This window comes from Blastococcus sp. TF02A-35 (genome assembly GCF_004571075.1).
Taxonomy (GTDB): domain Bacteria; phylum Actinomycetota; class Actinomycetes; order Mycobacteriales; family Geodermatophilaceae; genus Blastococcus.
Map to the genome: position 1 here is coordinate 1 of NZ_SPQP01000011.1, position 57,467 is coordinate 57,467.

Annotated in this window: 55 protein-coding genes, 1 tRNA gene and 2 pseudogenes (1 of these 58 running past the window's edge); 17 read left to right on the forward strand and 41 right to left on the reverse strand. The window is 68.8% G+C overall.

What is annotated here, in order from left to right:
• Positions 1–823: 823 nt before the first annotated feature.
• Together E4P43_RS07395 and E4P43_RS07400 are read right to left on the reverse strand one after the other, a co-directional pair.
• Entirely contained in the window at positions 824–1,867 is a 1,044-nt protein-coding gene (locus E4P43_RS07395) for a pyruvate kinase (RefSeq protein WP_167759104.1), read from the reverse strand.
• A gap of 54 nt (positions 1,868–1,921) precedes the next feature.
• Complete coding sequence (locus E4P43_RS07400) at positions 1,922–3,571, reverse strand: carbamoyltransferase N-terminal domain-containing protein (RefSeq protein ID WP_135144784.1); 1,650 nt, start codon at positions 3,569–3,571, stop codon at positions 1,922–1,924.
• A gap of 54 nt (positions 3,572–3,625) precedes the next feature.
• On the opposite strand from E4P43_RS07400, the gene E4P43_RS20455 reads away from it, so the two are divergent.
• The gene (locus E4P43_RS20455; RefSeq protein ID WP_245158989.1) at positions 3,626–4,324 is read left to right on the forward strand and encodes a hypothetical protein; all 699 of its coding nucleotides are present in this window, start codon (positions 3,626–3,628) and stop codon (positions 4,322–4,324) included.
• Between the two features lie 74 nt (positions 4,325–4,398).
• Here the strand turns inward: E4P43_RS20455 and E4P43_RS07415 are convergent, their stop codons facing one another.
• The 10 genes from E4P43_RS07415 to E4P43_RS07460 all read right to left on the reverse strand — a co-directional run bounded on the left by E4P43_RS07415 (position 4,399) and on the right by E4P43_RS07460 (position 15,338).
• Complete coding sequence (locus E4P43_RS07415; RefSeq protein ID WP_135144789.1) at positions 4,399–5,109, reverse strand: hypothetical protein; 711 nt, start codon at positions 5,107–5,109, stop codon at positions 4,399–4,401.
• A gap of 149 nt (positions 5,110–5,258) precedes the next feature.
• Positions 5,259–6,224, reverse strand: coding sequence for a phosphotransferase (locus E4P43_RS07420; RefSeq protein WP_135144791.1), 966 nt, complete (start codon positions 6,222–6,224; stop codon positions 5,259–5,261).
• On the reverse strand, positions 6,224–7,417 hold the full coding sequence (locus E4P43_RS07425) for an acyl-CoA dehydrogenase family protein (protein WP_167759105.1): 1,194 nt from the start codon (positions 7,415–7,417) through the stop codon (positions 6,224–6,226). Before E4P43_RS07425 ends, E4P43_RS07420 begins: the two co-directional genes overlap by 1 nt.
• Positions 7,414–8,442 (reverse strand): hypothetical protein, encoded by a 1,029-nt coding sequence (locus E4P43_RS07430; protein WP_135144794.1) that lies wholly within the window; start codon positions 8,440–8,442, stop codon positions 7,414–7,416. The genes E4P43_RS07425 and E4P43_RS07430 overlap by 4 nt, the downstream gene beginning before the upstream one ends.
• Positions 8,443–8,510: 68 nt before the next feature.
• The gene (locus tag E4P43_RS07435; RefSeq protein WP_167759106.1) at positions 8,511–9,761 is read right to left on the reverse strand and encodes an FAD-binding oxidoreductase; all 1,251 of its coding nucleotides are present in this window, start codon (positions 9,759–9,761) and stop codon (positions 8,511–8,513) included.
• 123 nt (positions 9,762–9,884) lie between these two features.
• The gene (locus E4P43_RS07440) at positions 9,885–11,117 is read right to left on the reverse strand and encodes an MFS transporter (RefSeq protein ID WP_167759107.1); all 1,233 of its coding nucleotides are present in this window, start codon (positions 11,115–11,117) and stop codon (positions 9,885–9,887) included.
• Between the two features lie 11 nt (positions 11,118–11,128).
• Entirely contained in the window at positions 11,129–11,953 is an 825-nt protein-coding gene (locus tag E4P43_RS07445) for a hypothetical protein (RefSeq protein WP_135144799.1), read from the reverse strand.
• A gap of 32 nt (positions 11,954–11,985) precedes the next feature.
• Positions 11,986–12,522, reverse strand: a complete 537-nt coding sequence (locus tag E4P43_RS07450) for a CPBP family intramembrane glutamic endopeptidase (RefSeq protein WP_135144801.1) — start codon at positions 12,520–12,522, stop codon at positions 11,986–11,988.
• Positions 12,523–12,707: 185 nt separating this feature from the next.
• On the reverse strand, positions 12,708–12,959 hold the full coding sequence (locus E4P43_RS07455) for a PqqD family protein (RefSeq protein ID WP_167759108.1): 252 nt from the start codon (positions 12,957–12,959) through the stop codon (positions 12,708–12,710).
• Between the two features lie 696 nt (positions 12,960–13,655).
• Positions 13,656–15,338 (reverse strand): DNA polymerase III subunit gamma and tau, encoded by a 1,683-nt coding sequence (locus E4P43_RS07460; protein ID WP_135144805.1) that lies wholly within the window; start codon positions 15,336–15,338, stop codon positions 13,656–13,658.
• A gap of 175 nt (positions 15,339–15,513) precedes the next feature.
• Here E4P43_RS07460 and E4P43_RS07465 point away from each other — a divergent pair.
• Together E4P43_RS07465 and E4P43_RS20930 are read left to right on the forward strand one after the other, a co-directional pair.
• Positions 15,514–15,801 (forward strand): annotated as a pseudogene (locus E4P43_RS07465) (ATP-dependent Clp protease proteolytic subunit); the annotation flags it as partial.
• Positions 15,802–15,811: 10 nt separating this feature from the next.
• Positions 15,812–15,949, forward strand: a pseudogene (locus E4P43_RS20930) (PEP/pyruvate-binding domain-containing protein); the annotation flags it as partial.
• Between the two features lie 409 nt (positions 15,950–16,358).
• On the opposite strand, the gene E4P43_RS20800 reads toward E4P43_RS20930, so the two are convergent.
• The 12 genes from E4P43_RS20800 to E4P43_RS07530 form a co-directional block, all read right to left on the reverse strand.
• Positions 16,359–19,694 carry a LysM peptidoglycan-binding domain-containing protein gene (locus tag E4P43_RS20800; RefSeq protein ID WP_135144809.1) on the reverse strand — a complete coding sequence of 1,112 codons (3,336 nt, stop codon included), beginning with the start codon at positions 19,692–19,694 and terminating at the stop codon, positions 16,359–16,361.
• Complete coding sequence (locus E4P43_RS07480) at positions 19,691–20,119, reverse strand: hypothetical protein (protein WP_245158990.1); 429 nt, start codon at positions 20,117–20,119, stop codon at positions 19,691–19,693. The genes E4P43_RS20800 and E4P43_RS07480 overlap by 4 nt, the downstream gene beginning before the upstream one ends.
• On the reverse strand, positions 20,116–20,580 hold the full coding sequence (locus tag E4P43_RS07485; protein WP_135144811.1) for a pilus assembly protein TadE: 465 nt from the start codon (positions 20,578–20,580) through the stop codon (positions 20,116–20,118). The genes E4P43_RS07480 and E4P43_RS07485 overlap by 4 nt, the downstream gene beginning before the upstream one ends.
• Positions 20,577–21,044 (reverse strand): TadE/TadG family type IV pilus assembly protein, encoded by a 468-nt coding sequence (locus E4P43_RS07490; RefSeq protein WP_135144812.1) that lies wholly within the window; start codon positions 21,042–21,044, stop codon positions 20,577–20,579. Before E4P43_RS07490 ends, E4P43_RS07485 begins: the two co-directional genes overlap by 4 nt.
• A 20-nt stretch (positions 21,045–21,064) precedes the next feature.
• Positions 21,065–21,193 carry a hypothetical protein gene (locus E4P43_RS20805; protein ID WP_280790942.1) on the reverse strand — a complete coding sequence of 43 codons (129 nt, stop codon included), beginning with the start codon at positions 21,191–21,193 and terminating at the stop codon, positions 21,065–21,067.
• Between the two features lie 131 nt (positions 21,194–21,324).
• Entirely contained in the window at positions 21,325–22,233 is a 909-nt protein-coding gene (locus tag E4P43_RS07500) for a type II secretion system F family protein (RefSeq protein ID WP_135144816.1), read from the reverse strand.
• The gene (locus tag E4P43_RS07505) at positions 22,230–23,093 is read right to left on the reverse strand and encodes a type II secretion system F family protein (protein WP_135144818.1); all 864 of its coding nucleotides are present in this window, start codon (positions 23,091–23,093) and stop codon (positions 22,230–22,232) included. The genes E4P43_RS07500 and E4P43_RS07505 overlap by 4 nt, the downstream gene beginning before the upstream one ends.
• Complete coding sequence (locus tag E4P43_RS07510) at positions 23,090–24,505, reverse strand: ATPase, T2SS/T4P/T4SS family (protein ID WP_135144819.1); 1,416 nt, start codon at positions 24,503–24,505, stop codon at positions 23,090–23,092. Before E4P43_RS07510 ends, E4P43_RS07505 begins: the two co-directional genes overlap by 4 nt.
• 101 nt (positions 24,506–24,606) lie before the next feature.
• Positions 24,607–25,389: a hypothetical protein gene (locus tag E4P43_RS07515; RefSeq protein WP_135144821.1), complete on the reverse strand. Its 783-nt coding sequence runs from the start codon at positions 25,387–25,389 to the stop codon at positions 24,607–24,609.
• Between the two features lie 105 nt (positions 25,390–25,494).
• On the reverse strand, positions 25,495–25,971 hold the full coding sequence (locus E4P43_RS07520; protein ID WP_245158991.1) for an SAF domain-containing protein: 477 nt from the start codon (positions 25,969–25,971) through the stop codon (positions 25,495–25,497).
• 134 nt (positions 25,972–26,105) lie between these two features.
• On the reverse strand, positions 26,106–27,062 hold the full coding sequence (locus E4P43_RS07525) for a hypothetical protein (protein ID WP_135144822.1): 957 nt from the start codon (positions 27,060–27,062) through the stop codon (positions 26,106–26,108).
• A complete protein-coding gene (locus tag E4P43_RS07530) occupies positions 27,050–27,718 on the reverse strand; it encodes a hypothetical protein (protein WP_245158992.1) in 669 nt (222 codons plus the stop codon). The genes E4P43_RS07525 and E4P43_RS07530 overlap by 13 nt, the downstream gene beginning before the upstream one ends.
• A gap of 213 nt (positions 27,719–27,931) precedes the next feature.
• Here E4P43_RS07530 and E4P43_RS07535 point away from each other — a divergent pair, with 213 nt between their 5' ends.
• Entirely contained in the window at positions 27,932–28,570 is a 639-nt protein-coding gene (locus E4P43_RS07535) for a peptidase (RefSeq protein ID WP_135144824.1), read from the forward strand.
• Between the two features lie 107 nt (positions 28,571–28,677).
• On the opposite strand, the gene E4P43_RS07540 is transcribed toward E4P43_RS07535, so the two are convergent.
• Positions 28,678–29,634 (reverse strand): hypothetical protein, encoded by a 957-nt coding sequence (locus E4P43_RS07540; RefSeq protein ID WP_135144826.1) that lies wholly within the window; start codon positions 29,632–29,634, stop codon positions 28,678–28,680.
• A 512-nt stretch (positions 29,635–30,146) separates the two neighbouring features.
• Here E4P43_RS07540 and E4P43_RS07545 point away from each other — a divergent pair.
• The 3 genes from E4P43_RS07545 (at position 30,147) to E4P43_RS07555 (ending at position 32,735) form a co-directional block, all read left to right on the forward strand.
• On the forward strand, positions 30,147–31,313 hold the full coding sequence (locus tag E4P43_RS07545; protein ID WP_348522179.1) for a DUF6880 family protein: 1,167 nt from the start codon (positions 30,147–30,149) through the stop codon (positions 31,311–31,313).
• Between the two features lie 434 nt (positions 31,314–31,747).
• Positions 31,748–32,227, forward strand: coding sequence for a GNAT family N-acetyltransferase (locus tag E4P43_RS07550; protein ID WP_135144827.1), 480 nt, complete (start codon positions 31,748–31,750; stop codon positions 32,225–32,227).
• Between the two features lie 310 nt (positions 32,228–32,537).
• Entirely contained in the window at positions 32,538–32,735 is a 198-nt protein-coding gene (locus E4P43_RS07555) for a hypothetical protein (protein WP_135144829.1), read from the forward strand.
• Between the two features lie 223 nt (positions 32,736–32,958).
• On the opposite strand, the gene E4P43_RS07560 is transcribed toward E4P43_RS07555, so the two are convergent.
• Positions 32,959–33,348, reverse strand: a complete 390-nt coding sequence (locus E4P43_RS07560; protein WP_135144830.1) for a hypothetical protein — start codon at positions 33,346–33,348, stop codon at positions 32,959–32,961.
• Between the two features lie 280 nt (positions 33,349–33,628).
• Between E4P43_RS07560 and E4P43_RS07565 the strand changes: the two genes are divergently transcribed.
• Complete coding sequence (locus E4P43_RS07565) at positions 33,629–34,453, forward strand: hypothetical protein (protein ID WP_135144832.1); 825 nt, start codon at positions 33,629–33,631, stop codon at positions 34,451–34,453.
• Positions 34,450–35,463, forward strand: a complete 1,014-nt coding sequence (locus tag E4P43_RS07570) for a tyrosine-type recombinase/integrase (protein ID WP_135144834.1) — start codon at positions 34,450–34,452, stop codon at positions 35,461–35,463. The genes E4P43_RS07565 and E4P43_RS07570 overlap by 4 nt, the downstream gene beginning before the upstream one ends.
• Positions 35,464–35,579: 116 nt before the next feature.
• Here the strand turns inward: E4P43_RS07570 and E4P43_RS07575 are convergent, their stop codons facing one another.
• Positions 35,580–36,833 (reverse strand): hypothetical protein, encoded by a 1,254-nt coding sequence (locus E4P43_RS07575; protein ID WP_135144835.1) that lies wholly within the window; start codon positions 36,831–36,833, stop codon positions 35,580–35,582.
• Between the two features lie 82 nt (positions 36,834–36,915).
• Complete coding sequence (locus tag E4P43_RS07580; RefSeq protein ID WP_135144837.1) at positions 36,916–37,977, reverse strand: hypothetical protein; 1,062 nt, start codon at positions 37,975–37,977, stop codon at positions 36,916–36,918.
• Positions 37,978–38,701: 724 nt separating this feature from the next.
• Here E4P43_RS07580 and E4P43_RS07585 point away from each other — a divergent pair.
• A complete protein-coding gene (locus E4P43_RS07585) occupies positions 38,702–39,289 on the forward strand; it encodes a hypothetical protein (RefSeq protein WP_135144839.1) in 588 nt (195 codons plus the stop codon).
• Between the two features lie 99 nt (positions 39,290–39,388).
• Here E4P43_RS07585 and E4P43_RS07590 read toward each other — a convergent pair whose 3' ends face one another.
• Complete coding sequence (locus E4P43_RS07590) at positions 39,389–39,631, reverse strand: helix-turn-helix domain containing protein (protein ID WP_135144841.1); 243 nt, start codon at positions 39,629–39,631, stop codon at positions 39,389–39,391.
• Positions 39,632–39,740: 109 nt separating this feature from the next.
• Between E4P43_RS07590 and E4P43_RS07595 the strand changes: the two genes are divergently transcribed.
• On the forward strand, positions 39,741–41,144 hold the full coding sequence (locus tag E4P43_RS07595; protein WP_135144843.1) for an SIR2 family protein: 1,404 nt from the start codon (positions 39,741–39,743) through the stop codon (positions 41,142–41,144).
• A 399-nt stretch (positions 41,145–41,543) separates the two neighbouring features.
• Here E4P43_RS07595 and E4P43_RS07600 read toward each other — a convergent pair whose 3' ends face one another.
• Positions 41,544–41,747: a hypothetical protein gene (locus tag E4P43_RS07600; protein ID WP_135144844.1), complete on the reverse strand. Its 204-nt coding sequence runs from the start codon at positions 41,745–41,747 to the stop codon at positions 41,544–41,546.
• Positions 41,748–41,877: 130 nt separating this feature from the next.
• Here E4P43_RS07600 and E4P43_RS07605 point away from each other — a divergent pair, with 130 nt between their 5' ends.
• Together E4P43_RS07605 and E4P43_RS07610 are read left to right on the forward strand one after the other, a co-directional pair.
• Complete coding sequence (locus E4P43_RS07605) at positions 41,878–42,279, forward strand: helix-turn-helix transcriptional regulator (RefSeq protein WP_167759109.1); 402 nt, start codon at positions 41,878–41,880, stop codon at positions 42,277–42,279.
• 206 nt (positions 42,280–42,485) lie between these two features.
• Positions 42,486–43,187 (forward strand): ImmA/IrrE family metallo-endopeptidase, encoded by a 702-nt coding sequence (locus tag E4P43_RS07610; protein ID WP_135144848.1) that lies wholly within the window; start codon positions 42,486–42,488, stop codon positions 43,185–43,187.
• A 387-nt stretch (positions 43,188–43,574) separates the two neighbouring features.
• Here E4P43_RS07610 and E4P43_RS07615 read toward each other — a convergent pair whose 3' ends face one another.
• Together E4P43_RS07615 and E4P43_RS07620 are read right to left on the reverse strand one after the other, a co-directional pair.
• Entirely contained in the window at positions 43,575–43,946 is a 372-nt protein-coding gene (locus E4P43_RS07615) for a GntR family transcriptional regulator (RefSeq protein WP_135144849.1), read from the reverse strand.
• 6 nt (positions 43,947–43,952) lie between these two features.
• Complete coding sequence (locus E4P43_RS07620) at positions 43,953–44,879, reverse strand: hypothetical protein (protein ID WP_135144851.1); 927 nt, start codon at positions 44,877–44,879, stop codon at positions 43,953–43,955.
• Between the two features lie 544 nt (positions 44,880–45,423).
• On the opposite strand from E4P43_RS07620, the gene E4P43_RS07625 reads away from it, so the two are divergent.
• On the forward strand, positions 45,424–45,627 hold the full coding sequence (locus tag E4P43_RS07625; RefSeq protein ID WP_135144853.1) for a helix-turn-helix domain-containing protein: 204 nt from the start codon (positions 45,424–45,426) through the stop codon (positions 45,625–45,627).
• 61 nt (positions 45,628–45,688) lie between these two features.
• Here the strand turns inward: E4P43_RS07625 and E4P43_RS07630 are convergent, their stop codons facing one another.
• Both E4P43_RS07630 and E4P43_RS07635 read right to left on the reverse strand, forming a co-directional pair.
• Positions 45,689–46,912 (reverse strand): tyrosine-type recombinase/integrase, encoded by a 1,224-nt coding sequence (locus E4P43_RS07630; protein ID WP_167759110.1) that lies wholly within the window; start codon positions 46,910–46,912, stop codon positions 45,689–45,691.
• Positions 46,913–47,023: 111 nt separating this feature from the next.
• Positions 47,024–47,096: transfer RNA gene (locus tag E4P43_RS07635), tRNA-Asn, on the reverse strand.
• A 139-nt stretch (positions 47,097–47,235) separates the two neighbouring features.
• On the opposite strand from E4P43_RS07635, the gene E4P43_RS07640 reads away from it, so the two are divergent.
• Positions 47,236–47,445: a hypothetical protein gene (locus E4P43_RS07640; RefSeq protein WP_113800862.1), complete on the forward strand. Its 210-nt coding sequence runs from the start codon at positions 47,236–47,238 to the stop codon at positions 47,443–47,445.
• Between the two features lie 7 nt (positions 47,446–47,452).
• On the opposite strand, the gene E4P43_RS07645 is transcribed toward E4P43_RS07640, so the two are convergent.
• Genes E4P43_RS07645 through E4P43_RS07660 form a run of 4 tightly spaced genes read right to left on the reverse strand, consistent with a single transcriptional unit; the run spans position 47,453 to position 51,010 of the window.
• On the reverse strand, positions 47,453–48,001 hold the full coding sequence (locus E4P43_RS07645; RefSeq protein ID WP_135144855.1) for a hypothetical protein: 549 nt from the start codon (positions 47,999–48,001) through the stop codon (positions 47,453–47,455).
• Positions 47,998–49,881: a DNA primase gene (gene dnaG, locus E4P43_RS07650; protein WP_135144857.1), complete on the reverse strand. Its 1,884-nt coding sequence runs from the start codon at positions 49,879–49,881 to the stop codon at positions 47,998–48,000. The genes E4P43_RS07645 and dnaG overlap by 4 nt, the downstream gene beginning before the upstream one ends.
• Positions 49,881–50,393, reverse strand: a complete 513-nt coding sequence (locus E4P43_RS07655; RefSeq protein ID WP_135144859.1) for a hypothetical protein — start codon at positions 50,391–50,393, stop codon at positions 49,881–49,883. The genes dnaG and E4P43_RS07655 overlap by 1 nt, the downstream gene beginning before the upstream one ends.
• 11 nt (positions 50,394–50,404) lie before the next feature.
• On the reverse strand, positions 50,405–51,010 hold the full coding sequence (locus E4P43_RS07660; RefSeq protein ID WP_245158993.1) for a YdcF family protein: 606 nt from the start codon (positions 51,008–51,010) through the stop codon (positions 50,405–50,407).
• Between the two features lie 166 nt (positions 51,011–51,176).
• Here E4P43_RS07660 and aztD point away from each other — a divergent pair, with 166 nt between their 5' ends.
• Positions 51,177–52,454: a zinc metallochaperone AztD gene (gene aztD, locus E4P43_RS07665; protein ID WP_209313774.1), complete on the forward strand. Its 1,278-nt coding sequence runs from the start codon at positions 51,177–51,179 to the stop codon at positions 52,452–52,454.
• Positions 52,451–53,320: a metal ABC transporter substrate-binding protein gene (locus E4P43_RS07670; RefSeq protein WP_135144863.1), complete on the forward strand. Its 870-nt coding sequence runs from the start codon at positions 52,451–52,453 to the stop codon at positions 53,318–53,320. The genes aztD and E4P43_RS07670 overlap by 4 nt, the downstream gene beginning before the upstream one ends.
• 46 nt (positions 53,321–53,366) lie before the next feature.
• On the opposite strand, the gene ppdK is transcribed toward E4P43_RS07670, so the two are convergent.
• From ppdK to dusB, 3 genes are all read right to left on the reverse strand, one after another.
• The gene (gene ppdK, locus E4P43_RS07675) at positions 53,367–56,057 is read right to left on the reverse strand and encodes a pyruvate, phosphate dikinase (protein ID WP_135144864.1); all 2,691 of its coding nucleotides are present in this window, start codon (positions 56,055–56,057) and stop codon (positions 53,367–53,369) included.
• A 171-nt stretch (positions 56,058–56,228) separates the two neighbouring features.
• A complete protein-coding gene (locus tag E4P43_RS07680) occupies positions 56,229–56,672 on the reverse strand; it encodes a hypothetical protein (RefSeq protein WP_135144865.1) in 444 nt (147 codons plus the stop codon).
• Positions 56,669–57,467, reverse strand: the 3' portion of a protein-coding gene (dusB, locus tag E4P43_RS07685) for a tRNA dihydrouridine synthase DusB (RefSeq protein WP_135144867.1). 362 nt of this gene lie beyond the right edge of the window; 799 of the gene's 1,161 nt are visible here — the last part of the coding sequence; the start codon falls outside the window, past its right edge; its stop codon occupies positions 56,669–56,671. Before dusB ends, E4P43_RS07680 begins: the two co-directional genes overlap by 4 nt.

Here is a 57,467-nt window from a genome sequence, read left to right on the forward strand (position 1 = left end):
GGTTGCGAGCAACGTTCACGACGTCGTCGCGGAACTCCTTGGGGTAGGGCTTGGGCACGGTGAACATCCTTCCAGCGGCGCCTCACGGCACCACAGATCAGATGTCACCTACTCGTGCAGCAGTCCCAGGGCGGCCGGCGAGCTGTCGCAGCCGAGACAACCCCTCCACCGCCGAGACCCACAGAGCTGTCGAGGGTGCCCTCGATGACCGCGAGGCCGACCGAGGCCGGTTGCGGCAGCACCGGTTCCTGTGCCAACACGAATCTTCCGAAGCAACGAGTCTCGGCGGCCTCGAGGTCGACGATTAGGAGCGCAGTAGTCGTAGGACGTTGAGGGCGGATCATCGCCAACGATGGAAGACCTCGCCAGAACGACCGGGTTGACTCCGTCGGATTCAGGTAGTTCTATCCGGGCCTCGGGGTGCCAGACCGCCCTTCCAAGGTCCGAATCAGCAAGGATAAGTGCTCTGGGTGAGCTAACCGCAAATACTTCAGCTCCGCCGCCCCCACCCAAGCGATCGCTGAATGCTCCTCTGGTGCCGCATTCACAGGCTCCCCAGTAAACTGATCCACAAACCACGCCTCAACCACATAGGCGTCATCACGTATGGCTTGAAGAGGCCCGTCGCGCGAGATCGCGGCGTCCACGCCGATCTCTTCCCGCAGCTCCCGTCGCAGAGCGTCGCGTGAGCTTTCCCCCGGCTCCACTTTTCCACCGGGAAGAGACCAGTAGTCGGGGTACCGCACCCGACCCTTGCTCCGATGGCACAGCAGCAGGCGGCCATCTCGGATGAGTACGCCCGCAACCACCGTTCCCGTCCCTATCACGAGGCCCGGAACAGAGGCAGCCGGCCCGATTCGGCGCCGTAACGTTCAATCAAGGACGACAACATGGCGACCGTGCGGGTCGGATGCTTTCCCACCGTGGTCTCCGTCGAGAGCATAAGCCCATGCACGCGCTTCTCGATCAGATGCGATACGTACGCAAGTTCGGACCGATTAGGTAGCCATGTGTTGGACAAGCTGACGAGCAGTTGCGTGCCGACTATAGCCGGCACACCTTGCTTGTCGGCGGCCTTCAAGACCGATCGACATGCGTCATAGAACTCAATTGGGCCGACATCGAGGAGGAGGTCTCCCCGACCGAGCAGGACGCCGTCCGACTCGTCAAGGATTTCCTGTATCGCGCCGATTCCGGCCGCCGTTTCCACCTTGGCGATGACCGCCGGGGGCGGCCGATTGCCGAACGAACGCGCCAGAGACTCCTTGACCTCCCGGACAGTCTTGGCGCTCTCTACGAAGGAGACAATGACACCGGTGAACGGAGCAGCGCCGAGCGTCTCCAGACCCTCTCGATCACCTGCGGTCAGGGACTCGCTGGCGTTCGACCGCCCGGACACGGTCACACCGCGCCGGCGCCCCAGCTCGCCGCTCGTTAACGGCCGCGCGATGCAGTGGTCATCCGCGACCGCCTCGACGGCAAGAGCTTCCTCGCCGTCCCCGGTAACAAGAACATCACCCACCGCCACTTCATCCAAGCCTCCACCGGAGATCCCAAGCCGCGGCGGATCGAGCCGTGGATCGGCCTCTTCCGGCGAGAACGCGACCCGCACAGGCCGCTGCGGATCCAGGGGAAATCCATTGTCGTTGGTTAAACGCGTCTTCGACCCGGGCAGATCCAGGAGTAGGTCGAGTTTCGCGCCAAGCCCGTCGGCTTCCTTCGCGACGGACCACGCTTGGTCAGTCAGTACGTCGACACCGAACTTCGAGGCAGGAAATCTGAAGGCGTCAGCCCCCGAATCGATAATCTGGCGCCAACTCTCGGGCGTGGAAGTGTTCGGCCCGACCGTAATAACGATTTTCGTCACGAGTAAACCATCCAACTTCGCAGGACACTCCAGAACGACATGACGACTTCACGACTAGTCTTGCCGCGTATACAGGGTCCCCTCCGACCAGACGTACCGAGTGCGCCCCCACTCCATGGCACTCCGAGCGTCCGGGAAGAATCCCGAGTTCTTGAGATTCGCGCTCGTATTGCAAAGCAGCGGAATCCCTGACAACGCCTCGTATGCGGCGAGCAATTCGGCTATAGCAGGGTTGCTTTCACTCGTAACCGTTTGGAGCCGAGCCGTACCATCCAGGTGCCGAATGGCTGGAACACGTTCCGCCCATTCATCTCGAACGGCATGGTCAAAGAGCATATAGGGATCTGGTGTCCCGGGATCGAAGATCCCAGACGCCCGATCCTCCAAGCAGATCGGCGCGACCGGACGGTAACCTTCGCGCTCCTTGATGTCGTTCAACACATCCTTCATTTGCGGACTCCCCGCCGGCGCCAGGATACTGCGGTTTCCGAGTGCCCGCGGGCCCAGTTCCGCCTTGCCATTCAGGAAGACAACGGCCTCTCCCGACGCATGCAACACCTCGGCCAGGCCCCTCAACGAGCACTCCTTGCCAACCCACCCCGGCAAAGGATCACTCGGGCGCAAGGCGGGACCGGAGTAGACATTCCAGTCAAGACTTCTCCGATGACTCTGCTGCATCATAGCCACCGACGCCGTTCCAATTGCGCTTCCCGAATCATTCGGGAAAGGCGGAACCCAGACCTCGTCGAATAGCCCGGAGTCGCGGATGGCGCTATTCCACTTAATATTTAGAGCGCACCCCCCAACGAGACAGAGATTGCGGATTCCTCCGGCCGCCTCCAGCGCGGACAGTTCCTGCAGTCCCGCCAGCAGTCGGTCCTGCAGGAACTGATGCAGTGAGGCGAGCGCGTCGGCTCCGCTCACACCATCCAGGCGAAGGTCGCGTTCTATGCCTTCGAGGATCCGGACGCCTGCATCTACTTGCAGCCGCCTGTCGTTAGTCTGCCAATCTGGCCCGATATGCTGATCGACTAGCGCATCGGTCAAGCGCGCAAGCTCAGCAATGACGTCGTCACGAGGCCTCCCAAGTGCGATATATGCCATGATCTTGCCGGCAAGCCCAAGCACGTGGGGGAATTCGATCTTACGATCGAACGGCGGAAAGTGTCGACCGACGCGGTGGTACACGTCTCCAATAAGCGGCAGGACGGCACCAAGCGTCTCTGCGCCACCCGACTCTGCGTTGATCCTGTACAGCATGGGAAACATCCAGGCATCCCAAGCGAGGACAAGTGCATCCTCGCCCCGGACCGCGAAGGGGCTCGTGCAGTAGCCCGAGGCGACATGCCCCGCGTAGTGCGTATAGCTCTGGTAAGTCAGGTCGAATACGGTGTGCGGATAACTTCCGAACAGATCGTCCGAGATAAGGCCACGACGATAGGGGGCGAGGACTATCTCTGCCTCCTGCCCCGCCCACTGTCGCACCTTATGCGTCTTGTGCCAGCCGTCCAGTACGAACTGGTCGACATCCGCGGGCGAGTAGCCGTGCTCCTCGATCAGCTTGAAGACTATATCGAGATCCTCGATCTTCGAATAACGCTCATTGTTGTCGAGCTTCTCCATTTCGATGGAGAAGATCAGCTTGCCATCATCGATCAAAGCGACGGCACCGTCGTGTGTTGTCTTGACTCCGCAGATGATCACAGCTTCTCCCAGTACAGGTTTACATTGTTGAGGAGTTGTTCAGGGAAGTTTCGGGTGGAACTGAATCATCAACGTTTCAACATCCTCATACGGTCGCAAGATATCGACCGTCTCAACGATGCGTTCCGGGTAACGGGACCGCACACGCACCAACGGCTGCTCGATTCCGTTCAAGCCGATGACAGTCGTGTCCCCGGTGAGGATGAAGATGAAGTCATCTCGGTAGTCAAGATGCCTGAAGAGATCCGAATAGCGCTCGATTCGATCTTTCGCATCCTCATGCGAATATCCAATGAACTCAATGGCGGGCATGATTCCGTCCAATCTGCTGGGGTTGGCCTTAGCCGACTGCGCTTAAGACCAGGATCCGAATGGCGAAGAGCTCAGATGGGCATTGTAGAAGCGGTCATCGTCGGTGACCTCGGCTCCGATCCACTCCGGCCAAGTCTCTGGCCACGCTGCTGCGACATCGAGCTCGAGCTCCGCGAGCACGAGTCCTGCGTTTTCGTCTTCGTACTCATCTACGACGATTGTCCACACACCGAAGGGAACGAAGTGACGAACCTTCGCGACCCGCCGGCCGCCGCAAAGCCGGTCGATCATGGTGCGGGCTTCATCGGCATCGATTTGGTACTCGTACTCTTCGCGAGTGTGTCCTTGGCGGCGGCCTTTCACCGTCAGGAACCCGTGTTCCCCATCGAAGCGGACCCGGACACTGCAGTCCGCTCCGACCGAGAGGTAGCCCTGGCATAAGGAGAGTCTGCGCGTGACACCAGACCGCCACGAATCTCCCTGAACAAGAAACTTCCGCTCAACCTCTTTGGCCACTAAGCCATCCCTTCCACAGCAGTTGCGGATGATGATGTCGTCTGCAGGGGCAGGCGGTTCTCGAGCCGTTCGAGGACATGCTGCACGATTTGCTCAGTCGATAGCTCATCCGTTTCGATAATCTCCCAGTCTGGATCCTGCCCCACCTCGCCCAGCGCGAGCGCCTCCATTGCGGGAAAGGCATCCAGGTTGGCACGGAAGTAGCGATTTAGCTGGTGTGTTTCCCCGCCCGACCGGGCTTGCGCCCTGCGTGCACGCTCCACCGGTCCACACGTTAGGAATACTTGGACTGCAAAGCGCGTCGCTCCGTGCTCACGCCACCCCCTCGATAAGAAGTTCTCTCGCGGCGTAAAGAACTCGTTGTGACAGAACTGCGTGAGCCAGTTCCGGTCCTGGATATGGATATAGCCCTCGGGGATCCCAAGTCGCCGCGTCTCCGCCGCGTCAGAAATCATCTCAGCGGAGCGCAAAGCGTTAAAGGCGTACACGAAGTCTGGGTCCGGGAACCTGTCGGGGATGTCTGGACTCAGACTTGCGAAGGCTGCCTGGTGGAGCGCCTCCGTGTGAATTGATGGGGTAACAAAGCAGCGACTCATGCGGTGTGCGACGTTGCGACGAGCGCACTCGGCCGCTAACCCATGGGCAGCGCTTGTTTTACCTGCATAGTTCAATCCTTCCAGTAATACCCCCGGAATGATTGCGCCGCTCATGCCCGACTCCCTTGCCCTAGACATTCAACCCAGACAGCGCCGCACCATCCGAGTGTGCCGTGGCGCGCATGGGACGGGCGCCCGGTCAATCCACCCGCGCCGACCGTCCTAGCCTGAGGGTTGCGGGTTAGCGTCAGATGGCGAAGCACCTATCTACCGCCTTCCGACCAGTGAGCCGCGATGCCAGCCTCCAGAAATGCTCTGCTCAAGCGCGCGACAGCAGCATCGAGCTCTTCACCGGGCAAACGATCGAACACAAACGGCACCCCGAGGGGATAGTCCTCCGCTTGTTGTACGGCGCGCCGCCGGCAACCGGTAATCAAGCTGAGCGTGTCCAATCCATAACGGAGGAGCACCAGGCGCGACATGCCGCGGAATCGAGTCATTTCATCAGCCGTCGCGGTGCGTCCCAGGTAATCTTCAAGGAAGTTGCCTGCCGCGTCGCTCGTCAACTGCAGCGCTCCCGCCGCGGTGGCAACGTCAAAGAAGACATCTCCCATTCCCACATGATCGAAGTCAATCAACCAAACACGGTCACGACTGACCAACATGTTGGTCGGATTGAGATCGTTATGACAAAGAGCCCTTATACCTCGCCCTCGGGAGAGCTTCCCCCGCAAGTCGTCGTAAGCACGCATTCCGATCTGGTAGCGTCGCAGTTCCGGACTGGCGCCGACCTCACCCCGGATTCTGTCGATCCCTACGCGCCGCTTGCTCTTGTGCAGAGCGAGTGCCTCATCGGGCGCGACAGCATGAAGCTGGCGCAAGACGCGGGCAGCTTCGGCGACAATGGAGCGGTTCGGCCGTACGGCCGACTGAGCGTCGATGTGCGCCATCAGCAGTTCCCCCGCCGCTGTATCCGCCGCGATCACCGCGGGCCCGAGTTGTTCGCGGCCCAGTCGCGCCGCCACTTCGAACTCTGCACGCACGTCAGACGCGGTAACCCTTGAGAGGTTGATCTTTCGGAGCACCGCTGCCGGACGACCCGATGCTCGACGAACCAGGAAGGTGCGCGCCCATTGTGTCGGAGTGTCCGGGTAGGGCCGGAACTCGCACTCACGCAACCATGGCGCTTCGCGCCACAGCGACTGGCCTAGCGCCTCGAACTTACGCATCAGATGAAGGCCGTGTCTGGTTCCTGCCCAGACAGCAATTCGCCCACCCAGTCGATCATCTGGTGTTGAGCGACGACGTGCTGGCAGGCTGTGACGATGTCTCTGAGGAGGCGGTCCAGTGGGGTTCGGCTGCTATAGACCGCAGCGCCACCCACGAGGTCGTAGACCTCCTCGATGACCTGCCGCGCGGAACGAAAAGCGTTGTAGCGAGACAACGCGGCGCGAGCGCGAGCAGCGACGCCGAGCTTCTCACCTTTCAACAGGTGCTCCCACTGCTCGTCCAACGACCCATACACCAGGGCCCGCGCCGCAGACAGCTGCAACTCGCACTCCGCGACCACCCGCCGGGCTCGTGGCGTTCCGGCCCTTGCCGACGCGTTCGCCGTGCCACCCTTTCCCTCGGCCAGCGAATAGGCGACGTCAAGCGCGGCCCGGCCGGCCCCCAGGGCGACGCCTGCCATTTTTCGGACTAGCGCATCGGAACGCCTCGTGAGGATGCCCGGGTGTACTGGTCGCTCAAAGGAGATCACGTGTCCCGCCGGTACAAACAAGTCGCGCGCCACGTAGTCACGACTGCCCGTTCCCGCAAGCCCAGTCGAATACCACGAGTCAATGAACTCAAACTGTTCAGGCTTCGCGAGCAGGACCTTCCAGGTACCCTTTTCAGCAGGCACTCCGCCAGCAGACTCAGCGACTCGGAACCCTGCAGCCATCACATCCGCATGATTGCTACCGCTAGCGAACCGCCAATCGCCGTTCACGAGATATCCGCCGTCGACTGGCTCGCCGCGGCCCAAGGGCGCCACCTGACCGGCCGTGATGAGGTCTGGCGAACGAAAGATCGCGCGGGCCGCCTCTGGGGAAAGATAGCGGGCGTAGATGCCAGAGTCCATGCCAATCATGACGCACCAGCCCACCGAGACGTCTGCGCGCGACAGCGCCTCGATAATCCGCGTCTGTTCGGCAGACGTGAGATCGGCGCCGCCCCATTCCGCCGGTACTGCACAACTGAAGACGCCGGTCTCCCGAAGCTGAGCGACCAGCGCACTGGGAAGATGCCGCTCAGACTCGGCCTGTGCCCCGGACTCCCGGATGCTCCCGTGGAGCGCTTGCGCTCGACTTAGAATGGTTGTAAAGGTCCGGCCGGGGACACCGACGAGGCTGCTCGGCTCAACCACGCTGGGTTCAGTCACTCGCCTGACACCATCCCTGCCATCAGCGCCATCCGGCAATGTACTGATGCACGCACCTGCTGCCAATACATACTGTTCGGCATGCTGTCTGTGTCCTCGTGGAGCTCATCAGAGCGCGGGCCAGGATGAAAGACCAGGGTCCTCGACTTGGTCGACTCGATTTTCTCGCGAGTGACCCGGTACTTCTCATGCGTGGCCAGTGCGTTGCCCCTCAGGGTTCTCGGGTCCGCCTCGAGCGACGGGATGCGTGCGGGAAGCATCTCGAGTGCGTCGGCTTCACACAGGACGTCTCGTACATCAGCGCAGTACTCGATCCTAACCGGGAACCGTGCCAGCTCCGTTTCGACATCTTCCGGCAGTCGTGCACCTCTCGGACCACCATTGTCACTATTGTCCGTGACACTATCCGGCGTCATGAAGAGGAGGCGCTCGACTCCCAGGCGGGCCAATATTGCGGCCAGCGAGCGCAGCACCCGTGTCCCCGGATCGCCGATCAAGGCGACCGTTCTTCCGCTCAGGCCGCGGAGCGTTCTGTCCATCAGCCACGCATCTGTAATCGCTTGCGTTGGATGCTCATTGCTCCCGTCGCCGCCATTGATTATCGGCACAGTGGAGACTTCGGCGGCCCGGGCCGCCGCGCCGGCAACGAAGTGGCGCATGACAATGATGTCCGAGTAGGCGGCCAGCACCTGTGTCGCGTCCTCAATAGACTCACCGGTGTAGTGAACCGATCTGGTGCTGGCGATGTCAGAAAAGCCCACGACGCGTCCCCCGAGGCGATGCGCAGCAGTCTCGAACCCGAGGCGAGTGCGGGTGCTCGGTTGGAAGAAGGCAACGCCAAGCACCTTTCCCGCCATGCAGTCCTGGATTGCCGCGTGTCCTGACGGCTGTTGCACCTCGTCGATGCGGTCGAAGATGCCGACAATGTCGCCGTACTCAAGCTGCCCAACCGAAGTCAGATGCGTGAAGGAGAACGGCCTAGTCAGTCCTGAGCATGGGCTAGTTGCCGAGAGTGGCATGGTCATAGGTACCTTCCTGGCGCGATAAGGCCACGAGGATCGAACAGATCTTTCAGACCCCGCAACAACCGTTCCTACACCGGGTCGGCACGGATAGACGCTGCCAGGTGCATGTGATCAATATCGAGGCGGTACGGGCTGAGGCGGCGGAGCCCGAAACCTTCATGCAGTTGATCTAGAAGGCGACGCACGGTTGCCGCTGTCGCCGTCGACCGTTCGAATCGGAGGGCCACCACAAGGTCGACGTAGCCGCTGGGCAACACATTGATTGTGTGACCGATCGTGATGCCGTCTGACTCCTCAGCGGCGCCCAAGACTTCTAGTGCGGGCCCAAGCCCTTCCGGCGAGAAAGGGACCATCGGGGTGACGAACGCCCACCCGAAACGGCTGTGGGTTTCCACGTCCCGGGCGGGGCATCCGAACACGGCATCGATCATCGCATCGTTTCCACGAGGATCGCCGGCATATGAACGCACTAATGCCGCTTCGGGCACCGTCATCTCGTCTGTATCCGACGGCAGCACAAGCGCCTCACTGAATAGGCAGGCATCGCGGGCGCCCTCAAGAATCGTTCTCGTTTTTACGTCGGCCACTTCTGCGGTGCCCTCAATACAGACGTACATCGTGTAGGCCGCCGAGCGCATGCCGCCATAGACTTCGATCGCGGCCTCATTATAGATTTTTATGACACCAGCGGTGGTGCCTTGCCGCTGGTAGCGCGCGATCCAACGGACGACGCGGGGCAGGCGATCAGCATCGAAGCGGAGACGCAGACAGTACATGCGCTCAGGTACGGGGATAAGCCCTACCACCGCAGCCGTCACCACACCCAGGTTTCCTTGTGGGAAGAGCTCCAGAAGGGACGGACCAACACCATGCCGGTAGTGAGCCGTTTGGTCACCCCTTGGCCAGAAGCCCGCGCGGCAGACGTCCCCGTCAGATAGCACGACTTCTAAGCCGAGAACGTCGTCCGTCCGCTGCCGGCGCACGCCAACGCCGCGGTCCAAAGCATTCCCAAGAACACTGGTGTGCTGCGAAGACGCGGTCACGTTGAGCAGGAAGTCGCTGCCCGTCAGGGCCTCCGCCAACTGGCCCTGAGAGACACCGGGCTCGATAACCGCCCATCCTTGATCCAGATCGATGCGCCGCACCTTGTTCATTTTGTGGAGCCTTAGAAGGGCTTGGCCACTTTGCGCTGGGGCGTCCGTCCCGAACCCCCAGTTGAACCCGGTGCTTACCGGGTAGACGGGGACCTTGCGGGCTTCTGCGTCGCGCAGCGCGTCTCGCACGTCTTCAAGGCATTCCGGCTCGACGACGGAGACCACGCCGCGAGCGGAGAAGGCACCGGGACGGGCATCGCGTTCCATACGTGGTCTCACCTTCGAGCGTATCTAGAGGAGTACATCCGCACAGTGGCCAGGGCCATCGACTCAGCAGGCGGTCGACACCTACCTCTCCGGGAAGCTGCGGCGGGCTAGGATGACGCCGAGGCCGACCAATACCTGCCCGGTGGCGGCAACGATTAGGACAGTCCTCAGCGATGTCGCTTCTGCGAGCCACCCGCCCATTAGCGCGCCCACCAACATAGGTCCCCGGCTGATGACGCGCATGGAGGCGAATACTCGACCGATCATCGGCTTTGGAATGGCATGCTGCCGCATGGTGATGCCCAGAACCAGGTAAACCGTGATCGCCAACGACGCCACCAGTTGCGCCGTGAAGAGGAAGACGACGGGTACCCAGGGCCCTTCGGGACTCAAAGCCAGAATAAGTTCACCAGCTCCAGCGAGTGCCAGCGCCGAGGAGAGAGCGATTCTGACACCGAACCGCGTCTGAGCCCTGTTGGCGACCGAGGCGCCGACAACGCCACCAACAGCTCCAAGGCCCAAGGCAATGCCGTAGACCGTCGGCGACACCTCTAGCGTTCGAAGAACGAACAGGACGGCTATCGAGCCCGCAGCGCCAGCGAAGAAGTTGAAGCCGCCGCTGCCGATTGCAAGGAGCCGCACCGCAGGTATACGAGTGACGCCAGCGAAGCCCTCAGCCACTTGACGCACGTAGGCCCCGGCGCCCGTGGAGGCGCGGTCGGGCACGGCCTCAGCGACCTTGATAAGGAGGAGCGTCCAGGCAGAGAAGAGATATGAAGCGACGTCCAGCAACAGCGCCAGAGGCGCGGAGACCAGTTGGAGCAGGAGCCCGCCCAGTCCAGGGCCCGCAACTTGCGAAACCGACCGCGATGCCTCAAGGCGTCCATTCGCCTTGGTTAGTGCATCGGAAGGGACCAGGGCCGGCACCCAAGCGACATAGCCGACGTCAGCGACGACCGAACACAATCCCAACGCGAGTGCGGCGAGGATTAATGTGCCGATGCCGAGCAGGTCCGCTGCCCACAAGGCAACAACCATGGCAAGCAGTGCTGCGCGTGCGAAATCTGTGGCGAGCAGGAGGCGCCGTTTTGAGCCGCGGTCGACGAGGGGGCCAGCGAATAGCGGCGCCGCAAGGTTCGGCACGATCCCAGCGGCCACCAGCAGGCTCATCTCGACCGGACTGGCGCCGAGGGTGGCTGCCGCGATAACTGGAAGCAGGAAGGTCGTGATCTCTGACCCGATGAGGGATGCACTCGCACCCGCCCAGTACCGACGAAAGTCATTGCCGAGCCCAGCGGAAGATACCGATACCACGCCGCGTCCCGTCAACTCGCCACGCGGTTAGCAAGGAAGTTGTCTTGAACGCTCTGCACGATCTCCGCGGCAGTACGCAGCCGACGCTTCGAGGTCGCCAAGACGTCGACGGGTGCGGCGGACCGGTCCAAGCCCACCTCGAGGTATCTCTCGGCGATCACCGTCTCGCCCAACGCACGTAGTTTTGCGAACCGCCACTTCGGCTTGGGATTCGTATGCCCTTTACTGGCACAAAACGCATCGACGGCGGCGCCTAGCGTCCACTGAGACGTCAGCATTGCGGTGCCGTAGTCGCCCTCAGCGATCGCTCCAACTGCGTCTTCGGACAGTCCGAAATAGTCCACCAAGAAGCGATTCGCAACCAGGCGGGCCAGCCGGTCACTAGGGACCGCCGCCTGGATCAGCTGGAAGTCCTCGGGACGTTGAATGGGCACACCGATGCGAATGCGGTGAGCCATGTCGATGAAGCTAGTGGGGACCGCGACAGCCGCCGCCACGTCTTCGAGGTCACATGACCTAATGGCCTCGGTCACCTGCTGAACCTTCGTTCGCGACCAAGTTTCGATATCGAGGCGCGTCTTGTCGACGTACTGCAGATTCATGGAGAAGTCGCCCATGTCATAGCCCGCATTAGGCTTAGCTTGCGGCTCAGATGACGGGCGGTCGATGATGAAGACGTCCAGGTCTGAGGATTCGTTGCCGATGCCCTCTACTAAGGACCCGCTGATAAATACGGTACATGTGGGGTCGATGCCCTCGGCAGCCCGCTCCCCGATACGGACAAGGTCGTCCAGTGCCGAGTTTGAAACTGAAGCAGATCCGCGATGGTACGCCATTGATACCTTCCTACAAGTCGACTGCCGGCCCGTCATGCAACTGGGACGGGCTGCCTTTTAGGGATGGAGGGTCGGAGCAGCGTCTGAACGACGTTTGGAAGGTTGTAGACGGTATGGGCTATCGCTACCGCTAGCCAACTACCGGTGAGGTACATGACCGCCGCGTAAACCGTTCCCAATACGGCGTGCACCACTACATCGCGAGCGTCCCATGTGCTTCTGGCGACCGCATGCAACACGTGTTCACCGACGAAGAGCAGGACGCTCAGCGGAATAACCACCCAGTCGAGCAGGGGCGTAAACGCAACGAAGACGACCCAGCGGTACAAGTACTCCTGAGCAGCGCCCCCGGAGAAGAAGTAGATGAGGTCTCGGGCGCGATCCATCGAACCTAGCGGGCCGAGCATCTCAACCATTCGGGAACTGAGGCCCAGGCGGATGTTAGCCCAGCCGAAAGCCATGGCCAGGACCGTCGGTCCAATGGCTGCCAGCAAAGCGAGACCTGATACATGCAGTTCAGGAATCCCGAACGTGAGCAGCGGCGCGAAGAATACGAGACTGCGCGTCAACCGACGGATCAGGCTGCCAAAAGGAAGGCGGTCGGCCCAGGGGAGACTAGACCGCGAACTCACCGCCACGAGGCCGAAGGCAGCTATCGCGACAATCGCTGGATAACTCCGAAGGAGGACGATCGTGAGGGCGAGCGCAACGCTGACTCCCCCCGTGAGCCACGCCCGCCGGGATTGACGACGGCTCACTCCACCAGGCCCATTCTCGCGAGCTGGGCAACCAGTTCGCGAGCGTCTGCCTTTGCGTCGTCAAGGCTGACGTCATACTCAGCGGCAATGACCGTTGCAATGTCTTCAACAGTCTTAGTGCCGTCACAGTGGCGCCAGATCAGCCCCGCCACTGCGTCCAATTCGTAGGCCTCGCCGCGGCGCACAAGCAGGAGCGTATCGCCTTGTGCGCTCACACGGGCATCAAAGGCCTTTTCTGGCTTTTCCACTTCTTTCTCCAGTCGCTATCAAACTTCAACGATGCACGGGCGGGGGCGGATTAGCACCCGCCCCCACCCGCACCATCAGGCCACGTTCATGGCCTTACCGATGCTCACCTTGCGAACGGTGGGCTTCTTGTACTCCTTCATGGTTTTCCCCCTCTCAACATGTAGGGCTTGTGCGGCTCGTCGGCCGCGGAACGCCGACACCTAGGGACCGCCGGGCGAACCGGCGGTCGAAGTGTTGGCGGTTACGTTCTATCCCCTTACCGGATCGAGGGTCAAGCACGTCGACGCGGAAGTTGGAGCGGTTGCCATAGGTTCTGCGCAGAGCCCTATCAAGCGCGACTTGCCGTAGTTCGACGGCAAGTTTTTTCTGTCGCTCTCTGGTGGACGAGAGGCAGGTGTGTTAAGTAGCGGTCCGCCCAGGATTCGCTTATGGTCGCGTACCAGTGCTCAGGGCGCTACGCAAGTCGACAGCAGCGAATCGATGGCGGGGCCTCCATGTCTAGGCTGCATCATCTAGGGCGAGGGCGTGCCTGGAGCACTATCCAGCCACGAGGATCCCCTAGCTTGAGCCAGGGCTGCCTTCCGAGAGCACGAGGCGGCTCCTAATCGGCGACGCCTCGTCGACTGCGCAATGCGCTGGTTCGCTTAACCCGCCTCGACGAGTGGGACCTTACTGCGGGGCCCACCGCCAATCGATTAGTAAGGCGCTCCGCCGACTGGCGCGACAATCACCTGAATTTCCAAAGGATCACCGAGAATCTGTCGCGCTACGTGGTGCAGGATGCCTTTGTGGATCTCATCATTCAGCCTTAGGGCCAAAGCCGCTGAAGTCACCGTAAGTTTGAGGACACCGTTCGAGGCTTGCGTGGCTCTTGCTTGCCGGAGTAGCGCCTCTGCCGTGCGGCTGCCCTGTCGAACTGCGCTCAGGAGCTCTGGCCAGCGCGGAACTTCGACGGGTGGCGTCGCACGCTCAAACAAGGGCTTGTGGCGCTCCTCCGGAGGTACGGCTCTTCTGTCGTTCGCCAGCGGCACGAGTGGCCGAGTGGGCGGGCGGTCCGGTTCCGCCTTCTCAGTGGTCGTCAGGGGCGTTGCAGCAGTAAGTGCAATGAGCCGTGTGGCTTCCGTCGAGCTTAAATGCGACGGTGCTGTTGTAGGGGACGGAGCGACAGGTGTCCGCGACCTCTTGTGCGGGTCGACATGTTCAGGTCGTGAGTCGGCCATCTGAAGACGCCGCTCTAGCCGTTCCAGTCGGCCCACCACCGTGTCGGCCGAGTAGTTGTCGACGGGCAGTAACATGCGGGCGCAAACCAGCTCGAGCAGCAGCCGGGGGGCCGTCGTCCCGCGCATCTCGGTGAGGCCCTCGTGCACCGTATCGGCCATCCGGGAGAGCGTCGCCGAGCCGAGCGCGGCGGCCTGCTGGTTCATCAGGTCCAGCCGGTCGGGCGGGCAGTCGAGCAGGTCGTTGCCGCTGGCGTCGGGGACGGCGTCGAGCACGATCAGGTCGCGCAGCCGGTCGAGCAGGTCGGTAGCGAACCGGCGCGGGTCGTGCCCGGCCTCGACGACTTGGTCGACGGCGCGGAAGACACCCGGTGCGTCGTGCGCGGCCAGCGCGTCGATGGTCTCGTCGAGCAGGGCGTCGTCGGTGACGCCGAGCAGGCTCACGGCGCTCTTGTAGGTGACGCCCTCGGGGCCGGCGCCGGCGAGCAGCTGGTCGAGAATCGAGAGCGAGTCGCGGGCCGAGCCGCCGCCGGCGCGCACCACCAGCGGGAACACGCTGGGTTCTATTCGTGCGGTCTCCACTTCGCTAATGACCTCGAGCAGTCGACGCATGATCGCCGGAGCCATGAGGCGGAAGGGGTAGTGGTGGGTGCGCGAGCGGATGGTGGGCAGCACCTTGTCCGGCTCGGTGGTGGCGAAGACGAAGACCAGGAAGTCCGGCGGCTCCTCGACCACCTTGAGCAGGGCGTTGAAGCCCTGCGTGGTGACCATGTGCGCCTCGTCGACGATGTAGACCTTGTAGCGGCTGCTCACCGGCGCGTAAAACGCGCGCTCGCGCAGGTCGCGGGCATCGTCGACACCGCCGTGGCTGGCCGCGTCGATCTCGATGACGTCGATCGAGCCGGGGCCGTCGGGCGCCAGCGAGACGCAGGAGGTGCAGACGCCGCACGGGGTGGATGTGGGCCCCTCCTCGCAGTTGAGCGAGCGGGCCAGGATGCGCGCCGAGGAGGTCTTGCCGCAGCCACGGGGGCCGCTGAACAGGTAGGCGTGGTTGATCCGGCCGCCGTCAATGGCCTTCGCCAGCGGGGCGGTGACGTGCTCCTGCCCGACCAGCTCGGCGAAGGTCGCCGGACGGTACCTCCGGTAGAGCGCAAGAGTCATGGAGCGAGGCTACGGGTCACCATCTCTCGATCGGTCGTACTTGCCGGAGTCGAACAGCGAGCGGTATCGAGTGACCTTGACACGGGCGGACAGTCCCGAGATCGCGAAAGCCACCACCGGCCATTGCCCCTGGCTGCTTGGGCGAAGTCGACCGGCCGCCGCCTAGCCTGACTGCGACATCGCCACCTACGGCATGGGCCTGGCCGCCTCGATGGGGCACTTCCTGCTCACCGTCGGCACCCCGGGCAAGCGGTACTCGCTGCCCCGCACGCGGATCATGATGCACCAGCCCTCGGCCGGCGTCGGCGGTACGCAGTGGGACATCACCATCCAGGCCGACATGCTCCGCAAGCTCAAGCGCGAGCTCAACGAGCTGCAGTCACACCACTCCGGACAGCCGGCCGAGCAGATCGAGCGCGACTCCGACCGCGACCGCTGGTTCACTCCCGAGCAGGCACTCGAGGGCCCTGGACCTGGCGCTCGGCCGGCTCGGTGCCCATGCAGTAGCGGTGCGGTCCTCGGCGACCGGTGAAGACTTCAGACAGACGTCCGCGGCGGGGCAGTACGAGACGACGCTCGCTGTGCACGGACTGCCGGCCGTCGCCGAAGCGGTCCGCGCCTGCTGGGCGTCGCTGCTCTCTCCCCGGGCGACTGCCTACCGGTCCCGCACCGCCCCGCCGACGAGTTGGCCATGGCGGTCATCGTCCAGCGGCGCCCAAGTAGCGTCGGAGCTGAGAACGCACCGTCGTCCCCGACGCCGACGATCGGATCACGGGCATGGGCGAGGTGGCCTGCCCGCAGAGCTTCCCGCAGCTACGCGGCAAAGGCGGCGCCCGGCGATCCCGAGGCCCCCGCCGACAGCAACGGCGGCACTGGCCCCTGACCGCTCACTTCGTGCACAGCACAAGGCTGGCACACGGCTTGCCCTCGGGTGCGCACGGCTCAGACGCAGCAGAAGGGACTTCGGCACCGCGGCTCAGCACACCGTTGCGGCTCCCCGTCTCGGCAGGCGGATCGGCGTCAGCTCGCCCGGTCGGTCCACTGTCGTCGGAAGAGGATCTCCGCCGTTCTGGGTGGCAGATCCTCCTCCACCTCGGCGTCATGATTCGCCAGGATCCGAGCGACGTAGGCGTCGGCTTCGGCTCGCTTGTCCTGAGCGTCACAGGCGGCGACCAGGTCGAGCAGCGGCACGTCCTCGTAGCTGCTGGCCTTCAGGGCCACCTCGGCGGCGGCCGCCGCGAGCTGCGGCTGGCCGTCGGCGAGGTAGTGGGTGGCGACGGTGTGCGCCACGTCGACGACCATCGCTGCGTACTCAAGGTCCAGTCGAACGTTGTCGTCCACCAACCAGCTGTAGCCCCCAGCAGCGCCGTACCGCGGCGCGGGCAGGTCGAAGGGGCGACCGGTGACCAGGTCGAGAGCCGCGCACAGGTCGCCGATCCCGTCAGCTCCTCGGGCCAGCCCGCGGACTCGCAGTCGGCGGAACAGTTCCGCGTCGGTGAGGATGCCGTCGATCCGGTAATGCCCGGCCGCGGCGGCGGTGAGCCCGGAGGGCAGGTAGTCGGCGCCGGTCTCCGGATCGGTGCCGAGCCAGGCTCGCACGACCGAGATGGACTGGCGCACCTTCGTCTTGCCGACGATGTCCGGCTCGTGGGGCCAGATGGCGGTGGCGTAGCGCTCGCTGGTCACGCCGCCCGGGCGGGTCGCCAGGTAGGCGACGACCTCGGTGTAGAACTGCCGCCGCGGATTGCGCTCCGGCAGCGAGCTCTGGGCGCGCACCTGGACCGGGCCGAGCAGCGTCAACTTCGGTCGCGGGCAGGACGGGTCGGCCCAGTCGGCCAGGTCTTCGTCCAGGCCGGGGTCGGCGCTCTCCACCTGGCGCCGGATGTCCTCGTCGGTGGCCGGGGCCAGCGCCTGCAGGTCCTGCTCGGTCGTCGCCGCCTGGTCCAAGTAGGTCTGCGCGGGCAACGGCAGCACGGAGCTTGTCGTCGACACAGGCTTCTTCGTCGGGCCCGGCGACGGGCCGTCAGCCGCGACAGAGTCCGGTGGCTTCCGCCGCGACGTGCCTGCCGGGTCGACGCGTAGGCCGCCGCAGGCGTCGGCGTGCGCGTCCCAGGGCTCGTTTCTGTGGCTCGGCGGGACGGGCCGGTCCTCCGTGACAGACGCCAGGGCCAGCACCTGAGCCAGCTGCGCGGCCTCTTCGGCCGGGATCTGTTCGGCGATCAGCTCAAGGCTAAGTGCGGGGATGCGGAGAATCCCGTCGTCGTCGATCGTCAACCGCCAGCGGACGTCGTCGGCGAGATCGGTGTCGTGAACCAGCACCACCGCGACTGCGCTTCGGGCCGGCTGCTGCCGAATCGCAGCCACCAGCTCGGCCAGACCGTCGCCGTCCTCGGTCGCGTCCGAGGCGATTAACAGCACGTGCGGCGCCCAGGCGTCGGCCGCGATGTCGTGCAACCGGCCTGCGAGCACGTCGGTGGCGGCAACCCGCATGGCGTCGGTGACCGACTCGAGCCGCCCGGTGAGCGCCGCAATCGCCTTGTCGAGGTCCTCGGTGTAGGTCAGCCGGTCGGGATTGATCTCGGCTAGCTCCTCGCCGAAACCGACCACGGTCACCTGCAGCATCTCCGACCAGCTGTTGTGCGCCAGCTCGGCGGCGAGGAACCGCGCCAGGTTCAGGCAGCGCTCAGAGTCGCCGGACAGGGAGATGGCCGCGACGCGTTCCAGGTCGACGAGCCAGTGCTCTCCCGCCGCAGTGTGCCCCACCGACGCGAGCGTCGGGAACGGTGCGAAGAAGCGTGTTCGCCGGTGCTCGTCGTACGTCAGCGGGTCGCCGCGCCGAATCGACCAGCGGGTCCCCGTTGAGTCCACGGCCCATGGCTCCGGTGCCGGCGTCGCCGGGCTCGCAAGGACCAGGGTCAGGACGTCGTCGGTTGTGCACGCCGCGACGACGTCGGGCAACCGGGCACCCTCGGCGTCGACTTGAGCTTGCACCAGGCTGCGCAGCGCTTGGTCCAGCCAGCTCACGTCAGCACTGCCAGCGCTTCCCGCCATCAGCAGGGCCCGCTCGGCGCTGAGGAGTTCGGGCGGAGTGCTGCTGATGACCCGGCCGGGACTGCGGTGGCGGAACTGTCGTCGTCGGTAGCGCAGGAGCGCAGCGAGCGAGGTACCGGCCAGGAGCAGCCCACCACCCGCGAAGGCGACCATCGGCAACTCTGATGCGCTCTCGTCCGCCGGGGCCTCGATCTGCTGGGTAGGCGACGACTCGGCGTCCGGCGCGGCGGTTTCCGTCGGCGTCGAGGCCGGGGTGTCCGGCGCCGGCACGGACGTCGTCGGGGCTTCACCGGACGGCGGCGGGGCCGGTTCCGTCGTCGGGAGAGGCGCAGGTGCGGGCGGCATCGGTGGGCTCGGCTCGGGCTCGGGGCTGTCCACCGGCGTTGGGATGCTGAGCGTCCATCCCGGCCGGATCAACGATGGATCGGTGAAGGTCACTCCGCCCGGCTGGATGCGTCCGCGGTTCAGCTCCCAGGCGTGCGGCCAGTTCTGACCACTCCCGGTGACCTCCTCCGTGAGTTTCCACAGGGTGTCCCCCGGCTCGACGGTGACCTCCTCGGTCACGGTCGGCGCGGTGGGCTCCGCGCTGTCCCCGGCGGGCGGCAGGCCGGAAGCGTCGGATGGAAGGATCAGCACCGTGCCGGGGATGATCTCGTTGTCCGGGCCGACCGCGGTGGTGTTCAGCTCAATGATCTCCGGATAGCGCAGCGGGTCGCCCAGGTAGCGCTCGGCCAACGCCCACAGCGTGTCTCTGCGCTGGACCTGGTAGGTCTTGGACGCCGATGTCGAGGGCGCCGGATCCTCCGGTGCCGAGTACGCGGACGCCGTCTGGGTGGCTGTGACGCCGACGTCTCCTTCCGCCGCCGCCGCGGACAGGACGGCGGGCACGGTCGCGACCGGTAGTGGTGGACGGGCAGCTGCGGTGCCGGACGAGGAGGCGGCGGCCAGGCTTGGGGCGACGGTCAGGCTCACGGCGACTGCGGCCACGAGCGCGGCCGCCGGCCGTTGGAAGATCCGCAGCCCCGGCAGCGGTGGAGCCGGCCGGTCGCGGACCAGCCCCCACAGCTCCGCCGCTGTCGACAGCGTGAACAGCGCCCAGCACACCCACACCCCCATAGCGAGGACGATCTGGGCGAGTCGTCCGTCGTCTCGAGCTTTCAGCGAGGTCACGACCTCGCCGAGGGACGGCAGGCTGTGCGGCACCAGCTGCAGGGCCGCGAGGAGCAGCGGAACGCCGACGACGACCGCGATGAGCACGGCCAGCGCACCCACGGCCTTGATGAGGCGGACGGCACGCGCAGTCACGACAACCCCTCCCCGTGGGTGACGCCGACCAGCAGTTGCGCTGTGTGGGTGCGGGTCTGGCTGACCGCAATTCCGAGCAGGGGTGTCGAGGCGGTGACGGTCACGCTGACCTCGACCACGCCGGGGCCGAGGACGTTCACCGTGCCTACCGCGCCGGCCTGCTCGAGGTAGCCGCGGGCGGCGGTCACGGCCAACGTGGCGTCCGCGCTGCCTCCGGTGGGGACCGGGCCGACCGCGATGCTGGCCGCCCGAGCCGCCTCGGCGGAGTAGGTGTCGGCCCGGTTGGCCGCCTGGATCGCCGTGCCGGCGTCCACGAGGCCGGTCACCAGGACGCTGGCGATGAGGACGATGAAGCAGAAGAGGACCGCCACCGATCCGCGCTCGTCGTCGCGGACTCGGGCGTCGGTCCGCCCCGGGCAGGTCACGACAGGTCCCGGGCGGGGTCGAGCGGGCTGGTGGCGGTGTCACGCAGGGTGCGCGAGCCGGGCAGTCCGGCCACCCCGATGTCGGACAGGTCGACGGTGCATGCCACGGTCACGGTGACCGAGGCTGGAACGCCTGGGGCACTGTCGAACCCGGTGGTGTCGACCCTCACCTGGACGTCGGCACAGTGCAGGTCCCGGTCGACCAGCGCGTCGGTGGCGCTGGCCGTGGCGACCTGTTGAGCGGCGCTGGCTGAGCGGGCGAGCGAGGCGTCTCGGGCGGCGATGCCGGCGACGCCGCTGACGCGGTCGCCGGCCAGTGCGATCCGGGCTCCGATCACCAGCATCGCGAGGATCAGGATTCCGACCGGCAGCAGGATGGCCAGCTCGACGGACTCGGAGCCGCGGTCGTCTCTCCGCGGCGGGCCGGTCGGAGCGGTGACCGGCTGCAGGCGACGGTTCATGGCGAGTTCGGCGTGGTGAAGCGCTCCTTGCCGCGCGTCACTGTGACGTCGACGGTCGGGGCGAAGCCGGGCAGCGGGATCACGTTGGGCACTTCAGCGGTGACATGGACGGTGACCGTGGTGGCGGTGTCCTGTTCCTCCACCGAGTAGCGGGTGATGGTGCCGGTGCCGAGTCGGGCCAAGTATTGGTCGGCCGCTTCCTGTCCCGCTCCCCCGGCCGCGCCGCTGACGCTGGCTGCCCGCGCCCCGGCGTGCGCGGCGGCGTCGGCGGCTTCGCGGGCGAAGTACCACATCGCCAGCTGCGGCCCGGCGAGCAGCAGGGTGACGATGATCGGAAACAGGATCGCGAACTCGACGCTCGACGAACCTCGATCGCTTCCGCCACCCCGGCTCGGCCTGCCTGGACGCACCACCACATCGCACGGCGGTACCGCGGGGCGTCTCCGGGCACGGGATTCAGGCATGGCGCTGCTGGTGCGTCTCGCTACTGGAACAGCGCCGTCTTGCTGGCCACGAACGCCACCGCGGCGACGGTGACCGCGCCGCCGAGCGCGATGGCCAGGATGACCATGAAGGCCTTCTCGGAAGAGTCCGAGCCGCGGTCGTCGCTCACGTGCGCGGCGCGCAGCCACGCAAACGCTGTCAGGACTGCGGCGTGCACCGCCGCCCGGAGAGCCAGAACTACACGAGGGCCATGGCGACGGGTGGTGAGCTGGAACATGGGATCTCCCGTTGGTGATGTGGTCAGGTGCTGACGGCGAACATGCGGAGCAGGAACGGGACCAGGACGAACAAGGTCAGTCCGGTGACGAGCAGCGCCAGCGGGCGAGACATCCGCTCGCTGACCTCGTTGGCCTGGCTGCGGGCATCGGACAGTTCGGCGTGCCGGAGGGTGCGAGCGCTGGCCAGCAAGGTGTTGTAGACCGACGCCCCGTCGGCGGCCACCGCCGCGATGTCGGCCAGGCTGCGCAGCTCGGGAACCGCGAGCTCATCACCGAGGTCGCGCAGGTCGCTCCAGGGCTTGCGACCGGACAGCGCGGCGCGCCGGATCGCGCGCCGCATGCGGACGAACGGCAGGCTGCCCGAGATCTCCGCGGCCTCCTCGAGGGCCTGCTCCACCGAGCCTCGCGCCCGGCGCTCGCCGGCCACCAAGGTGAGGAAGGACTCGAGGTTGCTGCGGAACTCCGCCCGCGCCTTCCCCGCCGCCTCCCGGGCCTCGGCCGACGGGAGCAGCCATCCGACCGCAGCCAACCCCAGCCCGACGGCGCCGGGCACGACGAACGGCACCGGCATGTCGACCAGCACGGCGACGAGGCCGAGCACCGCCGGGGCGAGCAACCCGGCGAGGGCGAGGGTCAGCTTGCGCGCGGCAAGCTCACTGCGGGTCTGGCCGAGCATGGCCAGGTCGGCGTCGGAGACGCCGAGGCGTCCCTCGACCACGCGGACCATCGGCGACGGCAGCCAGGTCCACCGGTCTCCCGCCGGGTTCGACGTCGATCCCGGCGGGGGCAGGGCTCCCGCGGTCGGGCTGGCCGAGAGCTGCTCGAGCGCCGCGGTCAGCGACGGCGGCGCGGGACGCAGCGCCCGAGCCGCGAGGACGAGACCGAGCGCCACCACCATGCCGGCCAGGGTGGCCGTCTGCAGCCCGGTCACCGGTCCACCGTGACCAGGTCGGGGTCGACGAGCACACGCGGCGGCCGCGGCGGGTCGGACAGGCGGCGCATCCACCGCAGCGCCGTCCCGAAAAGCACGATGACCAGGAGCAACGCCACCTGTCCGAGAGGCGTGGAGTAGCCCGACAGGAAGGTGTGGGCGAACAGCGTCATCGCGACGACCAGGACCAGGGTGACCACCACGATGGTGCGCATGTTCGCCCGTGGCTTGGCGCGCTCGGCCTCCACCTCGCGAACCATCCGCGAGCGGTCGTCGAGGTCCGCGGCCAGCGCGGTGAGCACCTCGGCCAGCCCTGGCCCGCCGTTCCGCTCCCGCAAGATGAGCACCATGGCGATCTTGTCGGCGGCCGGGTCGTCGACCTCGCGGGCGAACTGCCGCAGCGCGGGCTCCACGCCCTGCGGCCCCATCCGGGTCACCAGGTTGGTGACCGCCGGCGCGATCGCCTCCGGCGCCGAACTCAGCGAGCGGCGCAGCGCATCCCGGGTCGAACCGGCAGCGCCCGAGCTGATCAGGTCCGCCAGCCGCCGTGTCCAGTCCGCCAGCGCCTCGGAAGAGGCGATCACCCGCTTGGCGGCCTTGCCGCCGCCGAGCACCTTGGGGATGAACACGACGCCGGCGACGGCGGCCAGCGCGGCGACCGGCCAGCCGGTGATCAGCAGCGCGAGCACCCCGGTTGCCGCTGCGCCGAAGTGCAGTGGCGTGATCCGCCGTCGGCGGGGACGGCGTACGGACAGCGAACCAGTGGACAGGCCGACCCCACGGACCGCTGCGACCGCGGCGACCAGACCGCCGGAGACCATCAGCCCGGCGAGGATGAGCAGCAGCATCCCGGCCGTCACGACGCCCACTCCTGCCGGCGGAGGTCGGCGGGCCAGTCGGACGCATCCGGGTGCAGCCAGTTCAGGTCGAAGCCGACCGCGGTCAGACGTTCGGCCAACGAGTCGCTGAGCATCCCCGGCCCGGTGGCCCGAGCGCGGCCGTCATCGGGTCGCGGCGCGAAGATCGGCCTGAGGTCGGGCCGGCCGGAGTCGCCGATCGCACCCAGTTCGTAGATGCCCGACACGAACCGGGCGTAGCCGTGGTCGCGCTGCACGTGCACGACCAGGCCGAGGGCGGCCAGCGAGCGCAGGACCAGCTCCGGCGACGGAGTCGGGTGTGCCTTGAGCGCGTTGATCAGCACCTTGTCGAAGACGCCGTCAGCCGACGGCGAGTGGATCGTGCACATCACCGAGGCGATGCCGCTGGTCGCGGCCTCCAGCAAGGAGGTGACGTAGGCGCCGCGGACCTCGCCGACAAGCACCCAGGTGGGGGAAGCCCGGAGCGCCAGGTGCAGGACGTCCCCCATGTCGAATCCGCCCCTGCCCTCGGCGTTGGGCAGCCGCGACTCGAAGGGGCGGCAGACGGCGTGCCGCTTGATCAGTCGCTGCTGGTCGGGATCCCACCGCGGCAGGTGCAGGCCCAGCTCCCGCTCGTCCTCCACGGTGATGACCACGTTGTTCCACGGGATCGCGTTGCCGAGCGCACGCAGCAGGGTCGTCTTGCCGACGCCCGGTGCCCCGGTCACGAGCGGCGATACGCCGGCCTCGATCACCGCGCGCAGGAAGGCCCGGATCGGTGAGTCGACCATGTTCAGCCGGTGCAGGTCGTCCAGGCTCGGGTCGGAGAAGCGGTGCACCCGGATCACTCCGGCCGGGCGGGGCAGCACATCCATCGCGGCCTGCAGGCGAGCTCCCAGCTGGGTGACGCCCTTCAGACGCACGTTGAGGATGGGGCTGGCCGACGAGAACTCCCGGCTGGTCTGCCCGCCGTCCGATCGTGACCCGATCGACCGCAGCAGCTGCTCGAGTTCCTCGTCGGTGGAGGCGATCGGCGGTCCGGCCACCAGCTGGCCGTCCACCGTGCGCAGCACGGTCGGGTCACAACCCTCGAAGTGGATGTCCTCCACGTCGTCCCGAGTCAGCAGCGGCGCCAACCGCCCCAGTCCGTCGAGCTCGGCCAGCACCGCGGCGAAGATCCTGTCCTCGGTGGACACCGCGGGAACGGCACGGCCGCGGTTGGCCTCGTGCAGCAGCCACTGGTCGTATTCGTCGCGGATCAGCTTCTTGGTCAGTTCCCGACGCGGACCGGCCGCGTAGTTCTTGTCCTCCGCTGTCAACCGCGTCGACACCCGGTCGCGCAGCTCGCCCACGACGCGGTACTCGGCCTCGGTGAGGTCTGCGGCATCGGACGGTGTGGCCTCGGCCCGGTGCACGTCTCCTGGGACGGCGGCTCCGAGGCCGGGCAGCAGCGGGCGCGTCGGGACCTGCGGGAGCTCCGGTGCTGTCGAGGATGGCGACCGAGTGTCCTTGCGGCTCATCGGGCTGCCGCCTCAGCGATCGAGGATGCCTCGGCGGAGTCAGCCAGCTCGCCGGCCAGGGACGACGCCGCGCGCATCAGCGCGGACCGCCGCAGGGTCTTCATGCTCGAGACCGCGCCGTCGGAGAGGGCAGCGGCCGCGCTGGGGTCGTAGGGCAGCACGCCGGCGAGCGGCAGTTGCAGCGCCGTGACCACCTCCCTCGCCGAGTACGGTCCGGTCCCGACCACCAGCGCGGCCACGTTCGCCAGATCACCGAGCTCCCGACGCACCCGCTGCACGGCGTCCTGTGCCGCGTGCACCGACCGCACGCTGGGCCGCACCACCAGGAGCACCTGGTCAGCGGTCCGCAGGACCGGCCAACATCCACGGTCGGTGACCAGTCGTCCGGCGTCCACCACGACGTCCCGGCCGATGGCGGTCGTGGACGCTGCCAGTGCCAGCGCGAGCCGCTCCCACGTCTCGGAGGTGAACGACGCCCCCTGCGTGGCCGTCGTGAAGCCGGGGATCAGCGCCACCTGCGGATGCTCGGGGACCTGCGTCGCGTGCTCGGCGAACAGTCTGGCGGCCGCCGTCGCCGGCAACCCTCGACGAGCGGCAGCCGACCAGGACAGCAGGCCCCGGTCGGCGCTGACCCGTCCGGCCAGCAGCCCCGGTGCCAGATCGCCGCCCGCGTGATCACAGTCGGCGAGCAGCAGCGGTCGAGGCCAGGACAAGGCCAGCGCCCACGCGCACGTGGACACGCCGGGGGCTGCCTTGCCGGAGGCCACGACGGTCAGCACCCGGTCACCGGCCCGTCGGCAGCAGGATCAATGCCAGGCTGCCGGTGGAGGCGAGCTGGGCGACCGCCGGCCCCTCGGCCTCACGGACCCGCACGTCGACGACCGTCACCTGGGTGGCGGGTTCACCGGTCCCACCTCGGCGACGATCGCCTCGGTCGGACGATCGGACGTCCCGCCCATGCCGTCGGTCCCGCTGGTGGAGCCCGCGGCACCGGGGGTCTGAACGATCAGCACCTGCTGCCCCGGCGTCACCCCTCGGGCGGGAAACTGGCCTTCCTTCAGCGGCAGGGCGACCAGCATCTCCCCGACCGCGAGTCCGGTGCCCGTGCCGACCTGGGCACGGGTCAGCAGCTGGCCGCGGGTCAGCGGGACCTGCGCCACCATCCCGACGACCTCGGACTGCTGGGCCGCCGGGATGGGTGACAGGTTGGGGTCCGAGGTGACGTTCGCGATCGTCAGGTCGTCGGCGGTGATCGTCGAGCCCACCTGCACGTCCCGGGCGACCGCGAGCACCTCGGTCTCGGCGGTCAGCATCCGGCCGGCGGCAAAGGCGATCAGGCCACCGAGCAGGACGACGAGCACGCTGAGGACCAGTGACCTCTGGCTTGTGCGCCGCCTCGCCGCGGCGCTCCGCAGCGTGGGGACCGGTGGCGGTGCCGCCTCACGTACCGGAGCCGCGGAACGCCCGGCCGACGTCGTCGCCTCTACTCGTGCTGTCATCCGGTCACCACCGCCTGCACCTCCGCAACCGCGAACGTCGCGTTCGACGTCGTCGTCAGGTCCGGCAGAGTGCCGCTCGCTCCTGTCGACGACGTCCAGGCGACCGACCAACTGATGCCGTAGGTCGCCGTCACCTGCTCATTGGGCTGGTGGATCGACGAATGCGGATACCGGTACTGGCAGCCTGTCGGAGACGGCGCCCAGACACCGTCGCCGCGCTGCCAGGCCACCCCGGGGCCAGGACACGAGACAGCCCCAGTCCCGTCGCCGGGTGTGAAGCTCAAGGCGGTCGGCGTCACCGTCACCTCGGCCCAGACACCGCCGGCGTCCGCCCGCGCGGTCAACTCCCGGAACGATGCGGGGTCGGTCCAGAACCACGTGTAGGCGTTGACAACGGTGAAGGGCCGCCCGTCCCGCAGGGTCCCGGCCGGATAGCGACCGGTCGTCGGGCCGGGGATGGTCAGGGTGCGCAGCGCCTGCTCGGCGACCGCCGCGGGGTCGACGGCTGCGGGGCCGGCCGGAGCGGTGGCCGACCAGAACGTGAACCCATTCGTGCCCGGGAAGGCCCCACCGTCGGTGTAGAAGCTGCACGAGTAGATGGCGCCGTCGGTGTGACCGCCCCACACCGGCGAGTCCATGGGAGGTGGCTCGAGCATCGGCTGCGCGTAGCACTGCACGCTCTGGACCCACCACGACGGGCCGTCCTGGCAGGGGATGGGAGCGCCGGTGGTGTTCAGGGTGCAAGGAGCCTCCTGACTCCCACCACCGCTACCGGAGTCCACTGCGACCGGCCGACTTCCCGGCTGCTGGGCGGACTCGGCCTTCACCACGCAGATGCCGAGCGAGTTGTACTGCTGGCATACGACCGGATCAGCCATGGCCGTGCCCCAGTACACGCCTTGGGCGCAGAGGCCGAGCAGCGCCCCGGACAGCGCGACCGTCACCCGTCGCATGACTGCGCCTGCCTGTTCGGAGCCTCGCCGACGCGCCATCCGGAGGCGTCCGGATAGTCCGGGTTGACCACCGTCAGCCGTGCGACGAGGTATCTGGGGCGGTCGGCGGGAACGACCGAGGCCCCGGAGGCGTCGGTCGCCTGCACCTGACCCACGTCGACACATGCGGTGACCACGACGGTCGGGAGTCTTGGTGACAGCGAGGCCGCCGGATCGGTCGTGAGGTCGACGCTGTCGGCGGTCGCCGTCACCAGCTCGGATCGCCCGACCTGCCGGTAGCCCTGCGAACGAAAGGTTCCGATGGCAGTGGCCTGGTTGGTGGCCTCCGGCGCGACGGCCACCTCGTAGAGGTCGTCGAGGGGTCGCGACGGGTCCACGTAGAGGTCGTCGATCGTCCGGATGTAGGTGGGGACGAACTCGACGGCCTGTGCTCGTGCGTCGTCGGCCGGATCGGTCGTGGATGGTGCGGCGCTCGACGACGACCCCGAGGTCGGTGTCGAAGTCGGCGCAGTCGAGGAACCGCCGCCGGACGACGAGCAGCCCGAGACCGTGAGCACGGCAGCAACCGCTGCCGTGACCGCCGTCCGCGTCACCTGCACGCGTCCTCCGCTCCGCTTACGGTCTGCCTGTTCGTGCATCGAGACTTCCTCTTCCACGTTCACACGGTGTGACGTCGAGCACCATGACACCCGTTCGGGTGACTCACAGTCACGATCGCTCTGCCGGTCGTCCCCCAGATGGGTGTATCGCAAGGCCCCGTCAGGTTTCTGCGCCGCACACTCGCAGCCCGCTCCCCCACGCCTCGGCAGACGAGGTGTCAGCGCGCGGGAGCAGTCGGTCGCGGTCCGGCGAGGAGGCACCTGGCGCGCATGGACACTCTGTGGCTGGGCGTGGTGGTCGCAGCCGTTGTCACCGGGGCGGCAGCCACACCCGTGCTGCTGGCCCGTGGGCTCGCACAGCTTGCACGACGGGACGCCATGAGCAGGGGTGTGGGTCTGGCGGGGGTTCTCGGCGGGATCGCGGCCGGGGCGGCGGCGGTGGCGACGACACAGCGGACGGGGATCTGGGAGCTCGCGCCGGTCCTGCTGATTTGGGGATGTGCGCTCGTCGCGGCGGCGTGCTGCGACGCGGTCACCCAGCGCGTCCCGACGGCACTCGTTCGGCAGGCCGGCGTCCTGACCTGCGCTCTGCTGACGGTGGCACTGGCCGTGCACGGCGACTGGCCGGGACTGGCGCTCAGCGGGGTCGCCGCGATGGCGTCGGGGCTGACGTTGCTCTTGTGCTGGCGATTCGCCGGAGCGGGATTCGGTGACGTCCGCCTGGCGACGCTCGGCGGACTGGGCCTCGGTCATGCCACACATCGCGGCCTCCTGCTGGCCTTCGCCGCGTTCACCTTGATCACCGTGACCCAAGCCGTCGTGACCGTGATGCGTGGTGGCGACCGTCGAACCACGATCCCCTACGGCCCTGCTCTCACGGTGGGCTTCTTGCTCGCGGCCGCTGCCTGACACGATCGGAAGCCCGCGGCCGATCTTCGGAAGCAGGATCTACGGCACACCGGCAGGGCGCCGCTCCCATGAGCCAGTCCGGTGGGCCCGGTCAAGCCTCTTGGACATCAGCCGCCGGTCTCGTCGATTCCCCGGGTCGTGCTCTCGCCTCGACGCCTTCCACGCCCGGCAGGCGGCTGGGAGCGCCGGGTCTCACGTGCGACGGGGGTGCTGTCGAGTCGGGCTTCGGCCCGATCGGCTCTGCTGCGCTGCACGGCGACTTCCTCGCGTGCGGCATTAAGTTCGCCGCGCAGCCCGCTGAACTCCGCCTGGAGTCGGCGGTGTTCCTCCTCGTGACCGGCACGCAGGTCGTCGATCCGCTGCTCACCGTGGGCCTTCTCGCGTTCGGCGCCGCGAACGGCGGCGTCGCGCTCGGTAGTCATCGTCGCCAGCTTCCCGCGCAGATCGCCCACCTCCGCATGAAAGTCCGCCGCTCGCCGTTCGGCCAGCGCCAGGTCCCGGCGTAGCGACTCCACTGCCTCCTCGGCCCGGACGGCGCGTTTCGACTCGGCATCGATCCGCTCGACGGCGTTGCGGAAGCGTTCCTCTGCCTCGGACTGCGCGACCATGGCGGCCTCGGCTCGTTGCGTCGCGGCGTCCCGGCCGCCGTGCGCCTCGACCAGCCGCGCCTCGGTGACGGTCAGCCGCTGTGCGACATCGGCCAGCTCTGCAGCGGACTTCTGCCGCTCCCCCTCCACGGCCGCGTGGGCGTCGGCCAGCTCGGCGATCGCCCCGTCTCGTTCGGCTTGGACCTCCGCCAGCCGCTGGCGAGCCGATTCGAGCCCGGTACCGAGCTGCTCGCTCAGCGCAGAGGCCTCCTCCGCGGCGGCGTCGGCCTCGGCGCGCTCGGCCTCGGCGCGCCGTTGCGCTTGCTCAGCCCGGCTGGCGCGCGCCTCGGCGGTCGCCACCCGCTCGGCCGCCTGACTCGCCGCGGCCTCGATTTGCAGCTCGGCCACTTCCGGATCGGCCACGGTTCGTAGCTCCTCGAGCAGCCCCTGCAGCTGCTGACCCAGGTGCTCGACCATGCCAGCGACCTGACCGTGCAACTCACCGGCCCGCTGCCGCGCAGCGTCCACCGGCCGCGACTCGACCCCGGGCGCGTGCCCGGACTGCGCCGCTCGCAGCCGGCGGCGTGCATGCCAGGCGGCAGTCCGGTTGTGCGCGCTGTCGTCGCAGTACTCCGGCGGGCGGCCGGCCCCGGCATGCGATGCCGCCGCCGGCCGCTGGCAGCCGGGAAAGCGACAGATCCGTCGTTCCGTTTCCGTAGGGTCGCTCATAACGTAAAGCTGCACCGACGTAATGACGGCGGGACGCTTCTGCGGCGGTCCTGTGGACGAGAAATCCACATCCACATCTCGGGTTGCGCGGTGCGTCAGTGCGCTCCAGGCGCCGGCCGTGCCCAGCCGGCGGGGTTGGCGAGTTTCCACGAGCCCTGGACGATGAGCCGGTGGGATCTCTCGCCGCCGCGGTGCTGCCCCTGATCCGAACTCGTGCCGACCTGCACCGATGGAGTTCGGCGAACCAGCACGGCATGGTGATGCACGAAGCAGTTGACCTGCTCGAGCAAGCCATGCCGACCGAAGAACCGGTCGAGGTGCACGCGGTGACCCACAAGGCGCTGACCAGCGCCATCAAGGTGATCGCACGAGCCGACGACTCCAGCGGGATCATCGGTGACGCATGCCGCCGGCTGCTCGCCCTGCACCCGAGGACAGCGGCCGCCGCGTCGCCTCCGCCCGGCCGGCTGGTGGACTGGATGATCGCGTTCCAGTTCGACGGCGACGTCGACTACTTCGAGCTCGACCCCGTTGCCTACGCCCCGGCCCTCGGGGCCGACGGCATCACCGCCTACCGCCACCGCCTGGGCGAGATTCAGGAGCGGGTCGGGGACCCGCCGGCCGACCGCTTCGCGTCGAACCACCGGCACGAGCACTGGGTGCTGAGCTGGAATGAGCAACGGCTCGCCGTCCTCGACCGGGACGCCGACGCCGTCATCCGCACCCACGCACGCGACCGGCGCATCGCCCGCTGGTTTCACGACACCGCGGTCGCCCTCGTCGAGATCGACCGGGTCGACCTCGCAACCAACTGGGCCCGGCAGGGCGCCGGGATCGACCCCTTCCACCAGGCTCAGGAGTGCGCCGACCTGTGGGTGTCCCTGCTCGACCGGCAGCCCCGGTACGACGCGGACGACATCCTCGCCGCCCGTCGCTCGGTGTTCGACCGATGGCCGACCGACTCCACCGCAGCCCGACTGCACGACGCCGCCACCGCCGCCGGCCGGGCCTGGGGCGACATCGAGGAGGACGTCATCAACCGGCTCGCGCAGCAACCGCAGAACGCCGTGAGCTTCGCGCTGGGCACCCTGCGCAACCCGCGACGCGCCTGGCAGCTCGCCCACGACCTCGACCTGGACCCCGACGACACCCACACCTGGGGAACGCTGGCCACCGCATACGAGGCCATCGACCCACCGGCCACACTCCCTGTCCACGCCCGGATCGTCGAGCGCGACCTCACCCACGCCGACGCCGGGCACTACCGCGACGCCGCCCGGCGCCTGGCCGGGATGCGCACCCTCGCCGCCGGCACCGGCGACCAGGAACACATCGACCACGTCGACCGGCTCATCGCCGAGCTCCGCCTCAACCACCGCCGCAGGCCACGCCTGCAGCAGGAGTTCGACCGAGCCCACCTGCCATAACATCCCGTACAAGAGCCCGCACCGACGTCCTTGGACACGCGTGGGGCCACCGGCGCTGCGGGACAAGAGGCATGCTCGGATACAGCCATCATCTACCGCCTGGGCGGGATGGATGCGGCTCACCCGCCCGACCACAGGGCTGGAGGAGCAGTACGCCGTCGTCCGTGGCGTGCGGCGTCCTGTCGTTGTTCCGCTCGCTCAGCCGTGTGGCTGCCTGGTCGATGAGCATGTCGTGGCTCTGCAGGCTGGGGCACCTCTGAACGAGCCAGGGGCTCCGGCATGAGTCGCTGTCCTCAGTGCGCAGCGCCGCTCTTCCCCGCACCGCCTCGATGCGCCGTGCATCTCTGGGCGCTGCATGCTCACGCTGAGTCCATTGCGGGACAGTCACTACCGCTAGCTGCCACCGGTTTGGCGGGGATGACAAGCTTCTGCTCATGCCCGTCGTGAAGGTCGAGCAGACCGACGACACCGCCGTCGTTCTCGATTTGCTCACCCGGTGGAAGACAGACACGCGCGCCTTCGTCCGTTCGGACCGGATGGTCCACTGGGTCGCTCGGCTTGCAGATCAACCAGTCGGCGTGCTGACGGGAACCCACGACTTCGGCAACTGGTCCCTGCTCGAGCGTTACCGACACCTCACCGACGACGATGAGGGGTCCTACGTCACCGCCATGTTCGTGGAACCAGCACTGCGTTCACATGGCATCGGCGCTGCGCTCCTTCGCGCATTCGTCGCCCAGGCGAGATCAGCAGGGTCTCCCGTGGTCGTGGCGTGGCCCGACGAAGATGAGGAAGGACGCGAGGAGCGGGTCCGGTTCTTCGGGCGCAATGGGTTCGCTTTCCTCGACTTCCCCGGCGGCGTCCATGAGCCTTGGCTGATGGGACTACCGCTGAACGGACGCCGCGCATGTTGACGGGTCACCCTGGCCAATTGGCTTGGCGGTCACGCTGACCGGCTTGTCAGCTGCAGCAGCAGTTCAACCGAGCTCGCCTGCCATGACACCCGAACAAGAGCCCGCACCAACGGCCTCGCTACAGACGCACGGGGCGGCCGCGAGCGGCACACTGAGCGCCCTCAGATAGAGAGGGGCCGCCTGCCCCCTCCCAAGGAGGCGACACTAGCGATCCATCGGGTCCACCATCGCGGACATGATGACTCTTCCCGAGACTTCGCCCAGCTCAACCACTCCTGCAGCCGAGTCCTACCCAGTCCGGCTGCAGTGCGTGCCCGGCCTCTTCGAGGAGGTCGAGCATCTGGTGCGCGATCACGTTCTCCTCGACGGCTGCCGCATCGTCAGCAACGCCAGCGGAGACGGCTTTTGGTACGTCCCGGCCGGCTCGCAGACCACCGCGGGAGGTGAACCTCCCCTCGCGGTCTTCCAGCCGCACCCCAGCTCGTCCTTCAGCTCCCCCATCCGTTGAGCTCATCAGCGGGCCGTCGCACCGACGCCAGGCCGATGCGACGGCCCGCTGGGAAGTGCTCGTCCACCGAGAGCGGCGGTACCCGCATCCCGGGGGGACCGACGACTCATCCAGACGCTGTCAGTTGAACGGCGTCCCGTTGCTCGGTGTGGGCACCGTCTGCCTCCATCAGCTGCCGGAGCCGCTGCCGGGCCCGGGCCCGTCTGCTCTTGAGGGACGGGCGTTAGGGCACGGTCGCGTCGACGGCCACCGTGAGGGCAGCGGCGGCGGCGAACGCCACGACCGTGACGGCAGTCGCCACGCCAGGGGCCATGACGTAGGCCCCCACGCAGAAAGCCGCACAGAAGACTAATGAGACCCGGCGACACACCTTGCGAAATCGGTTCGAGTTCGGCCCGGCCGCAGTCAGCAATACCGTCACGAATGCGGTGGGGGCCAGGAAGAACGATCCGAGGATCACGTCGGCCCGCCGGAGACCCACGACCGACAACCCGACCAGCGGGACAGCGAGGACGACCGCGAACGCAACCGCAAGAATCACCAGCCGCAGGACCCGGCCGTGACGCTGCGCCCACGTGCGTGAGGGGACCGGTGGCGACGCGACCGGTGGCATGACGATGGGTGGCTTGGGGACGGGTGGCTTGGGGACGGGCTCCGGGGACCGACCAACGGCCACCCCGATCGCCACGCCAACCAAGCCCGCAAGCAGTGTCGATGTCCTCACCCGTCGAGCATCGGCGGCCCGCCGGCGTGGCTGGAGTCCATGGGACGGCCCCGCTCTGTCCCAGGGGGTCAGCCTCCCGATAACGTCGTTCCCTGCGCCTCCACCAACCGGCAGATATTGGACGTTATTGGCGGATTCCTGTCGGACCCCTCCTCTAGCGTCCGGAGGCATGGGGACAGCGAGCACCAACGCGGCCGCCGAGCCGGCCGGGGACCCGACGGCGTGGACCGACGTGGTCTCGGCGGTCGGCGCCGGCGTCGCCGCGTTCGCCGCGCTGGCCACCGTGGTGGTGGCGATCGTCGCCGCGCGCTACGCCAAGGGGCAGGTGGACGGGCTGCGTAAGCAGCTGGACGTGGCCGGGGAGCAGCTGGAAGAGGCGCGCACGCTGCGCCGCGAGCAGGCTCAGCCCTACGTGGTGGTCTCCGCGGTCACCAACCGGGTGAGCCCGCACGTGAGCGAGGTAGTGATCCAGAACCTGGGGACCACCGGGGCACGCGACGTGACCATCTCCTGCTCCCCACCCCTCGTGCGCACCGACCAGCACGGTGGCGCCCAGGAAGTCCAACTCCCCGAGACCATCCCGTTCATGGCGCCCGGGCAGGAGTGGCGCACCTTCTGGGACGTCGGCACCGAGCGCGCCAGGGACATCTACGACCTCCCCGACCGCTACGACGTCACCGTCACCTATCGCGACTCCCTCGACGTCTCCCACACCACCCCGTCGGTGCTGGACTGGGGCGTCTTCCGGCACCGCATGTGGACCACGGAGAAGACCGTGCACCACGCCACCAAGGAGCTCGAGGCCATCCGGACGGCGCTGCAGAGCCTCGCCGGCCCGCGCCGAGTCCAGCGGGTGGCCGTCTTTGACGGCCCCCAGTTGGACCGAGACGCCGCCGAAGCGGAGAAGGAGTCCATGCGCCACCTTGCCGAACTGGACGCGGAAGTGGAGCAGGCACAGGTCCGGTGGCAGCGCGAGCACGAGGGTGAGCAGTGACCGTCATCCAGCCTGCCGACGACGCCGTGCCCGCCGTAGTCGCCGTCCTTGAGCAGCTCCCACACAGCAACGTCATGGCCCTAGCCCGGGTGCCCGGCACCGCGCTGGACCCCTTCGACCGGCTGGTGGTCGCCTTCCTCACCGGGCGCAAGCGGGCCCACACCAAGACCGCCTACGCCGCCGACCTCACCGCCTGGCGCGCCTGGTGCCTGGTCGACGCACCGACGGAGTACCGGGTGCACCCGCTGCTGGCCACCCGCCCGCACGTCGGAGCCTGGGTCGACCACCTCGCCCGCACTCCCAGCGCCCGCACGGGCCGGCCGCTGTCGCCGGCCAGCATCGCCCGCCGGCTGTCGGCGCTGTCGAAGTTCTACGCCTACGCCCAGGACCTCGGCGTCCTCGAGCGGTCCCCTCTGGACCAGGTCGAGCGGCCGGCGGTGTCGGATGAGTCCTCGACCGCCGGGCTCACCGCCGCCGAGCTCGTGGCCCTGCTCGATGCCGCCGACGCCCACTCCCCCCGTGCGGCCACACTGATCTCCGTGCTCGTGTTCACCGGCTGCCGGATCTCCGAAGCCCTGGGTGCTGATCTCACCGACTACCGCCACGACCGCGGACACCGCGTGCTGCGCATCCGCCGCAAGGGCGGCAAGCGCGCCTCCGTCGCCCTCTCCCCGGCCACCGTCCGGGCACTCGACGACCTGATCGGTGAGCGCACCAGCGGGCCGATGTTCCTGTCCCGCACCGGTGGGCCGCTGGCCTACAAGACCGCCTACGACCTGATCAAACGCCTCGCGAAGACCGCCGGCATCGCCTCCGCCGACCTCATCAAGCCGCACAGCCTGCGCCACGGATTCGCCACCGAAGCCCTCGCCATCGGCATCCCACTGCAGGACGTCCAGGATGCCCTGGGGCACCGCGACCCCCGCACCACCCGCCGCTACGACCGGACCCGGCACAACCTCGACCGCTCCCCCGCCTACTCCCTCGCCCAAGCACTCCGCCGTCAGTAGGTAGAGACGGCGGGCGCTTGGACCCCTCCTGAATCGCCCGTGTCCGTGATGGGCGAGCCAGCCCTCGAGTCAGGTGGCTCTGACGGGAGCCGCGTCCAGTACTCGCTACATCAAGATCACCAGGAGGGCACGCTCTGCTCGCACTCCCTGAAGAGCAGTCCACTTCCACACGGGCACCGCTCCTGAGGACCAGCGATCAAGGGCACCACCGTGCGCTGGGTCCCATCGAAGAGGCCGAAGTTGTGCAGCACCAGCGACCGCTCGCGCTGCGTGGGCTCCACAGGTCCCTCCGGCAGGACGTAGCGGTAATCGATGTGCTGGTTTTCGGCGACGAGATGTCCGACGGCGAGGGCCGAGACGGGGTAGCCCTGGAACGTCGAGATTTCGGCCGAACGCACGATCGCCAGAGCTGCCAGGACAGCGTCGAAGATGCTTTCGTCCGATGGTTCGGTCCAGGTGGCTGCAGCGAAGATGAGCACCCACGCCTGGTCCAGGATGACGAGGCCGCTCGCGTGTCCGTTGTGTTCAGCTTGCTGAGCTCGCTTGGCGAGCAGCCATCGCCCCAGGCGCGGCATGGCGCCGGGGGGCGTGGCGTCGAGGAAGTCCACGACTCGGCGGTAGTTCGAGAGCGTTACCGCCGGCAGGGACTGGTCGTTGGGCCAGACACGCTCCACGAGTTCTCGGTACAGCTGGGCCCCTACCGGGTCCGTGTAGACCTCGCTGGTCAACCAGCCAGCCGTACCGCCAGCTCGGGCATCGGCCTCGATCACCGCGAGGAAGCGTTGCTGCTCCTGCCCCAAGGGGACGTGGAGGGGCGGCTCAGCCGCGAGCACTCGCCGGACGTACTTCAGGAGAGCGGTCACGCTGCGGAGGCCGCGCATCAGCTGGTGCCAGTCATCCAGCGTGATCCAGAAGGCACTCGGATCAGGGACCGGCTGCCCAGTCACACCGGGATGATCGACCACAATGATGGTGGGCCAGCTGCTTACGTCGTGGTCGAGAAGGAGGCCCGCTTGCTGGCGTTCCGCCTCATCGAGGTTGGTGACACGCACGGGGAAGGCGGTCAGGGGCTTGCCTGAGCGCTGTTGCTCCTCGATCGTCCGCCGGCTGCCCTCGGCCTGACGGCTCGCCTTCCTCCCGTGCTTGGTCAACCATCCGCTTCCGTCGTCCATGGCGTCAGGGCGCCGGGCCTTGACCTGGACGACGGCGCCAGCGCCGTTGGCGATGAGTAGGGCATCGCCCACCTCGCGGTCGGCCTTGCCCTTGCGGACCCGAGGGACGATGTAGACGAAGTCAGGTAGGCCCAGCGCGGCGGCGACGTCTCGGACGGCAGTCTCTGCAGCACCGCCATGGTCCCCACTCGATGTCATCGGTCCAGCATCGGGCTGTCGAAGTCGATCGGCATGCGGGCGGGAGCAGTCGCCCAAGGGGTGTGCCTGGACCCGCGCTTGATCATTCGTCTTCCATCGCCCGTAGGGCGGTGAGGACGGTTTCGACGGCTGGTTGTTCGAGGCCGGCGAGAGTGGCCCGGATGCGGTGCAGGTGCCCGTGCTGCGTGGCACCGCCGGGGATCTGACCGTCGTCCCTGCGTTCGGGGTCGGGCGTGACGTCGAGGAGGCCGAAACGCGAGAGTGTCTGATGGGTGTCCCACGCGTCGGGGGTCAGGCCGTAGAGGGCGCCGCGGGTGTACCCGTTGACAGCGTGCCCAGCAGCGTCCGTGCTCAAGGGCTCGGTGGTGTCCAGGTGCAGGTACATGAAGAAGTTGGCGATCTCGGAAGGCGTCAATGCATGCACCCAGCCGTTGGTCCAGAACGAGATCGGGACCTCGAAGTAGTCACGCTGAGGCAGCACCCAGTCGATCGGCTCCCCCACCCGGAGGCCGGTCTCTGCGTACAGCGTGACAGGAGTGGGCGAACGTCGGGCCGTTCCAGCCTGCGATGGAGATGCGAACAGCCCCACTCTTGCCATCGGGGTCTTGGTTCGGCGTCGGACCTTCGGTTCGATGTCCAGACGGTCGAGGGCGTCCCGGACCTGACGGACTCGGTTGTCCGTGAGGGTGTGCTGCGTCGAACCTGATCCCGCTTGCCTGGAGCGGAAGACGGCCGGGACGACCATGACGTCTGTCCAGCCCGGCTCCTTGGCGGAGATGGCACGCAGTGGAAGCTGGATGGCCCCACGCCGAAAGATCGTTCTGTTCTTGGTCTGGGCGAGGAACAGGGCGGTGATCGCCGTCCGCAGCGCGACACCGTTGGGTATCGAGGACAGGATGCTGACCGGTGGCCAGCCATCTCGCACAGCCGGACGCTTCTTGTCCGACGCATCGGTGAGTGCATCGTCGGCCCGCACGAAGCCCGACCGCATCCGAACACTGGTCATCTCACCGGCGGTGGCCAGTTGCCGGAGCCACGTACGGGCGTCTGCATCCAGATTGCGGTCGGTGCCCTGGCCCAGCATCCCGTCCAGGACGTTGATGCGCCGCGCCGTCAGTCTGGCCTTCTGCGTCGTCGACTTCATGCAACTTTGAACGTCGTTAATAGGACGTGTTGTTCCCCCTGTGACGCTCTGACTCTCTCCGCGACTCGTAGCGATGCGGGGGGAACAAGACCACCGCGCTCTACCGTCGAGAGTACTCGCTCAAGCGCCTGAGAGCGGTCAGAGTGGTGCCCGTCCGAAGTTCGACGAGGCGGACACGACGACGGCCCCCCGTTGCAGCGGAGGGCCGTCAGATCGCCTCGACCCAGGTGGCACCCGAGATGGAGACCTCATGAGCGTAGAGCCGTATCAACCCAGCCGGCCCCTTCACCCGCACCGGATGCCCCGGGCGGTGGATCTCCGGGCACGTCTGCTGCTGGCGTTGACCGTCGGGCTGGCGGTGTCACAGGTGGACCCGTCCCTACTCGGCGTCCTGGCAGCGGCCTTGCTGCTGGAACGTTCCGAGTAGCGCACCCGTGAGCTGGAGCCGGCTGGCGGGGACTCACCTACATGGTCCCCGCCAGCCGGCGGCCTCGGACACAACCGTGTCCGGATGATCGGGCACGGACACACCTCACGCCCTAGAGCCGCTCCCGCCGACCAGGTCATGTCCGTGGGGTGCTTCTCTACTACGACGCCTGCTGGGTCGTTCAGCTGCGGAGCAGGTCGACTGCTTCGAGCCACCACCTACGCCGTCGCCGCCGGAGAGCCTTGGACATCAGAACGCTGAGGATGGACAGGTGTTGATCGACCACAGGACCTGCTCGTGATCGGCGTCGAGCTGGCCGTTAGCACCGTGATGCAGTCCATGCTGCAGGCCGGCGCCCGCGAGGCCGTGTCGGGGCTGAAGACGAAGATCGGGCGGCGTCCTGGTCGAGCAGCTCGTCGAAGCACCTATCAAGTCCTGCAGGTCAAGCTCGCCCAAGCCCAGCTTCGGGCGGGCCTTCTCCAAGCCCTCCACCGCAGCCACCTGTCCCCCGGCAAAGCGGTGACCGGGCTGATCGCCTATCCGGCCATGGTCAGGACGCTGGATCACGCCCTGACCGACATGGCCGAGGTGATGGACGCCTGGCTGTCGGTAGGGGGCCTTGCCCCGGCCGCGGTGGCCGCGGCGGCTGATGACGCGGTCATGGCGATGGCTGGTCTCCTGGAGCATCCTGCTCGGACCTGGTGGCAGTCCGGACGCCGCGAGCAAGCTCAACTACACGCTCGGGCAGGCCAGCGCTTCGACGAGGCCTTGGCCGAGTTCATCCGGCTGACCGTCGCCGACAGCGGGCGCACCCGCGGTGAGCGGCGTGCCGCTCGGCGGCGAACAGTGACAGTGCCAGGGACGGTTACTACGCCGCGGTCATAGTGGCGCGACGTCCCCAGCGCCACCGGGCGGCTGCGCCAGGATCGTTGTGGCCCAGGGAGCCAGCGCAGCTGGCCGTGGCCTGCACCTACGGGGAGACCGTTACCCGTCCGCGAGCGGCGGGGCACCCGTCGGCCGGCGAGGCACCTGGTGCTTGTCCAGCGCACGCCGGACGGCGGTCTGGGACCGGTCGATCAGCTCGGCGACCTCGCGCAGCGACCGCCCCTCCCGATAGGCGGTGACGATGAAGTTCTCCAGCTGTCGCTGCAAGAGCGGGTGCGCGCTGTCCCGCGTGCCGACGAACTCCGGACGCGGCCGCAGCTGAGGACGGGGCGGGTAGGGCATGGCCTGAGTCTGAGCAGCACGGGAGCGGCCAGACCACCCAGCGCCGGATCTCCTCCCTGGGACGGGTGGCATCCCGGCGAGGCGAGGCGGTCCCTGACAGCATGAGTCGGTGAGCGCAGCCGAACTCGATCTGGTGACGCTCGAGCGGCTACGCCCGGTCGCGGACGCTGCGCAGGTGAGCGTCCTGCTGGGAGCCGGCGCTTCCGCCGCAGCCGGCCTGCCCGACTGGAACAGCCTGGCGACCAAGCTGCTGCAGCTCAGCGGCACGATCGATGACGAGGAGACCGCCCGGGCCTTCTTGGCGGGCCAGGACCCATCCCTGGCCGCGGAAGCAGCCAAGGCGGCCGCTGATGACTGGCTCGAGCTTGTACGCGAGGCTCTCTATCCCCCATCGCTGGGGGAGGCAGAGCCGGCTGCCCTGCACCTTGCCGTGGCGTCCCTGGCCGCCGGGCGTCTGGTCGGCGAGGTCGGCCTATTCACGCTCAACTTCGACCTGCTGATCGAATGGGCGCTGCAGGATGCGCTGGACGAGGTCGGAAGCGATGCAGGTGTCCATGCCCGGGACACCGAAGACGACCGGGCACCCCGGGATGCCTTTGAGGTGCACCACCTTCATGGGTACCTGGGCCAAGATCCCGTCGACACGGGCGAGATCGTGTTGACCCTGTCGGACTTCACCAAGCTGAGCGCCCAGTCCTCGCCCTGGCAGCGCGCTGAGTTGCAAAGTGCCCTCAGCCGCGGACCACTGCTGCTGGCGGGCACCTCCTACCGGGACAGCGACATTCGACAGTGGCTGCACGAGCTCAATCTCGCCACCCGCCCCGACAAGGGCTTCATCCTCTTGGCCCGCGAAAGCTTTGGACTGTCCCGGCACCAGTTCGACCTGGTCAAGGACGCCCTGGTGGCGCAGTGGGCATCGATCGGGGTCTCCGCGGTCCTGGTGCAGGACTACAGCGATGCCGCTCAGGCGATCCGCGAGCTGAGCGCCCTCAACGATGTGGACTACTTAGCGCCGAAGGTGCGGGCCGGAGCCCTGTGGGACGGCATCCAGGGCGACTTCGAGCAGCTGCAGCGGGAGCACTCCGACCAGCTGGCCCGCGACCTCACTCGCCTGCGCCCGGTGCTGGGCGATGACGCCAACATGACCTTGTGGCTGGCCGATGGGGCCGGCCACATCGTGCGATGGAGCTCCCACGACCGCCTCTACCGGGGCGCAGAGCAACTGCGGACGGTTCCGGTCGGCCATGACAGCCCCTGGATCGCCGGGCAGTGCCTGGGCCGGTCGGAGATCCTGGCCCGCAATCTCTCCGAGGCAATGAGCACCCGGCGATGGCAATCGGTGGTGGCTGCCCCGTGTGTCGCGGACTTGCCCGGCGGGCCTCCACTTCCGACGGCAGTGCTGAGCTCAGCGGCGACGTCCCCCCTCGAGAACCAGGACCTGGATGCCTGGCACCAGGTGCTCACTGAGCTGGCGGAGGAGTGGGCAGGGCGGCTGTCCACCCTCGCCGAGTGATGACCGCCACGTCTTTCCTGCCGTTGCCGAGTAGAACAGCTACGGTGACCTCAGCGAGCAAAGGGAGGCAGCAGTGAAGTCAACGAAGAAGACTTCGGTGCGCGAGGTCAGCCCCGGCACGTTTCGGGTGAGCGCAGTGCGCGGCCGCAGCGCCATGACTGGCCGCTTCGTCACATCGGACGCTGTTCACCGGCACTCCCGCACCTCCGTGACCGGGCAATCGAGCGCGGGGCGGTCGAGCACCCGCAGCTCTGGCACGGGCCAGGCTTGACCAACCCGATCGACCTACGCCGGCGGTATCCGCACAGCGCACGCAGCTGTCCCTGACTTTTTCGGGGCTGAACGAGGCAGGGCCCCCCGCACTTGCACTGCGGGGGGCCCTGCTGCTTGCTGGAGCGGTCAGCTCTTCTCGGTGACGCTGGTGTTGGGGTGCCGGGCGGCCGCCGCCCCCGAGATGAAGTGACCCGTGATCGCCGAGCGGTGGTGCGTGCCCGAACCCCGGTTGCTCCCGGACTCGGTGACGCTCGTCCGCGGGTGCCGGGCGGCAGCCGCGTGCGAGATGTACCGGCCGGTGATCGCGCTCCGCGCGTGGCCCTTGGCCATGGTGTCTCCGTTCTATCAGTGCGCCTGCCGTTACAAGCGCTGCTTAGGATGCTAAGCACACTCCCGCCGGGATGCAAGGCCCAGCGCGCGCCGCTTGCTCAACTAAGCAAAGCGAGACATGATGACGTGCGTGTCCGCCACCCCCAACAGCCCGCTGTCCGCGGGATCGCAAAGCCTGGGTGCCTACTTGAAGTCGGCTCGTTCGGCACTGGGTCTGAGCTTGCGTGCGGTTGAAGAGCGCACCGGCAAGGCCGTGACCAACGGCTACCTCAGCCAGATCGAGAGCGGCACAGTCACCCAGCCCTCGCCCAACATGCTGTATCACCTGGCCCAGGCCTACGACCTGGACTACGGCGACCTGCTCGTCCGAGCCGGCCACCGGGTCCCGCACAGCGACGACACGGCGCAGCGAGGCATCCTTGCCGGCTTTCCCATGCACGCCCTGGAAGAGCTCACTGAAGGTGAGCGCGGCGAACTCCTCGACTACATCGCTTTCCTCCGATCCAAGCGCCCCTCGAGCCGAGGTAGGTAAGAGCCCACGTGCCCCCGCTTCATGCCGCTTCCCTAGAGGACATCCGCCGGTACGCGCGGGGGGCGCTCCACGCTGCCGACGCGCTGGCGCAGACACCCACGCCGCTGGCCGCGGTCGAAGCCGCAGCGGGCCTGCTACCTGCCGAAGAGCTCTTCCTGGCTGGGGCCGACGTCCCGCCTGGGTTGGCTGACAGCGTTGCCAGGCTCATGAAGAAGGTCATGGGAGGCCTGGCATACCGAGAGAAACGGGTCTACCTCAACACCGCCGAGCTGGCTCTCCCCCGCCGTCGCTTTGTCCACGGCCACGAGCTTGGTCATCAGGTGCTTCCGTGGCAGGAGCAGGCGTATTACGCCGATGACGACAACACCTTGAGCCCTGAGACCCGCGACGCCATGGAGTGGGAAGCCAACGCGTTCTCAGCCGAACTCCTCTTCGGCCTGGACCGCTTCACCACGATGGCCGATAGCTACGCCCCGGGCCTGGCCGTGCCGCTTCACCTGAGCAACGAGTTCCAGACCTCAGCCCATGCGGCCATTCGCCGATATGTGGCGACGAGCCAGCACCGGGTTGCCCTCCTGACCCTGGGCCGCTTCACCCGCCGGGTCCCTCGCGGCCCCTACCTGCCAATGATGAACGACCAGTGCGCCGAATCGCCGGGGTTCAGCGAACGGTTCGGATCGATCACCGACCTCGCCGCCCGCCCCTTGGTGCTGGCCGAGCACCCAGCTATAGCAGCCGCTGAACGCGTTGCCCCAACGGGCCTGTTGGAAGACAACGATGACCTCGTCATCGAGACCAAGCGGGGCATGACGACATTTCAGACTCAGGCCTTCCACAACGGCCGTCTGCACTTCGTCCTGCTCTATCAGCAAGGGCGCTTCAACGGCCAGCGCCTGCGCGCGGCCTGACACTGAGCCCAGTGTCACGACAGTCGCGGCCGGCACCTGGACTGTTTGGCGGTGGCGGGGCCGGTGAGCGCGTCGGTCCGTTAGGCCCGCCGGCAGCTTGCTGACGGATGTCCCGACGCGCCAGCGGCGGGACGCACGCGCGACCCCCGCGCGAGCCCCAGCACCCGGCCGGTGCTGCTGCTGGCCGGGTGCCGGGACGGCTGGGGCGGGGCCGCCGGTGGGCGGCCCCGCCGTCGGCTCAGTCCTCGGCCGGATCCTCGTCGATAGGGTCAAGCTCGGTGTCCCTACCGCCCGACCCCTCTGGGGCCGGGTGTTCTTTGCCCTGACGACCGCGGCCACGGGCTCGGTCAACCCACGACCACTCCCGGTCGCCCGGAGGTCCCACGGTCAGGCGCGGAGTGCGACCAGTGCTGCGCGCAGCAGTGACAGGGCGGTCTCCTCGCTCATTCCGGCTCGGTGGGCTCGACTGGCCAGTTCAGCGGCCGCCTGCCGCACGTCGCCAGCATCGGCTGCCGGTACGGAGGGGGCGGCCACGACGGTGCCGAGTCGCCGTCGGCTGGCGACCAGGCCAGCTGCTTCGAGTTCGCGGTAGGCCCGGGCCACGGTGCCGATGGCAACGCCGAGGTCAGCGGCCAAAGCTCTCATGCTGGGCAGCCGGGCGCCTTCCTCGAGCTGCCCACTGTCGATGGCGGCTGCGATCTGGGCGCGGATCTGCTCATAGGGAGGGGTGGGGCTAGCAAGGTCGACGGTGACGTCCACGGGTTGTCAGCGCTTCGCGTCGACGAGTTCGTCGGCGGGAACGGGGACGCGGGTCCGGATGAAGAAGACGCCGACGCCGGCAACACCGCCGAGCAGGCCGCTGAAGGCCAACACGCCGCCGACCCACGGCAGGACCGAAGCGGCCGCGCCGACGGGCAGGTCCTCGAGGCGGGCTGCCTGGGCTGCCGTGATCGCAGCGCTGCGGACCGCCAGCCCGCTGACGGTCACGAGGCCAGCGACCAGGATCATCGCTGCGGTGGTCGCTCCGCGGAGCACCCGCTGGGCCGATGCCCGCCGGAGGGCGTCTTCGACGTCGAGGTCATCGGTGACAATTGCGGGGCGGTTGGCGACGACCCACAGTGCTGCCGTGCTCAGCGCGAGCAGGCATCCCAGGCCCACCAGCGCCGGCATGCCGTAGAACGAGCCCACGTAGGGAGACGCCGCCCCCTCGACCAGGCCGCTGCCGGCGTAGACGGTGATGCTGCGGTTGGCGTCGTAGCGGTTGTCGGTCACCGCTCCCACCGCGATCACCCCGATCCCGGTGACCAGCGTGCCGATGGCCGTTCGCAGCAACCAGGCCGGGAGGGCCTGCAGCAGGCCTCGATGCGCCAGCCGCGCCCGCCGGACCATCCCGCCAGGCCGGGGCCAGGTCAGCTCCCCGACCAGGATGACACCGGTGTGCGCGACCCCGAAGGCCAGCGGCAGCATCATCGCGGCCACCCCGGGCCGCCCAGCCGCCGGAGCCAGCGGCGCCGGCAGCAGCACGGCGACGGCAGCGGCCACCGCGGCGAGGAGGCTTACTACTACTGCGGTCGCCGAAGTTCGCTGGGCGTGCCGTTGCGCTCGGCGAACCGTGTTTTCTTCACCATGGGCGAACTGGCGCATGAGCAGCGCCGCACCGCCGGCGACCAAGCCGACCAGGAGCAGGAGCACGAGCAGCGGAGAGATGTACATGCCGTCCTCAGTTCGTCTGTATCAAGTAGGCAGCACATTGACACAGGCGAGCGTGCGACTCGGGGACGTTCGATAGCAGGCGTGTTGCGCGGCAGCACCGCCGTGGACTGTGGTCGGCGGTCGAAGTCCCCGGCGACAAGGCGAGAGTCGCCCTACTGACGCGAGCGGCGAACGATCTCAGTCCGGGTTGGAATGCGGTAACCCGCCGGCGGTGGGAGCTTGTGACGCGCGCAGGTCGGGAAGACCAAGGTGATGGTCTCGACCTAGGGAGCCACCGGGCGCCCGGCACAGCTGAGACAACGACGGCTCTCGGTTTCGAGACACGATTCCGGACAGCACTAGGACGGCTTGTCGCCAACGAAGGCAGGCGACACCACTTCTCCAGAACGGCGGTTGTTGCAACCCACCGGGCGGTATGCCGGACGACGCCCCTCGCTGAGCCGCCAGGATGTCTACATCTGGTCCTACCTTGCAGTGCCAAGCCTGACCGGCATGCGTGAGGAACGACCAGAGAGGTTCGTCCATGGACAGCCCCGATGACCTGCTGACCACCGCCGAGGTCGCCCAGATCATGCGCTCACCGGTGTCCACCTTGAGGTACTGGCGGCACCTCGGCACCGGCCCGCACAGCTTCCGACTGGGGCGTCGGGTCGTCTACCGCCGCGCCGACGTGACCGCCTGGCTGCTCGAACAGTCAGAGGCGGGGCGCGCGGAACGAGCGGTCTGAGCAGTGAGCGTGACCGCCGTCCTGCCGTCGTGCCAAAGATCCGCGAAGGCGCCCCCGTTGCTCACCGCCCCAGGACGCGAGCGGCTTCGGCGCTGACCACCTGGCGGCCGAAGTAGACGTCCAGCGTCATCGAGGGGTTGGCGTGACCGAGCTGGTCGGCCACCTGGCGCGGGGTGAAGCCGGCTTCGTCGAGTCGGGTGGCGACGGTCTTCCGGAAGGTGTGCGAGGTGACCCACGACCACGGCCCCTCCGTGCACCGGACCTGTCGGCCGCCGGGCACCGGGCGCACGCCGACCTCAGCGCACGCTTCGCACTCGAAGCCGTCCAACAGCTGGCGTAGATCGGTGGAGACGTTCGTCGGGTCCCGCAGCGTGCCCGACACGGGCGTCGGAAACACCAGCGCGGTGTCCGGCCGCAGCGGCGAGGCCAGCCGCCGGCGCACCATTTCGACCGCGAACTGCGGCACCGCGACGATCCGCCAGCCGGCAGCGGTCTTCGTCCGCGGCTGCACGACCATCCCCTGCTTCGGCACCCGCACCGCGGTGGCGTTGACCTCCCACGTGCCGGCGTTCAGGTCGAGCAGCGGCCGGCCGTCCGCCTTGCCCGTCCGCAGCGCCAGGGCCTCGCCGATCCGGGCACCGGTGGCGAGCATCCAGTCGACCAGGTCTGGGACGTCCAGCTCGGCTGCACGCGGGCTGGAGTGGAACAGCTCGACCAGCCGCCCGGTGTCCTCCACCGACAGCGCCCGCGGCGCCTTCTTCGCGGTCGTGTTCAGCCGGGCGCCGGCGTCACGCACCGGATTGGACGTCACCGCGCCGTCCGCGATCGCCAGCGCGAACATCCCCGACAGGCACGCCCGAGCCGTCTTCGCCGCTCCCGGGCCACTGCGCTGGGCGATCGTGGTCAGCGCCCGGTTCACGGTGCCCGGGGTGATCTCCCGCAGGCACAGCTGCCCGAACGCCGGGATCACCTGGGTGCGCACCGTCGAGCGGTAGGTGCGCTCGGTGCCGGTCGACCAGCCGTGCTCAGCAGCCAGCCAGGCGTCGGCCAGCGTCGCCATCCGGGAGGCTGCGGTCAGCGCACCCGTCCCACCCGGAGAACGGCGGACGGTCAGCTCCACCTTCAGCGCCCGCTCGGCTGCGGCCCGGCTCGCCGCGGTCTTGGACACCAGCCGGACCTGGCCGTCGTGGTCGCGGAACTTGACCCGGGCCTTGACCATGCCGTTGGGCATGGTCGCGAACAAGACCTTGCCGCTGGTGCCCAGCGGCAGCGGTGGACGGCCCATCGGGGCACCTCCGGCGCTCGGTAATGAGTGCCTAAAGAGTGCCAGCTCCGCCTTCACCTCGGAAGAGAAAAGGCCCCGACCGGCGTCTTCGCTGGTCAGGGCCTCGCTCTGCTCCCCCGACTGGACTTGAACCAGTAACCCTGCGATTAACAGTCGCATGCTCTGCCAATTGAGCTACGGGGGATCAGCGGGGCGAACCCGCTGGCCCGACGAGAGTACCGCACGGCCTCGGAGGCCCTGCGAACGGCTCACCGACGGCGGGGCGATCCCGGCCACAGGTAGCGTGATCGTCGTTCACCTCGCGTCCACCCAGGAGGTCCACCGTGGCCAAGCTTTCGTTCCTCGCCGGTTTCGGTGCTGGCTACGTGCTCGGTGCGCGGGCCGGACGCGAGCGCTACGAGCAGATCCGCCGCGGCTGGGAGCAGGCCAAGGACGACCCGCGCCTGCAGAGCCTGGCCGGCATGGCCCAGGCCCGCGCCGACGACGCCGTCTCCGCGCTCAAGGCCCGCATGGGCGGCGAGCCGCCGCGCTGACGCGGTCCTAGTCCGGCTGCTCGGCGGCGAGCGCCTCGGCGAGCTTCTGCCGGGCCGCCTCCCGCGCCACCGGGTCGTGCCGGTCGGCGTCGTCGTCGAACACGACGGTCCACTCCCGCTCGGCCTGGCCGGGCACCCGGCGGGCGACCAGCAGCACCCCGCCCCGGTCCGGCAGCGGGGTCCGGCGGCTGGTCACCACGGTCTGGTCCACCCGCTTGCGCACCACCGCCGGCAGGTCGCCGGCATCGGCGAGCACGTGCCGGACCACCGGCTCCCGGGCCTGGACGCCCGGCTCGACCTCCGTCAGCGCCGTGACCGCGAAGCTGCCGCCGCCGTCGTTCGTCCCCGCCCAGCGCGCGGAGCCGACCAGGTGCCACGGCACCATGCCCCCGGCGCCACCGACGACGCGCAGCCCGCGCGAGGTGGCGACCAGCCAGCCGCCGTCGCGGGCCAGCACGCCCCAGGCGAGCACCCGCTCGTCCGGGTCGGCCAGCGCGGCGCGCACCTCCTCGGGCGGCCGGGCGAACCGGCGCCGCACCGCGTCGAGCAGGCTCACCCGAGCCCGCCGACCGCGCGCTTGCGCAGGGAGATCGCCAGCTGCTCCAGGTCCATCAGCTGCTTGAAGGCCTTCATGTACTCGTCGCCGGCCTCGACCGGGTTCATCCGCTGCAGCCGCCCCTTGAGCCCGGCGATCTCGCGCACCGTCGCCATCTCCTGCAGGCGCGCGACGACGGCGTTCACGTACCCGGCGTCGGCCTCGCCGACCGAGCGCAGCGGCTCGACCGCCAGCGCGGTGAGCAGCGCCCGGGCGCTCTCCCGCTCGCAGTGCTGCGCCACCTCGTCCAGCCACGCCGGACCGGTGACGGCCGTGCTCGCCGCGCCGCCGGCAGCCGCCACGGCCGCGGCGACGGCGGCGTAGTCGGGGTCGGTGAAGGCGGCGGGCGGCACGGCGTCGAAGGCCGGCCCGGCGTACTCGGGCACCTGGAGCGCGGCCTTGACCGCCTCCCGCTCGACGGCGACCGCGGCGTCGTCCGGCGTCCGCCTCGGTGCGCGCGGCCGCCCGCGGGACGGCACCCCTCCCCCGTCGCCGGACACCCGGCGCATGCGCTCGAGCACCTCGGACTCGTCGACGTTGCCGATCATCCCGGCCAGCTCGCGGGCGTAGGCCGGGCGCAGGGCGTGGTCCTTGATCTGCGCGACCAGCGGCGCGGTCTTCTCCAGCGCGGCTACCCTGCCCTCGACGGTGTCCAGGTCGTAGCCGGCCAGCGTCGTCCTCAGCACGAACGCGATCAGCGGGGTGCGCCGGGCGACGAGGTCGCGGACGGCGGCGTCGCCCTGCTCCTGGCGCAGCTCGCAGGGATCGCGTCCCTCCTGCTCGACCGCGACGAACGTCTGCCCCACGAAGCGCTGGTCCTCGGCGAAGGTCTTCATCGCCGCCGCCTGGCCCGCCGCGTCGCCGTCGAAGGTGTAGACGACCTCGCCGCGGAACTCGTCCTGGTCCATCAGCAGCCGGCGCAGCACCCCGATGTGCTCGGCGCCGAAGGCGGTGCCGCAGGAGGCGACCGCCGTCGTGACGCCGGCGAGGTGGCAGGCCATCACGTCGGTGTAGCCCTCGACGACGACGGCCTGGTGCCGCTTGGCGATGTCGCGCTTGGCCCGGTCGATGCCGTACAGCACCGAGCTCTTCTTGTAGAGCGGCGTCTCGGGGGTGTTGAGGTACTTCGGGCCCGGGTCGTCGTCCATGAGCTTGCGGGCGCCGAAGCCGATGACGTCGCCGGTGATGTCGCGGATCGGCCACACCAGCCGCCGGTGGAACGGGTCGATGAGCGTGCCGCGGGAGGACTCCTTCGCCAGCCCGCCGGTGACCAGCTCCGCCTGGGTGAAGCCCTTGGCCCGCAGGTGCCGGGTCAGCGCGTCCCAGCCGCCGGGCGCGTACCCGCAGCCGAAGTCCAGCGCGGCCTGGCGGTCGAACGCGCGGTCGGCGAGGAACTGCCGGGCCGGGGCCGCCTCGGGCGTGGTGAGCTGCTCGGCGTAGAACGCGGCGGCCGCGGTGTTGGCGGCGACCAGCCGCGCGCGCTGGCCCACCGAGGCGCGGTCGGGGCCGGCGGTGGGTCGCCCGCCGTCGTCCTCGTACTTCAGCTCGATGTTGGCGCGGTTGGCCAGCAGCTCGACCGCCTCGGTGAAGGACAGGTGGTCGATGTCCTGCACGAAGCGGATGACGTCGCCGCCGACCCCGCAGCCGAAGCAGTGGTACAGCCCGCGGGAGGGCGTCACCTGGAACGAGGGCGACTTCTCGTCGTGGAACGGGCACAGCCCCTTGAGGCTGCCGCCACCGGCGCGCTTGAGCTGCAGGTGCTCGCCGATGATGTCGTCGATCTTGCTGCGCTCGCGGACCAGCGCGATGTCGGCGGCCCGGATCCGCCCTCGCCCGGCCATCAGCTGCCTCCCGCCGCCGCGGCGCCACCGGCGATCGCGGCGGTGGCCGCGGCCTGGTCGCGGCGGCTCATCACCAGCGCCAGCCACAGCAGGAAGACCTGGTGGTCCAGCGGCAGCGTGTCGTCTGCGGTCAGTGTCGGCCGCGGCGACCAGCCACCCGTGGTCCCGGTCTCGGCGACCACCCGGTCCCCGGCCAGGTAGCGGTGGCCACCCTTCCAGCGGGACACGACCTCGGCCCGCACCGGGAGCCCCTCCAGGTCGACCTGCCAGGTGCCCCTCCAGAACGACGTCTGCTCCGCGCTGATCCGGACGGCGTCCTCCGGCTCGCTCGCCCACCGGCCGGTGAGCCTGCGCTTCTGCTTGGCGAGCACCCACTCGCGGTCGCCGACGACGGCCGTGGCCGCCTCCTTCCAGCCGGGCGCGCGCAGGGTGGCCACGACGACGCCGTTCCGGAGGACGGGCAGGACGCGCTTCTCCACGCCCGCCGAGCCGGCCTTGCCCAGTTCGAGCACTGTGTCCTTCCTCAGCCGATGCCGGGTGCCCCGGCGACGCTCTCGCCGGTGACGCGGTAGAGCAGGTAGGCAGCAGTCTCCCGCAGGATGTAGCGGAACTGGGTGTCGCGGGTCTGCACGGCCGGGCCCTGCCGGGTCGGCGAGCTCTCGGCCTGCATGCCGGCGTCCTCGGCCATCCGCTCGGCCCGCATGGCGTGCCACGGGTCGGTGACGAGCACCGCGCGCTCCCAGCCGCGGTCGGCGAAGGCCGCGCCCACGGCCCGCATGCTCTCCAGGGTATCGACGCCCTCGGGCACCGCGAGCAGGGCCTCCGCGGGCACGCCGGTCTGCGCCAGGTAGTCGCGCCCGGCCTCGGCCTCGGCGAACTGGTCGCCGTCGGCCTTGCCGCCGACGGTGACGACCACCGGGGCGACGCCCTCCTCGAACAGGTCGCGGGCGTGCTCCAGCCGGGCCTCGAAGATCGAGGACGGGACGCCGTTGTACTGCGCCGACCCCAGGACCACGATCGCGTCGGACTGGGGCCGGGAGTCCTGCCGCGCGGTCCACCAGATGCCGAGCGCGGTGGAGACGACGAGCAGCACGGCGGCCAGGACGACCGCACCCACCACCCGCGTCACGAGCCTCCACACCAGCACCCGTCATGGGTACCACGCGGGACCGACGGCGTGCGCTCCGCGGGGGCCTCCACGGACCGGCCCCGCCAGCCGATCCCACCCCTATCTGGGAACGATTATCGTTTGCGCTACGGTGACGCCCGTCCACCTCTAGCTCCAGGAGAAACCCGTGCGCCGCCTGACCTCCCCCTCCCTCCGCGTCATCGCCCTGACCGCGGCGCTGCCGCTGGCGCTCGCCACCGGCTGCGCCTCGACCGACGGCTCCGATGCCGCCGCCCCGTCCGAGACCACGTCCGCCCCCGAGCCCACCGAGGTGGGCGGCAGCTCGCCGCGGCTGGCCCTGACCTACGACGGCGGCATCCAGGTGCTGGACGCCAGCACGCTGGAGGTGCTCGCCGACGAGGAGCTGGACGGGTTCAACCGCCTCAACCCCGCCGGCGACGGCCGCCACTTCCTCGTCTCCACGCAGGGCGGCTTCCAACTGCTCGACGGCGGCGCCTGGGCCGAGCCGCACGGCGACCACTCGCACTACTACACCGCCGAGCCGCAGCTGACCGACGTCGTCTTCGAGGCGGAGAAGCCGGGCCACGTCGTCGCCCACGCCGGACGGACGGTGCTGTTCGACGACGGCACCGGGCGGGTCACCGCGTTCGACAGCGCGGACATCGCCGACCCCGACCGGGAGGTCGAGGAGCTCACCACCCCCGAGGCCCACCACGGCGTCGCGGTCGAGCTCGAGGACGGCACGATGCTGGTCTCCGACGGCACCGAGGAGGAGCGCACCGGCGTCCGCATCCTCGACGCCGACGGGAACGAGGTCGCCGCCACCGACGACTGCCCCGCCGTGCACGGCGAGACCGTGGCCGCGGACGAGGCGATCGTCATCGGCTGCCAGGACGGCGCCGTGCTCTACGCCGACGGCCGGCTGACCAAGATCGACAGGCCGGACGAGTACGGCCGCATCGGCAACCAGTTCGGCACCGAGGACTCGGCGATCGTGCTCGGCGACTACGAGCGCAGTGCCGAGGACCGGTCCAGCACCGTCGCGCTCATCGACACCACGACGGCCCAGCTCCGCCTCGTCGACCTGCCGGCGCCCTACTGGTACCGCTCCTTCGCCCGCGGCCCGGCCGGCGAGGGCCTCGTGCTCACCTACGACGGCGCCCTGCAGGTGATCGACCCGGTCTCCGGCACGGTCACGAGGTCCATCCAGGTCACGGCTCCGTGGGAGGAGTCCGACGACTGGCAGGACCCGCACCCGCAGGTCGTCGTCGTCGGCGGCATGGCGTACGTGACCGAGCCGGCCACCCAGCGGATCCACGCCGTGGACGTCGAGGGCGGTGAGGTGTGGAAGAGCGCCGACCTCGAGGTGACGCCCAACGAGCTGGCCGGCGTCCCCGGGGACGTCGACGAGCACGCCGGCCACGAGCACGAGCACGACGAGTGAGGCCGACCGGCAGGCGGCGGGCCGTCCCGGCAGCGGTGCTCGTCCTGGGCCTCGCCGGCTGCGGCGCGGGCCAGGCGGCGGAGGACGACGGCCGGCTCGACGTCGTCGTCTCCTCCTACCCGCTGCAGTACGTGGCCGAGCAGGTCGGCGGCGAGCACGTGGCGGTCGCGAACCTGACTCCGCCCGGCGGCGACACGCACCGCCTCGACCCCGCCCCCCGCGACGTCGCGGCGCTGTCCGAGGCCGACGTCGTGGTGCACCTGTCCGGGGGCATGCAGCCGGCCGTGGACGACGTCGTCGCCCGGGAGCGGCCCGAGCACCTGGTCGACGCGGCGTCCGTGGCCGACCGCGGCCCGGACCCGCACTTCTGGCTGGACCCGCTACGCCTGGCCGGGCTCGGCCGGGACGTGGCAGCGGAGCTGGCGGAGGTCGACCCGGACCACGCCGACGACTACGCCGCCAGGGCCGACCGCCTGGCCGACCTGCTCGCCGGGATCGACCGCGAGTACACCGAGGCGCTCTCGGACTGCCGCGGCGCCACGCTCCTCGCCTCGCACGAGGCGTTCGGCTACCTCGCCGAGCGGTACGGCCTGCGGCAGGTCGGCGTGGCCGGTCTCGACCCGATGGTCGAGCCCTCACCCACCCGGGTGCGGGCGGCGGCCGACGCCGTGGGCGGCTCGGGGGCCAGGACCATCTTCTTCGAGGCGGCGGCGGGGTCCTCGGTCGCCGAGGTGCTGGCCGCCGACCTCGGGCTGGCCACCGACGTCCTGCACCCGATCGAGCGGGTGCAGGACGGGGAGAGCTATCCCGGGCTCATGTCGGCCAACCTGGCCGCCCTCGAGCGCGGCCTCGTCTGCAACGGCTGACCCCGCGGAGGCCCCCGGCCGGCGCCCGCCGGCCGGGGGCCGTCCGTCAGCCGAGGGCCGCGCGCCCCGCCTCGAGCCGGGCCACCGGAACCCGGAACGGCGAGCAGGACACGTAGTCCAGCCCGACCTCGTGGAAGAAGTGCACCGACTCGGGGTCGCCACCGTGCTCGCCGCAGATGCCGAGCTTCAGGTCGGGGCGGGCGGCCCGCCCCGCCTCGACACCGATCCGCACGAGCCGGCCCACGCCCTCGCGGTCCAGCGCCTCGAACGGCGAGATGCCGAAGATGCCCTTGTCCAGGTACTGGTGGAAGAACGCGGCCTCGACGTCGTCGCGCGAGAAGCCCCACGTCATCTGGGTGAGGTCGTTGGTGCCGAACGAGAAGAAGTCGGCGTGCTCGGCGATCTCACCGGCGGTGAGCGCCGCGCGGGGCACCTCGATCATCGTGCCGATCAGCGGGGCGACGTCGATGCCGCACGCCTGGCACACCTCCGCGAGCACCTTCTCCGACTCCTCGCGGATGGCCTCCAGCTCCTGCACGGCGCCGACCAGCGGGATCATGATCTCCGGCCGCGGGTCGCCACCGGCCTTCTTCCGCTCGCACGCGGCCTCGGCGATCGCCCGCACCTGCATGTCGAACAGCCCCGGGACGACCAGCCCGAGGCGCACGCCGCGCAGGCCCAGCATCGGGTTGGACTCGTGCATGCCGCGGACGGCGGCCAGCAGCCGCAGGTTGCCCTCGTCGGGCTCGCCCCGCTCCTCGGCCAGCGCCACGCGCACGGAGAGCTCGGTGAGGTCGGGCAGGAACTCGTGCAGCGGCGGGTCGAGCAGCCGGACGGTGACCGGGAGGCCGTCCATGGCCTCGAAGATCTCCAGGAAGTCCTGCTTCTGCAGCGGCTCCAGGGCGTCGAGCGCGGCCTGCCGCTCCTCCTCGCCGTCGGCCAGGATCAGCTTCTCCACCAGCTGGCGGCGGTCGCCGAGGAACATGTGCTCGGTGCGGCACAGGCCGATCCCGCGCGCGCCGAAGCGGCGGGCGCGGCCGGCGTCCTCCGGGGTGTCGGCGTTGGTGCGCACGTCGAGCCGGCGCACCCGGTCGGCGTGCGTGAGGATCCGGTGCACGCTCTTCACCAGGTCGTCGGTGCCCTCGGCGTCAGGGTCGATCTCGCCCTCGAAGTATCGGACGACCGACGACGGCTCGACCGGTACCTCGCCCAGCCACACCTTGCCGGTGGAGCCGTCGATGGAGATGACGTCGCCCTCGTTCACGACCGTGCCGTCGGGGGCGGTGAACCGCTTCGCCTTGGTGTCGACCTGCAGCTCCTCAGCGCCGCAGACGCAGGTCTTCCCCATCCCCCGGGCGACGACGGCGGCGTGCGACGTCTTGCCGCCACGGCTGGTGAGCACGCCCTCGGCGGCGATCATCCCGGAGAGGTCGTCGGGGTTGGTCTCCCGGCGGACGAGCACGACCTTCTCGCCGCGCTCCGCCCACTGGGCCGCCGTCTCCGAGGAGAAGACCGCCTTGCCGACCGCCGCACCGGGCGAGGCGTTCATGCCCTGGGTGAGCTGCGTGGCGTCCCCGCCGGAGACGAAGCGGGGGAACATCAGCTGCGCGAGCTGGTCACCGCTCACCCGGCGCACCGCCTCGTCCATGTCGATGAGGCCCTCGTCGACCAGCTGGGTGGCGATGCGGAAGGCCGCCCCGGCGGTGCGCTTGCCGACGCGGGTCTGCAGCATCCAGAGCTTGTTGCGCTCGACGGTGAACTCGATGTCGCACAGGTCGCGGTAGTGCGACTCCAGCCGCGACATGATGCCCATGAGCTCGTCGTAGGCGGGCGCGTCGATCTGCTGCAGGTCCACCAGCGGCACGGTGTTGCGGATGCCGGCGACGACGTCCTCGCCCTGCGCGTTCTGCAGGTAGTCGCCGTACACGCCCTGCTCGCCGCTGCCCGGGTCGCGGGTGAAGGCGACCCCCGTGCCGGAGTCCATCCCGAGGTTGCCGAACACCATCGAGCAGACGTTGACGGCGGTGCCCGCGTCGCTGGGGATGCGCTCGCGGCGGCGGTAGATGATGGCCCGGTCGGAGTTCCACGAGTCGAAGACGGCGTTGATCGCCAGGTCCATCTGCTCGCGCGGGTCCTGCGGGAAGTCGGCGCCCGTGTGGTCCCGGACGATCGCCTTGAACCGGCCGACGACGTCCTCCAGGTGCGCGGCGTCGAGGTCCAGGTCGGAGTCGGTGCCCTGCTCCTGCTTCACCTCGTCGAGGGCGTCGTCGAACAGCTCGCCCTCGATGCCCAGGACGGTCTTGCCGAACATCTGGATCAGCCGGCGGTAGGAGTCCCAGGCGAACCGGTCGTTGCCGGACTGGGCGGCGAGCCCCTTCACCGACTCGTCGTTGAGGCCGACGTTGAGGACGGTCTCCATCATCCCGGGCATGGAGGCGGCGGCACCGGAGCGCACGGACACCAGCAGCGGGTCCGCCGGGTCGCCCAGGGTCTTGCCCATCGCCTTCTCGAGCGCGGCGAGGTGCTCGCTGACCTGGGCGTCGAGCTCCGGCGGCGTGCCGCCGTGCTCCAGGTAGTAGCGGCAGGCGTCGGTGGTGATGGTGAACCCCGGCGGCACGGGCAGGCCGAGGTTCGTCATCTCGGCGAGGTTGGCCCCCTTGCCGCCGAGGAGGTCCTTCTGGTCCTTGCTGCCCTCGCTGAAGTCGTAGACCCACTTGGCCGACGGATCGCCTGACATCCCCGTACCTCCACGCTCGACTACCGGCCTCCGCGTGGTCGAGATGGTGCCGCACCGGAGGCCTCCGGTCTGCCCGCCCGCTCGCGCCGGGAGGTGCCCGGACGCCGGTCAGGATCCCGTGATCTTGGCGCAGAGCGGGGTGCGGCGCGATTCGGCCACACCCCGGAGGGGTCAGCCCGCGATGCCGCAGATGCGGGGGCCGTCCTCGTTCTGGACCCGCAGCTCGGTGGTGGTGCCGTCGTCCCAGCGGACGGCGACGACCTGCACCGCGGCCCCCTCGACGGCGTCGTCGCGGACCTCGCCGATCTCCCCGCCGCCGGAGCCGAGGTAGGTGCCGGCGACCTCGTCGGGCTCGAGCCGGTCGCGTTCGTCCTGGCACAGCATCTGGTAGGCGGTGTCGGTGTCCCCGTCGGACATCGAGTCGACGAAGACCTGCGCCGCGCGCGTGGCCTGCTCCTGCGGCGAGCCCTTGAGCAGGTAGAGGAAGCCGACCATCGCGACGGCCAGGACCGTGATGCCCACGAGGCCCGCGACGATCCAGGTCCTCCCGCTGCGGGGGGTGCCCGTGTGCAGCGGTGCCGGGTCGTCGTCGTAGAGGAAGGGTCCCTGCGTCATCCACCGCTCGTCTCGAGTTCGGCACCCACGGGGGGCCGGGGGTCGTCCCGGTCGTCGAGCCAGCCCTCCGGCAGCGCCACCGGGCGGGGCGTGCTGGTCCGTCCGCGCGGCGCACCGAGGACGGCGGTCGGGTACGGCTGGTCGGGGATGCCGGCCAGCAGCTCGGCCAGCTCGTCGAGGCTGCTCACCATCGCCAGCGCCCGGCGGACGTCGCCGCCCACGCTGAAGCCCTTGAGGTACCAGGCGACGTGCTTGCGGAAGTCGCTGCAGCCGTGCTGCTCGCCGTGCTCCTCGGCCAGCAGCTGCGCGTGCCGGTGCATGACCGCGGCGACCTCGCGGAAGGTGGGCAGCGCGCGCCGGGTCTCCCCCGCGAACGCTGCGGCGAGGTCGCCGAACAGCCACGGCCGCCCCAGGCAACCCCGGCCGATGACGACGCCGGCGCACCCGGTCTCGGCGACCATGCGCAGCGCGTCGTCGGCCTCCCAGATGTCGCCGTTGCCGAGCACCGGGATGTCGACGGCCTCGACCAGGCGGGCGATGGGCCCCCAGTTCGCGGTGCCGCTGTAGAGCTGGTCGGCGGTGCGCCCGTGCAGGGTGATCGCCGCGGCGCCCTCGTCCTGCGCGACCCGGCCGGCGTCGAGGTAGGTCACGTGGTCGGCGTCGATGCCGATGCGGGTCTTGATGGTGACCGGCACGTCCTTCGCCGCGCGCACCGCCTCGCGGACGATGTCGCGCAGCAGGACCCGGTGCCAGGGCAGGGCCGAGCCGCCGCCCTTGCGGGTCACCTTGGGCACC

Bases quoted from the DNA above. Each gene is read 5' to 3' on its own strand.
- E4P43_RS07445 (WP_135144799.1), bottom strand. From the start codon at position 11,953: ATGGCGTACCATCGCGGATCTGCTTCAGTTTCAAACTCGGCACTGGAC.
- E4P43_RS07430 (WP_135144794.1), bottom strand. From the start codon at position 8,442: ATGACCATGCCACTCTCGGCAACTAGCCCATGCTCAGGACTGACTAGG.
- E4P43_RS07545 (WP_348522179.1), top strand. From the start codon at position 30,147: ATGCACGAAGCAGTTGACCTGCTCGAGCAAGCCATGCCGACCGAAGAA.
- ppdK (WP_135144864.1), bottom strand. From the start codon at position 56,057: ATGTCAGGCGATCCGTCGGCCAAGTGGGTCTACGACTTCAGCGAGGGC.
- E4P43_RS07485 (WP_135144811.1), bottom strand. From the start codon at position 20,580: ATGAACCGTCGCCTGCAGCCGGTCACCGCTCCGACCGGCCCGCCGCGG.
- E4P43_RS07490 (WP_135144812.1), bottom strand. From the start codon at position 21,044: ATGCCTGAATCCCGTGCCCGGAGACGCCCCGCGGTACCGCCGTGCGAT.
- E4P43_RS07560 (WP_135144830.1), bottom strand. From the start codon at position 33,348: ATGCCACCGGTCGCGTCGCCACCGGTCCCCTCACGCACGTGGGCGCAG.
- E4P43_RS07460 (WP_135144805.1), bottom strand. From the start codon at position 15,338: ATGACTCTTGCGCTCTACCGGAGGTACCGTCCGGCGACCTTCGCCGAG.
- E4P43_RS07565 (WP_135144832.1), top strand. From the start codon at position 33,629: ATGGGGACAGCGAGCACCAACGCGGCCGCCGAGCCGGCCGGGGACCCG.
- E4P43_RS07630 (WP_167759110.1), bottom strand. From the start codon at position 46,912: ATGGGCCGTCCACCGCTGCCGCTGGGCACCAGCGGCAAGGTCTTGTTC.
- dnaG (WP_135144857.1), bottom strand. From the start codon at position 49,881: ATGGCCGGGCGAGGGCGGATCCGGGCCGCCGACATCGCGCTGGTCCGC.
- E4P43_RS07625 (WP_135144853.1), top strand. From the start codon at position 45,424: ATGGACAGCCCCGATGACCTGCTGACCACCGCCGAGGTCGCCCAGATC.
- E4P43_RS07610 (WP_135144848.1), top strand. From the start codon at position 42,486: ATGAAGAAGGTCATGGGAGGCCTGGCATACCGAGAGAAACGGGTCTAC.
- E4P43_RS07550 (WP_135144827.1), top strand. From the start codon at position 31,748: ATGCCCGTCGTGAAGGTCGAGCAGACCGACGACACCGCCGTCGTTCTC.
- E4P43_RS07590 (WP_135144841.1), bottom strand. From the start codon at position 39,631: ATGCCCTACCCGCCCCGTCCTCAGCTGCGGCCGCGTCCGGAGTTCGTC.
- E4P43_RS07600 (WP_135144844.1), bottom strand. From the start codon at position 41,747: ATGGCCAAGGGCCACGCGCGGAGCGCGATCACCGGCCGGTACATCTCG.
- E4P43_RS07420 (WP_135144791.1), bottom strand. From the start codon at position 6,224: ATGCGTAAGTTCGAGGCGCTAGGCCAGTCGCTGTGGCGCGAAGCGCCA.
- E4P43_RS07575 (WP_135144835.1), bottom strand. From the start codon at position 36,833: ATGACATCGAGTGGGGACCATGGCGGTGCTGCAGAGACTGCCGTCCGA.
- E4P43_RS07680 (WP_135144865.1), bottom strand. From the start codon at position 56,672: ATGACGCAGGGACCCTTCCTCTACGACGACGACCCGGCACCGCTGCAC.
- E4P43_RS07580 (WP_135144837.1), bottom strand. From the start codon at position 37,977: ATGAAGTCGACGACGCAGAAGGCCAGACTGACGGCGCGGCGCATCAAC.
- E4P43_RS07540 (WP_135144826.1), bottom strand. From the start codon at position 29,634: ATGGTCGAGCACCTGGGTCAGCAGCTGCAGGGGCTGCTCGAGGAGCTA.
- E4P43_RS07535 (WP_135144824.1), top strand. From the start codon at position 27,932: ATGGACACTCTGTGGCTGGGCGTGGTGGTCGCAGCCGTTGTCACCGGG.
- E4P43_RS07525 (WP_135144822.1), bottom strand. From the start codon at position 27,062: ATGCGACGGGTGACGGTCGCGCTGTCCGGGGCGCTGCTCGGCCTCTGC.
- E4P43_RS07415 (WP_135144789.1), bottom strand. From the start codon at position 5,109: ATGAGCGGCGCAATCATTCCGGGGGTATTACTGGAAGGATTGAACTAT.